The 57671-nt window shown below is 33.7% G+C and carries 50 protein-coding genes and 1 tRNA gene (1 of these 51 running past the window's edge); 17 read left to right on the plus strand and 34 right to left on the minus strand.

Annotated features, from left to right (window positions below; genetic code table 11):
• Positions 1-155: 155 nt before the first annotated feature.
• The 3 genes from HNP25_RS11140 to HNP25_RS11150 form a co-directional block, all read right to left on the minus strand.
• Positions 156-899, minus strand: a complete 744-nt coding sequence (locus HNP25_RS11140) for a phosphatase PAP2 family protein (protein ID WP_184134170.1) — start codon at positions 897-899, stop codon at positions 156-158.
• 99 nt (positions 900-998) lie between these two features.
• A complete protein-coding gene (locus HNP25_RS11145; RefSeq protein WP_184134172.1) occupies positions 999-5078 on the minus strand; it encodes a hybrid sensor histidine kinase/response regulator in 4080 nt (1359 codons plus the stop codon).
• 53 nt (positions 5079-5131) lie between these two features.
• A complete protein-coding gene (locus HNP25_RS11150) occupies positions 5132-5773 on the minus strand; it encodes a hypothetical protein (RefSeq protein ID WP_184134174.1) in 642 nt (213 codons plus the stop codon).
• A 249-nt stretch (positions 5774-6022) separates the two neighbouring features.
• On the opposite strand from HNP25_RS11150, the gene HNP25_RS11155 reads away from it, so the two are divergent.
• Positions 6023-6529, plus strand: a complete 507-nt coding sequence (locus tag HNP25_RS11155) for a metallophosphoesterase family protein (RefSeq protein ID WP_184134176.1) — start codon at positions 6023-6025, stop codon at positions 6527-6529.
• Between the two features lie 292 nt (positions 6530-6821).
• On the opposite strand, the gene HNP25_RS11160 is transcribed toward HNP25_RS11155, so the two are convergent.
• Together HNP25_RS11160 and HNP25_RS11165 are read right to left on the minus strand one after the other, a co-directional pair.
• Positions 6822-8198 (minus strand): M20/M25/M40 family metallo-hydrolase, encoded by a 1377-nt coding sequence (locus tag HNP25_RS11160; protein ID WP_184134177.1) that lies wholly within the window; start codon positions 8196-8198, stop codon positions 6822-6824.
• 170 nt (positions 8199-8368) lie between these two features.
• On the minus strand, positions 8369-9139 hold the full coding sequence (locus HNP25_RS11165) for a polysaccharide deacetylase family protein (protein ID WP_184134179.1): 771 nt from the start codon (positions 9137-9139) through the stop codon (positions 8369-8371).
• Between the two features lie 175 nt (positions 9140-9314).
• On the opposite strand from HNP25_RS11165, the gene pgeF reads away from it, so the two are divergent.
• Positions 9315-10058 (plus strand): peptidoglycan editing factor PgeF, encoded by a 744-nt coding sequence (gene pgeF, locus HNP25_RS11170; RefSeq protein WP_184134180.1) that lies wholly within the window; start codon positions 9315-9317, stop codon positions 10056-10058.
• Between the two features lie 205 nt (positions 10059-10263).
• The gene (locus tag HNP25_RS11175) at positions 10264-10425 is read left to right on the plus strand and encodes a hypothetical protein (RefSeq protein ID WP_184134181.1); all 162 of its coding nucleotides are present in this window, start codon (positions 10264-10266) and stop codon (positions 10423-10425) included.
• A gap of 154 nt (positions 10426-10579) precedes the next feature.
• Here HNP25_RS11175 and HNP25_RS11180 read toward each other — a convergent pair whose 3' ends face one another.
• The 8 genes from HNP25_RS11180 to HNP25_RS11215 form a co-directional block, all read right to left on the minus strand.
• The gene (locus HNP25_RS11180) at positions 10580-13066 is read right to left on the minus strand and encodes a TonB-dependent receptor (RefSeq protein WP_184134182.1); all 2487 of its coding nucleotides are present in this window, start codon (positions 13064-13066) and stop codon (positions 10580-10582) included.
• A gap of 305 nt (positions 13067-13371) precedes the next feature.
• Positions 13372-14136, minus strand: coding sequence for a type III pantothenate kinase (locus HNP25_RS11185; protein WP_184134183.1), 765 nt, complete (start codon positions 14134-14136; stop codon positions 13372-13374).
• Positions 14137-14154: 18 nt separating this feature from the next.
• Complete coding sequence (nadE, locus tag HNP25_RS11190; protein ID WP_184134184.1) at positions 14155-16167, minus strand: NAD(+) synthase; 2013 nt, start codon at positions 16165-16167, stop codon at positions 14155-14157.
• 25 nt (positions 16168-16192) lie between these two features.
• A complete protein-coding gene (locus HNP25_RS11195) occupies positions 16193-16528 on the minus strand; it encodes a hypothetical protein (protein ID WP_184134186.1) in 336 nt (111 codons plus the stop codon).
• 128 nt (positions 16529-16656) lie between these two features.
• Positions 16657-16729 (minus strand) — tRNA-Thr (locus HNP25_RS11200).
• A 206-nt stretch (positions 16730-16935) separates the two neighbouring features.
• Positions 16936-18927, minus strand: coding sequence for a DUF349 domain-containing protein (locus HNP25_RS11205; RefSeq protein WP_184134187.1), 1992 nt, complete (start codon positions 18925-18927; stop codon positions 16936-16938).
• 310 nt (positions 18928-19237) lie between these two features.
• Positions 19238-20587 (minus strand): RsmB/NOP family class I SAM-dependent RNA methyltransferase, encoded by a 1350-nt coding sequence (locus tag HNP25_RS11210; RefSeq protein ID WP_184134188.1) that lies wholly within the window; start codon positions 20585-20587, stop codon positions 19238-19240.
• A 92-nt stretch (positions 20588-20679) separates the two neighbouring features.
• The gene (locus HNP25_RS11215; RefSeq protein WP_184134190.1) at positions 20680-21999 is read right to left on the minus strand and encodes a vanadium-dependent haloperoxidase; all 1320 of its coding nucleotides are present in this window, start codon (positions 21997-21999) and stop codon (positions 20680-20682) included.
• A gap of 246 nt (positions 22000-22245) precedes the next feature.
• On the opposite strand from HNP25_RS11215, the gene HNP25_RS11220 reads away from it, so the two are divergent.
• Positions 22246-23187: an NAD(P)/FAD-dependent oxidoreductase gene (locus HNP25_RS11220; protein ID WP_184134191.1), complete on the plus strand. Its 942-nt coding sequence runs from the start codon at positions 22246-22248 to the stop codon at positions 23185-23187.
• A gap of 24 nt (positions 23188-23211) precedes the next feature.
• Here HNP25_RS11220 and HNP25_RS11225 read toward each other — a convergent pair whose 3' ends face one another.
• Entirely contained in the window at positions 23212-24429 is a 1218-nt protein-coding gene (locus HNP25_RS11225; protein WP_184134193.1) for an NAD(P)/FAD-dependent oxidoreductase, read from the minus strand.
• A 730-nt stretch (positions 24430-25159) separates the two neighbouring features.
• On the opposite strand from HNP25_RS11225, the gene HNP25_RS11230 reads away from it, so the two are divergent.
• The 9 genes from HNP25_RS11230 (at position 25160) to HNP25_RS11270 (ending at position 34906) form a co-directional block, all read left to right on the plus strand.
• Positions 25160-25939 (plus strand): alpha/beta fold hydrolase, encoded by a 780-nt coding sequence (locus HNP25_RS11230; RefSeq protein ID WP_184134195.1) that lies wholly within the window; start codon positions 25160-25162, stop codon positions 25937-25939.
• A gap of 71 nt (positions 25940-26010) precedes the next feature.
• Complete coding sequence (locus tag HNP25_RS11235) at positions 26011-26676, plus strand: CBS domain-containing protein (RefSeq protein WP_184134196.1); 666 nt, start codon at positions 26011-26013, stop codon at positions 26674-26676.
• 243 nt (positions 26677-26919) lie between these two features.
• Positions 26920-27810: an NAD kinase gene (locus HNP25_RS11240; protein WP_184134198.1), complete on the plus strand. Its 891-nt coding sequence runs from the start codon at positions 26920-26922 to the stop codon at positions 27808-27810.
• Between the two features lie 170 nt (positions 27811-27980).
• Positions 27981-29024: a DUF6089 family protein gene (locus HNP25_RS11245; protein ID WP_184134199.1), complete on the plus strand. Its 1044-nt coding sequence runs from the start codon at positions 27981-27983 to the stop codon at positions 29022-29024.
• 62 nt (positions 29025-29086) lie between these two features.
• The gene (porG, locus tag HNP25_RS11250; RefSeq protein WP_184134201.1) at positions 29087-29755 is read left to right on the plus strand and encodes a type IX secretion system protein PorG; all 669 of its coding nucleotides are present in this window, start codon (positions 29087-29089) and stop codon (positions 29753-29755) included.
• Positions 29756-30063: 308 nt separating this feature from the next.
• Positions 30064-30840, plus strand: a complete 777-nt coding sequence (locus HNP25_RS11255) for an isoprenyl transferase (protein ID WP_310587166.1) — start codon at positions 30064-30066, stop codon at positions 30838-30840.
• Positions 30841-30886: 46 nt separating this feature from the next.
• Positions 30887-33502, plus strand: coding sequence for an outer membrane protein assembly factor BamA (gene bamA, locus HNP25_RS11260; protein WP_184134339.1), 2616 nt, complete (start codon positions 30887-30889; stop codon positions 33500-33502).
• 142 nt (positions 33503-33644) lie between these two features.
• Positions 33645-34286: an OmpH/Skp family outer membrane protein gene (locus HNP25_RS11265; protein WP_184134204.1), complete on the plus strand. Its 642-nt coding sequence runs from the start codon at positions 33645-33647 to the stop codon at positions 34284-34286.
• Positions 34287-34312: 26 nt separating this feature from the next.
• Positions 34313-34906 (plus strand): OmpH/Skp family outer membrane protein, encoded by a 594-nt coding sequence (locus HNP25_RS11270; protein ID WP_184134206.1) that lies wholly within the window; start codon positions 34313-34315, stop codon positions 34904-34906.
• 76 nt (positions 34907-34982) lie between these two features.
• Here the strand turns inward: HNP25_RS11270 and HNP25_RS11275 are convergent, their stop codons facing one another.
• The 4 genes from HNP25_RS11275 to HNP25_RS11290 form a co-directional block, all read right to left on the minus strand.
• Positions 34983-35948 carry an AAA family ATPase gene (locus tag HNP25_RS11275; RefSeq protein WP_184134207.1) on the minus strand — a complete coding sequence of 322 codons (966 nt, stop codon included), beginning with the start codon at positions 35946-35948 and terminating at the stop codon, positions 34983-34985.
• A gap of 163 nt (positions 35949-36111) precedes the next feature.
• Entirely contained in the window at positions 36112-37461 is a 1350-nt protein-coding gene (locus HNP25_RS11280; protein WP_184134209.1) for a peptidylprolyl isomerase, read from the minus strand.
• 219 nt (positions 37462-37680) lie between these two features.
• Entirely contained in the window at positions 37681-39945 is a 2265-nt protein-coding gene (locus HNP25_RS11285) for a peptidylprolyl isomerase (protein ID WP_184134211.1), read from the minus strand.
• 251 nt (positions 39946-40196) lie between these two features.
• Positions 40197-40931, minus strand: a complete 735-nt coding sequence (locus HNP25_RS11290) for a hypothetical protein (protein ID WP_184134212.1) — start codon at positions 40929-40931, stop codon at positions 40197-40199.
• Positions 40932-41110: 179 nt separating this feature from the next.
• On the opposite strand from HNP25_RS11290, the gene HNP25_RS11295 reads away from it, so the two are divergent.
• The gene (locus tag HNP25_RS11295) at positions 41111-41701 is read left to right on the plus strand and encodes a DinB family protein (protein WP_229202840.1); all 591 of its coding nucleotides are present in this window, start codon (positions 41111-41113) and stop codon (positions 41699-41701) included.
• A 366-nt stretch (positions 41702-42067) separates the two neighbouring features.
• Positions 42068-43360, plus strand: a complete 1293-nt coding sequence (locus HNP25_RS11300) for a DUF2851 family protein (RefSeq protein WP_184134214.1) — start codon at positions 42068-42070, stop codon at positions 43358-43360.
• On the opposite strand, the gene upp is transcribed toward HNP25_RS11300, so the two are convergent.
• The 5 genes from upp to HNP25_RS11325 form a co-directional block, all read right to left on the minus strand.
• On the minus strand, positions 43355-43999 hold the full coding sequence (upp, locus tag HNP25_RS11305; RefSeq protein ID WP_184134216.1) for a uracil phosphoribosyltransferase: 645 nt from the start codon (positions 43997-43999) through the stop codon (positions 43355-43357). The genes HNP25_RS11300 and upp overlap by 6 nt on opposite strands.
• Positions 44000-44034: 35 nt before the next feature.
• On the minus strand, positions 44035-44604 hold the full coding sequence (locus tag HNP25_RS11310) for a pentapeptide repeat-containing protein (RefSeq protein WP_184134218.1): 570 nt from the start codon (positions 44602-44604) through the stop codon (positions 44035-44037).
• 21 nt (positions 44605-44625) lie between these two features.
• Complete coding sequence (locus HNP25_RS11315; RefSeq protein ID WP_184134219.1) at positions 44626-45186, minus strand: DUF1003 domain-containing protein; 561 nt, start codon at positions 45184-45186, stop codon at positions 44626-44628.
• A gap of 80 nt (positions 45187-45266) precedes the next feature.
• Positions 45267-46448: a class I SAM-dependent methyltransferase gene (locus HNP25_RS11320; protein ID WP_184134222.1), complete on the minus strand. Its 1182-nt coding sequence runs from the start codon at positions 46446-46448 to the stop codon at positions 45267-45269.
• A 236-nt stretch (positions 46449-46684) separates the two neighbouring features.
• Positions 46685-47254 (minus strand): hypothetical protein, encoded by a 570-nt coding sequence (locus HNP25_RS11325; protein WP_184134223.1) that lies wholly within the window; start codon positions 47252-47254, stop codon positions 46685-46687.
• A 111-nt stretch (positions 47255-47365) separates the two neighbouring features.
• Between HNP25_RS11325 and HNP25_RS11330 the strand changes: the two genes are divergently transcribed.
• Positions 47366-48064 (plus strand): fatty acid desaturase, encoded by a 699-nt coding sequence (locus tag HNP25_RS11330; protein ID WP_184134226.1) that lies wholly within the window; start codon positions 47366-47368, stop codon positions 48062-48064.
• 6 nt (positions 48065-48070) lie between these two features.
• Here HNP25_RS11330 and HNP25_RS11335 read toward each other — a convergent pair whose 3' ends face one another.
• The 11 genes from HNP25_RS11335 to HNP25_RS11385 form a co-directional block, all read right to left on the minus strand.
• Entirely contained in the window at positions 48071-48580 is a 510-nt protein-coding gene (locus tag HNP25_RS11335) for a hypothetical protein (RefSeq protein ID WP_184134227.1), read from the minus strand.
• A 1-nt stretch (position 48581) separates the two neighbouring features.
• On the minus strand, positions 48582-50480 hold the full coding sequence (locus HNP25_RS11340; RefSeq protein WP_184134228.1) for an OmpA family protein: 1899 nt from the start codon (positions 50478-50480) through the stop codon (positions 48582-48584).
• 299 nt (positions 50481-50779) lie between these two features.
• Positions 50780-51421, minus strand: a complete 642-nt coding sequence (locus HNP25_RS11345) for a 7-carboxy-7-deazaguanine synthase QueE (RefSeq protein ID WP_229202841.1) — start codon at positions 51419-51421, stop codon at positions 50780-50782.
• A 276-nt stretch (positions 51422-51697) separates the two neighbouring features.
• Positions 51698-52135, minus strand: a complete 438-nt coding sequence (locus tag HNP25_RS11350) for a VOC family protein (protein ID WP_184134230.1) — start codon at positions 52133-52135, stop codon at positions 51698-51700.
• Between the two features lie 212 nt (positions 52136-52347).
• The gene (locus tag HNP25_RS11355; RefSeq protein WP_184134231.1) at positions 52348-52692 is read right to left on the minus strand and encodes a hypothetical protein; all 345 of its coding nucleotides are present in this window, start codon (positions 52690-52692) and stop codon (positions 52348-52350) included.
• Positions 52689-52967: a PD-(D/E)XK nuclease family transposase gene (locus HNP25_RS11360; protein WP_184134233.1), complete on the minus strand. Its 279-nt coding sequence runs from the start codon at positions 52965-52967 to the stop codon at positions 52689-52691. The genes HNP25_RS11355 and HNP25_RS11360 overlap by 4 nt, the downstream gene beginning before the upstream one ends.
• A 91-nt stretch (positions 52968-53058) precedes the next feature.
• Complete coding sequence (locus HNP25_RS11365; protein WP_184134234.1) at positions 53059-54042, minus strand: DNA cytosine methyltransferase; 984 nt, start codon at positions 54040-54042, stop codon at positions 53059-53061.
• The gene (locus HNP25_RS11370) at positions 54011-54580 is read right to left on the minus strand and encodes a DUF4253 domain-containing protein (RefSeq protein ID WP_184134236.1); all 570 of its coding nucleotides are present in this window, start codon (positions 54578-54580) and stop codon (positions 54011-54013) included. The genes HNP25_RS11365 and HNP25_RS11370 overlap by 32 nt, the downstream gene beginning before the upstream one ends.
• 10 nt (positions 54581-54590) lie before the next feature.
• Positions 54591-55358, minus strand: coding sequence for an HNH endonuclease (locus HNP25_RS11375; protein WP_184134237.1), 768 nt, complete (start codon positions 55356-55358; stop codon positions 54591-54593).
• Between the two features lie 2 nt (positions 55359-55360).
• Positions 55361-56446, minus strand: coding sequence for a DNA cytosine methyltransferase (locus tag HNP25_RS11380; protein ID WP_184134239.1), 1086 nt, complete (start codon positions 56444-56446; stop codon positions 55361-55363).
• A complete protein-coding gene (locus HNP25_RS11385) occupies positions 56436-56774 on the minus strand; it encodes a helix-turn-helix domain-containing protein (RefSeq protein WP_184134241.1) in 339 nt (112 codons plus the stop codon). The genes HNP25_RS11380 and HNP25_RS11385 overlap by 11 nt, the downstream gene beginning before the upstream one ends.
• Positions 56775-57254: 480 nt before the next feature.
• Between HNP25_RS11385 and HNP25_RS11390 the strand changes: the two genes are divergently transcribed.
• Positions 57255-57671, plus strand: the 5' portion of a protein-coding gene (locus HNP25_RS11390) for a hypothetical protein (protein ID WP_184134242.1). Its footprint extends 285 nt past the window's final position; 417 of the gene's 702 nt are visible here — the first part of the coding sequence; it begins with the start codon at positions 57255-57257; its stop codon lies beyond the right edge, outside the window.

Raw genomic sequence — 57671 nt, forward strand, 5'->3', positions numbered from 1 at the left:
TGCGGCCGCCGCTGCGGTTACTTTTCTTGTTTCAAGACAAGAAAAGTAAGGATTGTACAATAATAAATAAAAAAACCTCTCAAATCGTCCTAAACTTCACTATTCTAAGAAAAAAATCGGGATGACTCATGTTTGTTTAGTATCTTTCTACAAAACTAAAACCCAATCACCAAATTTCCACCAACTGTTCTGCCATCATACATCGGAGTAAAGGCTATTTTTGAGGGATTATTACTTTGTTTTTTACCTAATTTTTCTTTCAACCAAGGATAAATGACATAAGCTGCTTTTCCAGAAAGTATTCCAACTCCTGCACCCACCACTACGTCCGAAAACCAATGACGATTGTTCATTACTCTCAATACTCCTGTGGCAGTTGCTGCTGAATAAGCTCCAATTCCATACCAAATACTTTCATCATTATATTCTTCGGCTACTATCGCCGCCCCAAAAAAAGCATTGGCTGTATGACCTGACGGAAAGGAATCTTGTCCAGAAAGATCAGGGCGAAGTACTTTGGTGGTATGTTTTAAACTAAATACTGTACCAGACATTACTGCTGCTCCGATGAATAAAATCCCCATGCGGTCGCCAAAACTGTGTTTTGCTTTTACGCCTATGAGGTCTAAACCAACATAAGCCGCATAAGGTGTATATTGAATTATGTCATCAACGTTGGTTTCAAAATGCTTATAATATTTATCATGCCATTCTAGTTGTTCTTGTTTTAAACCAAAACTTTTAAGCAGATAACCTCCAGAAAGTAACACCGCAGGAACAACTAACTGCTTAACAGTAAGTTTACGAAAAGTAGAGTCTCGCTGTTGTGAAAAAGTAGCAGGACAAAAGCTAAAACATACAAAAAAGTAAAGAATAGTGTTCTTTTTAAAATTCATCATTAGACGGAAATGTTTGGTTTTAAGCAAAATTATAGCGAATAATCTAATTAGGGTGATACAAAGGCTTTATAAAAAGAAGTAAATTGATGGCAATAACCATTACAAAGTCGATTTTTCAAGATACTCTGATGGTGATTTGCCAAACTCTTTCTTAAAGATACGAGTAAAATAAGAAGGGTCGTTGAATCCTACTTTATAAGCAATTTCTGCAATGGTAAAGCTTTCTGTTTCAAGTAATTGTACTGCTTTTTTTAAACGTACATTCTTGATAAATTCGTTCCCAGAAAAATTAGTTAAACTTTTTAATTTACGATATAACTGCATCGTACTCATGTTCAACTCTCTTTCTAAAAATGCAATATCTAAAGAAGTATTCATCATATTTTCTTCAACAATTCTTACTGCTTTTTCTAAGAAGTGTTCATCAGAAGAATTTAAAGTAATTTCTTTTGGATTTACTTTGATTTCTTTGCTGAATCGTTCTCTTAGTTTTTTCCTACTTTCTAGCAAGTTTTTTACTCTTGCTGCTAATAAATTAGCATTAAAAGGTTTGGTGATATAATCATCCGCACCGATTTCTAAACCAGCTAGTTTACTATCATTACTTCCTCTTGAAGTAAGAATGATAACAGGAATATGACTCGTACTTTCTTTTAATTTGATATGCTCGCACAATTCTCCACCTGTCATTTCAGGCATAATCCAGTCAGAAATAATCAAATCAGGTACTTGTTCTATGGCGATGTCAAGGGCTTTTTTACCATTGTTAGCTTCAATAATATTGAAATTTTCAACGAAAATCTCTTTAATATAATTGCGTAAATCGTCGTTATCTTCTGCAATTAATAAAAGTGGTGCATTCTTTTTGGATGTTCCATACTGTTGATTTCCAGTAGCATTATCTTCAATATTAATTGGTATCATTTCCGTAGCATTCTCATTTTCACGAATCCAACTACTATCATAAGCGTTTTTATTAATGGGTAAATGAACGGTGAAAGTACTTCCTTTTCCCAAACGGCTGCTTACCAAAATTTCGCCACGATGTAATTCTATCAATTCTTTACACAAAGCCAAACCTACGCCAGTTCCTACTACTTGTTTTTGTGGGTCTTTGCCATGAATTTGATAAAAACGATTGAATACATTTTGTAAATTTTTACTGTCTATTCCAATGCCCGTATCGCTTACAGCAATGATAATTCGCTGATTATCCGCAGGATTTATAGATACTTTTACCGTGATTTCGCCATGATTATCTGAAAATTTAAAAGCATTTGATAATAAATTGGTGACAATTTTCTCTAAAATATCGGTATCAAAATACGCTAAAATATAAGGAGTAGAAGGTTGAAAGTTCAGTTTAATATTTTTCTGTTCTGCTAAACCTCTAAAAGATTCTGTGATTTGTTGCACAAAATCAACCACATCGCTTTGAGTAATTTCTGGTGAAAGTTTTCCTGCTTCTAATTTCGATAAATCTAATAATTGATTAATCAGCTTTTGTAATTGCTTGGCATTTCTATAAATAGATTCTGTTCTTTTGCGTTGTGCATCTGGAATGTCTTTGTTTTCGGATAAATACTTCTCTAAAGGACTGATAATTAGCGTCAACGGTGTTCTGAATTCATGAGAAATATTGGTAAAGAAATTCGTCTTTAGCGTATCTAATTCCTGAATTTGTTCTTTTTCTCTTTCCTGTAATTCTATGTCTAATTTCAAACGTTCACGAACAAGAACAGTTCTTCTTAAAGAGTAAAGTCCAACGCCAATGATAACAACATAAAAGAAATAAGCCCACCAAGTATTATACCAAGGTGGCAAAATGGTTATGCGTAAAAGGGCTTCTCTTTGGTTCCAAACGCCATCATTATTAGTTGCTTTTACTCGAAACAAATAATCGCCAGGATTTATGTTGGTATAGTTGGCTGTTCTTTGTGTGCCTATATAATTCCATTCTTTATCGAAACCTTGGAGTACATAAGCATATTGATTATTCTTGAATTGTTGGAAATCCAAAGCAGTAAAATCTATTGAAAATACATTTTGGTCAGCTTCCAATATCAATTCTTCTGTTTGTGAAATATCTTGTTGTAATGGAGAATTTTTCTGACCAACCATTGCTGGTTTATTGAATAATTTCAATCCTGTAAGATATACATTGGGCACTTTGTTACTTTCTACCAAACTATCAGGATGAAAAATATTTAGTCCTTCTGTACCGCCAAAAAATATTTCTCCACGGTTATTTTGTGCATAAGCATTCATTAAAAACTCAGAACCTTGAAGTCCATCAGCTTTTGTATAATTCTTGAAGGAATTGCTATAATTGATAAACTGCGAAATGCCCTGATTGGTTGATAACCATAAGTGATGATGGCGGTCTTCCACAATGCCTTTGATGGTATTATTGGGTAACCCATCTTCTGTTCTCCATACTTTAAAGGTTCTTGTGGCAGGTTGATACAAATTTAAACCGCCGCCATTTGTACCAATCCAGATTTGTTTGCGAGAATCTTGGAATATTTTATTGATTTGGTTCGCACTTAATCCATCCGAACGATTTGACTTTTTGATATGTACAATTCTTCTTTTGATAGGGTCATAACAGTAAATGCCATTGTTGTATGTACCAATCCAAAGTGTTCCATTTTCTTCTTCTAAAATAGAGTTAATGTGCATTCCCAATAGAACTCCTTTACGATTTAGGTCTGGCACGGGATTAAATTCTCCACTTTGTTTATCAAAGAGTAAAATACCTTCTTCCTGAGTACCAACCCAAACTTTTTTTGCTTTGATAGAAGGACTCAAACAAGTAAGGTGAGTAGTATTACTGCCGTCGTCGTAAGGATAAAGTGAAAAGGAATTACTTCCTTTTTTCATGATTCTAAGTCCAATTTCCCAAGTAAGTACCAAAAGGTCGCCATCACGGTCATAATACAAATTATTGATGTCGTTGGTACTGGTTGTCAAGAAAGAAGGATTGATAAAATAATGCGAGAAGGTATTTTTAGCCCTGTCAAAAAGTGTCAATCCGTTATTACTCCCAATCCACACACGATTTGGGTCGTTTTCACAAGCAATTGCTGTTACTTTATCTCTTAATAAATTTTGAGTTGAATTTACTTTATGACGATATAATTTGAAGTTATTACGATGGCTATAATGTACATTCAACCCTGCTTCCCAAGTACTTATCCACACATTATTATCACGATCTACGAAAATACTTTGAATAGCATGAGAACTCAAACCTGTTTCTGAATCAGGATTTGATTCTATATAAGTAAATTGCGAGAAATTATTGTTTCTCACTAAAAATACACCATTGTCTGTTCCAACCCAAAGTACACCATCTTTATCATAGACCAAATCTGTAATCAAATTGGCTCTATTAATTTGATTTGGACTGTACATGATTTGTGTAAACTGATTGCTTCGTGGGTCTAAACGATACAAACCATTACCACGAGTACCTACCAAAATATTTCCTTGTGGGTCTTCTACCAAACAAGTAATTTGATTTTTGCGAGGAGGTAAATTACTTTGAAGCCTAACTGTATTGGCGTGATTATTTTTATCAATATGAGTAATTACACCATAATGTCCGCCTAGCCAAAGGGTATTTTTTTTGTCTTGATAAACCAAAGAAATATCGTTGGTCGTCAGTAATTCAGATTCTACCAAACGCCATTTGATAGTTTTCTGCTGATTATCAAAACAAAGCAAACCATAACCATAAGTAGAAACCCAAATTTTGTTGTCGGGAGTGGCAATGATAGAAGAAATACTCAGTCCGCCAATACTGGTTTTATCATCCGCTTGTTTGAAATGTATAAAATTTCCTGTGGTTTTGTCTAGCTTATTGATACCTCCATCAAAAGTACCTACCCAAAGGTTTCCCTCTTGGTCTTCTGTAATACATGAAATCGTGCTACTACTGATGGAGTTTGGGTCGTTTGAGATATGTCTGTAAACAGTGAATTGGTAGCCGTCGTACTTGTTTAAGCCATCTTTGGTTGCAAACCAAATGAAGCCCCGTTTGTCTTGAAAGATTTTACCAACTGTACTTTGCGATAAACCTCTTTGTGTACCAATACGGCTAAATTTCAGTTGTGCCACCAAAGGAGTGAACCAACTGCAACAGATTAACAATATGAGTACAATGCGTAATTTCATCAAAAAATAATCTTCCTTATGCAATTTAGGAAAATTTCAATAAAAGCTTGTTTTTAATTAACAGAATGGTACAACAGAAAACTCAGCAAACGTTCGAAAGTAAGTAGTTCGTCGGGACTAGCACCGATGTTTCTTAGCGTATCTCTGTGCTTGTTTGATAAATCTAAAAAGTGTTTATCATGGGTTAGTCTCGCTGTGATGATTCCTTTATAGCTCCGATGCAATTGATTGTATAAATACTTACAAGGTTTTGAAAGATGTACATTGAAAATATTATTTAATGCCACCAAATTATCCGAATCATTCAGAAACGGAAAACCTCTTTGTTCCAGAAATTCTTTCACAATTTCACAAGTATCATCTAAATCGTTTTCGTTGAAAATTTTATATCTAAAATATTTAGCATCATTAAATTTCCCGATTGAAATCACCAAAGTATTTGAATCTGGCCAATAATCACGAGTATTACCAATAAACTGTTGGGCAATTTGTTCTACTTGATTATTTCTACAACCAATATTTACCTCTAACCAAGTTTCATTTTGGTAGGGCGTTACTGTAAAAATTACGTTCTGAAAGCCCGTTGGAGTGACTTTGCGAAATTGTTTTTTATCAGCCAATAACACAAAATTATAATTACTGAAAAACGGTTCTAGTTTTTCGTAGAGAATGGTTTCAAATGGTTTCACTGGCATAAAAGCAATAATTTTGTGGTTTTGTATTGAATTTTAATCAAGCAAATATTGAAGTATTGAGCTTAAAAAAAGCTTTTTACAATTTGTTTGATGTTTATTCAACTATTTTTGTTCAAACATTTGTGAATGATACCCTTTAAAAATATGAGATAACTACAACGTCTCAATAGATTTTATAGATAACATTTTTCACCAAGTAATGTTCCTATTATATTCAAAACGGAAGTTTTGATTGACTTAGTGAAAATTATGCAAAAAATTTTAATTATTTCAGATACTCATAGTTTTCTTGACGAACGTCTCTTGCCTCATCTTGATTGGTGCGACCACATTTGGCATGCTGGCGATTGGGGTTCGGTTGAACTTTCGGATACTTTAGAAGCCATGAAGCCCATTGAAGGTGTTTATGGTAATATTGATAATGCCACACTCAGACAAATTTATCCTAAAATTAATCATTTTACTTGCGAGGAACTCAGCATTGGAATGACGCACATTGCTGGTGCTCCATCAAAGTATAAACCTGATGCTTTGGAATGCTTTGCCATTAAAACCCCAGATGTTTTTGTCTGCGGACATTCCCATATTTTACAAGTAAAAAGAGATTTGTCCAGAAATGGAATGCTTTTCATCAATCCCGGTGCAGCAGGAACACATGGTTTCCATAGCGTACAAACAGCAATTAAATTAAAAATTGAAGGGAAAAGAATTTTTGAAGTAGAAGTGATTGAAATGAGTAGGAGGGTGAAGGGCTAGGGCAAACATGAATCATCCCGAATTTTAAAATCATAAAAAAGCGGTCGAAAAACTAATTTCGACCGCTTTTTTATGATTGATGTGCAACGAATTCCTACTGTTTGAGCGAAGCGAGGTGGTTCGCCACTCCGATTACGAATTCTTGAATTTCTTTTGTTACTTTTCTTGTTTCAAGACAAGAAAAGTAAGGATTGTACAATAATAAATAAAAAAAACTCTCAAATCGTCCTAAACCTCACTATTCTAAGAAAAAATTCGGGATGACTCATGTTTGGACAGTCTATTAGCAATGTTAATTAATCAAATTATCTAACAAGTAAATTAAACTAGCCATTGATGCCGCACCCATTTCTAATTCACGTTGGTTTACGGTATCAAAAGTGTCGTTTGAGGCATGATGATATTCAAAATAGCGTTGTGCATCTGGTTTAAAACCTATCAGTACTGTGCCTTGTGGTGCCAAAGGCCCAATATCAACACCGCCACCGCCACGCTCAATTTCATGTAAACCATAAGGTGCTAACAGTGTACGATATGATTGAACTTTCGCTAATAATTCAGCCGATGCACCTTGCATACCAAAGCCACGAGGAGTAAACCCTCCGTTATCAGACTCTAAAGCGAAAATATGTTTTTCATTATTCTGTTTGGCTAATTCCGCATACTTCACACCGCCACGGTTTCCGTTTTCTTCGTTCATAAACAATACTATTCTGATGGTATGCTTCGGTTTGATACCCAAATTTTTGAATAAACGAGCTACTTCTATCGATTGTACAATGCCTGTTCCGTCATCATGTGCACCTTGTGCTAAATCCCATGAATCCAAGTGTCCGCCCACTACAATAATCTCTTCTGGATGTTCAGAACCTTTAATCTCCGCCACCACATTATGCGAAGGAGCATCTGGTAAAGTTTCACAAGACTGTTTGAAATAGAATTTAGTATTCGGATTTTCCTTTAAGGTTTTGCTCAATAAAGTAGCTGCATTGGTACTTAAAGCTGCCGCAGGAATCAGTGGCACACCTGTAGCATAGACCATAGAACCAGTATGTGGAAAATCGTTTTCAGTACTACTCAACGAACGAATGATAACACCAATTGCACCCAATTTTGCAGCTTCATTAGCACCACTACGACGTTGGTCGCCAGCTTGTCCATACGCTTCAAAAGTATTAATCTTGGTAGGATCCATCGGGCGATTGAAGAAAATAATTTTTCCTTCGCATTTTTCTTTGCCCAAAGCTCTTAGTTCTTGAAAGGTTTTTACTTCAATTACTTCTGCCGTAATGCCTTTTTTAGGCGTAGCCACCGAGCCTCCCAAAGCTACCAAGGGTACTTTGATTTTCTGTTTTCCATCTAAAATATAGCCTTCTTCTTTAGCACCACGCACCCAATGTGGCACCATGACATCTTGTAAAAAAACACGGTCGTAGCCACCGCTTTCTAAAAGTGTTTTTCCCCACTGTACAGCTTTTTTAGCACCTTCCGAACCACTTAGTCTTGGACCTACATTGGTGGTTAAATCACGAAGCCATTCGTAGGATTTGCCATTTGAGAGGGATTCATTAAAGAATTTACGAATCACGGTTGAATCATTATCTTGTGCAAAAGATGATAATGATAGCGATAAAATTAAACTTGTGATGAAGGTAGTTTGTTTTTTCATTTTTTATTGGTTGATGAATTCTTTTTAGTTTATGAGCTTATGAGTCAATGAGTTTATTTAGAGTTATGAAAATTTGATTAACAAGATTAAAAATCTTATGAGAATTAATGAACCCACAAACTTAAAAAGCGATTCCCACTCATAAACTCATAAACTCATAAACTCATAAACTACAAAGAATTCATTGTGAAGTATTGAAGTTTCAATTTAGCACTTTCTGCTAAGATTTGCTCTAAAAAATGTATATCAAAACCATATTCTTCGGGTTTATGAGTGATTTTACGCAGAGGCTTATGACCAAAAAGCATCATAACAGTTTGTTCTTTTTGTGCTTTTGCCAAACCTTTTTGAATATCTTTAATAGTCAGATTGGCACTTACATCAATGATTAAAGCATTTACTTTTTGGGTATCGTCGTGATGATGATAGATTTCATCCATATTTTCTACTTCTCGACGATAAGTAAAACCGAAAATGTTTCTTTCCTTCATCGAAACATCACGCAACAGCCTAAAATGTTTTAACAATTCACGGTCGATATACCAAATCTGTGAGCCACCTGGATGTGCAAAAGTAGTAGGAGAGAAGCCTTGTAGCTTCATGGTTTTCAGGGCTTGGAATACTTCTTTTTGCATATATTCTTCTAAAGAATGTTCCCAAACATATCTTATCGAACCCACGTGCATTGCACCGTGACAGCCAATTTCATGTCCATCAGTTTGTAATTGATGCAACATTTCAATTTCTTCGGTCGATAAACTATCAGGTTGCGTAATGTAAAATGTTACTTTTGCATGATACTTTTTAAAGAGCGGTCTGAGTTCAAACCATTCTTTAATAAATCGGTCGTCAAAAGAAAGTGCAATTCCAGCAGGTTGAGAAACCTTTTTTTCTTGACAGCTGATTATAGAGATAAAGATTAGTATGTATATAGATTTCATTGTTCTTTAGATTTTAGAGTTATGACAAAAGAAGCAAGAAACAAGACACAAGATTTTTGTTTTAAGATTTCACATAAATAATAACCTGAAGACAAAAGTTCTTTACTCTTTTCTCTTTCTTCTCATGTCTTGCCTCTTGCTTCTTTTGTCTCAACGCTAAAAATTCCATAAAAACATGTTTACCAAACCCAAAATATTTCAACAATTCCCAAAGCTAGTTGCCGCAGAAAGTACTCGGAAAGATGGCTACAGCGAAGCCCCTTTTACTTCATTGAACTTAGGCTTGCATTCAGGCGATAATCTTGAAACAGTTTATAAAAATAGAGATAAATTTTTTGAAGCACTTGGTTTTTCTGCTGAAAAGGTAGCGTATTCGTATCAAATACACGAAGATAAAATATTGAGTGCAACAAAAGCAGGTTCTTACGAAGGTTTTGATGCTTTGATTACTAATCAAGCCGATGTATTTGTAACCGTTACTGTGGCAGATTGTACACCTATTTTGATTTATGATGAAAAGCAAAAAGTAGTTGCGTCCATTCATGCAGGTTGGCGAGGAACAGTTCTGGGCATTGTCACTAAAACCATTCAGCAAATGACGGCAGACTTTGGGACAAACCCAGCAGATTGTTTTGCATACATTGGTACTTGTATTGATGAATGCTCTTTTGAAGTAGGAGAGGAGGTAGCCCAAAATTTTGAGCAGAAATTCAAAAGGTTTGATGCTGAAAAGGATAAATACTTTGTCGATTTGAAACAAGCCAATCTGGCACAATTGCTTGAAGCAGGAGTGCCCGACAATCAAATTGAAGTATCAAAGTTTTCTACTGTTTTAGACAATGAAAGTTATTTTTCGCACAGAAAAGAAAAAGGGAAAACAGGAAGGATGTTAGCCATTATTGGCTTGAAAAATGATTGAATTCTGAGAATAATCAAATATAATTGCAGTATTTAAAGAATCTGTATTGGAATAGTTATATTTTTTGCAATTGTCAGAACTAATATTCGTAACTTTGTGTCAGTCAAGTAATTAACACAGATTAAATGATTTTCACTCTTATAAGTGAACCTCAACTTAGAGTAACAACAATCATTAATCGTGTTTCATTTAACAACACAAATGTATGAAATACAATCCATTGTTGGCGGAAATGATTCTGGAAGAATCAAAGAGCCACAAAACAGAAAACTTGAAAGCATCTCAAGAAAATGATGCCGATAAAAGTTGGTTAGAGCGTTTTTTCGATTTCCTAACGCCATCTAACATTCACGTTGCCACTAAGTAGCAATTTATAGATTTTAGAAAGAGGTTTTCTTGCAGAAGAAAACCTCTTTTTTTGTGGTTATTAAAACAAAAGAGAATGCCATTGACGACATTCTCCCTGAATTTTCTGATTAAATAGATTTGAGTTATTTTTCACTGTAATGAAAAATCGTTGATTAGTTACCTCCACTTTTTACACGACCTTTTTCGTCTTCTAAGCCAGTTTTGCGTTGGCGTGCGGCGGCAACTTTACTATTTCCAAAACGATATGAGAAGTTCAAGCGAATTACTCTACTTTCCCATTTGCTATTTACTTGTACGTCAATATCATTGAAAATGAATGAGCCACGGAATTGGTTAGTCCAGAATACATCATTAACATTTAATTTCAAAGTAGCTTTATCTTTCATTAATTTCTTTTGAATCCCGAATGACAATGCACCCATCGGACGACCTGCTAATTGTCCTTCAACAAAAGGTGACTGATACCAACCGCTTAACTCTAAAGAGTATTTTTTAGGTAAAGTAAATTGGTGTGTCATATTTACTTGATAAGTAGTAGCACGAGCATCCAAAGGTTGAAGGGTAGTCGTTGAAGTACCTTCCGAGTTAATAATTGTTTTAGGAATATCGCCTACGTAATGGTTATTGTATAAGTTCAAGTAAGTATTACTAAACCACCACTTTGTGATTGGCACAGGCACAGAGAACGAAATTCCTAGGTTTTCAACATAACCAATGTTGATTTTTGTTACGTTCGTTGTTTTTAAAGTGTTGTTTTGTTCCAAAATCTCTGTCATAATTCCATTGGTACGGCTGAAATTTACAGTGGTTGTAATGGCATCTTTGAACGTATGCGATACTTCAAAAGCATTGGTATATTGTGGTTGTAATAATTCATTACCTCTTGAATATGTATAAGGGTCGAGGAAGAATAAGAACGGATTCAAATCTTCATAACTTGGACGGTCGATTCTACGACTGAACGAGTAACCCAATTGATGATCTTTTGATAATTTCTGACGGAAAAATACACTTGGGAAAAGGTTGGTATAATTTCTTTTCAACAATTCTTTTCCTAATAAAGAACCTTGCCCGTTTGTATTTTCAACTCTCAAACCTAATTGAACACTTAGCTTTTTGAATTCTTTAGAGTAGTTTACATAACCAGCATTGATGTTTTCTTTGTAAACAAAATCACGAGTACGATTGGGGTCATTTACTGGCGTATTGGCATCACCTACCAAGAAATCAAAACGCATATCGTTACCAGAGTGTACATAACTTGTTTTTAAACCAGCTTCAAATTTTGATGTTTTATTGATTGGATAAACTAAGTCTGTTTTGAAAGAATAAATATTGATTTTTGAACCTGTTAAACCATCTTCATTTCTTTTCTCACGTAAAATATTCTGAATATCATATTTTGAAGTACGATACTTCATTGAATTATTGGCATCATAACGAGCGTAGTCTAAATCAGTTGTGATTTCTCTACCAGTTGAATCAATTATATGTTTGAAGTTCAAATTGGTTGAATAATTTCCCCAATTATTTCTGATACTTCCCAACGTTCTAGAAGTAGTATCCAATTGAGCCTGCGAATTTTTGATTAATGTTTCGTTGTTCAAATCTTCGTTCCAATTTCCATTCATCCCGTTGAATAAGAAACCAATGGTGTTCTTTTTATCTATGAAGTAATCAGCTCCCATTTTGTAAGAGAAAGAACTATTTCTACGGTCATTATTACCTACTTGATCAAAACCAGAAATTACTTTGCCATTTTCAAAAAATTTACGATTGATTGATTGGATTTGGAAGCTTTGACGGTCGTTTGCAGAGAAATTTCCGAATAGATTTACTTTGCCATTTCTGTAGTTTAAGTTTAAACCAGCACTTTCTTTTGGTAAAGATTTATAAAAACCGTAACCAAGCCCAATGTTTGCCGAACCATTCAAACCTGTATTTTGATTCTTTTTTAAACGAATGTTGATTACTCCAGCATTTCCAGCGGCATCGTATTTAGCAGGCGGATTGGTCATGATTTCGATTTTATCCAATTGAGAAGCTTGCATGTTACGAAGCATATTTGCTAAATCACCAGCCGACATATACGTTGGTTTGCCGTCTAACATTACCATTACATTTTGCTTTCCTTTCAATGAAATGTTCCCGTCTTTGTCAACTGTAACACCTGGAGATTTTTCTAAAACTTCAATCGCTGTATTGCCTGCTGAAACAATTGAGTTCTCAACATTCACAATTGTTTTGTCTATTTGCTGTTCGATAAAAGGTTTTTTGGCGGTAACCTGTACTTCTCCCAGCTCATTAGATGCTTCTGCTAATACTAATTTTGTTAATTTAATGTTTGGCGTTTCTGCTGAAAGGATAAACTTTGGCGTGTAATATTTTTTATATCCCAATTGAGAAATATTGACGATATAAGTACCATAATTTACTTTCTCGAATTCAAAAGTGCCGTTAACGTCGCCTAAAGCACCTTTTACTAATGAAGAGTCTTTTGCGTTCAATAAAGTAACGGTAGCAAATTCTACAATTTTACTTTTGTCGTCTGTGATTTGCCCTGAGATTTTTCCCTGAGCTTGTGCCTTAATATTAGCTAAACTAAATACGGTAAGGATTGCGTAAAAAATTGTTTTCATGATGAGTGAATTTTAGGTTTTTAGATTTATTGGTTAAACATTTTGGATGATTGATGATTCGAAATTAATAGTATGCCAACTACCTTGTTATGCAAACTACTTAATCGGCTTCCCTAAAGGATAAATGGTTTGTTGAATACCATCAATGAAAAATTGAAACGTTAAGGGGAATGATTTGTAGCTAAGATGCAGCCATGCAGAAAAAGGTTGCAGAGAATTGAGAAAAAATCTAAAAAAGATTTTAAGACAAAAAAATAGGCGATTTAGCTGAACACTAAACCGCCTATTGAGAAATGAATTTTACTTTATTTTACAATTTCAGAAATGATTTTCAAACCATTCAACGTCAATAATTTATCAACTTCATCAAATTCATCTCGAAGTGGCGTTAGAATAGACGAAAGTCCACCAGTAGCTAAAACGATACAATCTTGCCCAACTTCTTTTTTGATTTGCATTATCATTTCACGAACCATTCCTACATAACCCCAAAGAATTCCTGCTTGAATAGCATGAACAGTATTTTTTCCAATGGCAGATTCAGGCATAACTAAAGGTACTTCTGGTAATTGTGCAGTGTTTGAAAAAAGCGATTTTACAGCCGTTTTTAAACCCGGAGCAATGGAAACACCTAAAATTTTACCTTCGCCAGTAACAACGGTAAAAGTTAAAGCTGTTCCGAAATCTACGATTAAACATGTTTTCTTGTAGGTATAATATGAATAAGTAGCATTACAAACTAAATCTGTACCGATTTCATAAGGACTTAGAATTTCCATTTTCAATTGGTCATAGATTTCTGGACCAATAATGATTGGGTCGAGACCAAGCATTTCTTGAACTGTTTCTTTCAAAACATGTTTTAAATCTGGCACTACGCAACTAATAATTGAGCGATTGATTTTACTGATTTTTAGATTGTTTTCCAAGAAAAACAGGCGAAGCTTTGCTTCAAAATCAGAAGAACGCCCAGAAGAATCAGAAGGAATTCTGAATTGATGAATCCATTCTTGGCGGTTATGAATCCCGAAAACTACGTCGGTATTACCAATGTCTATGGCTAAAAGCATACTTTCTAGTTTATAATATTAAAAGCCAATTTTACCTCTTCTTTTTCCTTTCCCTGAATTGTTGGCGTACTCTAGCATTTCTTCGATTTCTTTCTGAAAACCACCAGAAAGAATTGGGAATCTCAACCAACTTCTTGGGTCTAGGTTACGGTCGTCCACATGGAAACTTGGTGCATAGCGTTCACGTTTCCATTGATTTCTAGCGAAAAGTCTAAAAAATCTTTCGATAGAAGTAATTAATTTTTCACGAGTGTAAATACCTTCAAATTCCATTTCCATGATTTTTAAACAATCTGTAGGAGATTTTTTATCACGAATTGCTGAGGTTTCAATGGCGTTTAATAAATCATAAGGCATTAAATCTTCTTCGTCAATCTGTTTAGCTTCTAGCGGACGTAATTCGGCTGTCGGTTGCAAATTATTCATGGCATTTAAGCCTTTTATTTGATGAGTTCCGCCCAAACCAGTGTTTTCTAGCCAACGCAACCAATGACGCAACCAATGTTTGTCGATACCCGCAATCGGTGAAATAGAGCCAGAAGTGTCTCCATCCATCGTAGCATATCCAACCGATGCTTCAGAACGGTTAGAAGTAGATAAAAGTAAAGCATTGTTGATATTTGCCAACAACCAAGCACTTGGGCTACGAACCCTCGCTTGAATATTTTGTAATGCAAGGTCATCGGTCTGCCAAGATAAATCTCTTCCAATAGCACCTTGAATCAATCCTTTATAAGTTTCCACCAAGCCATTGATGTCAATATCATAAAAAGTAGTGTTCAAATCTTTGGCTAATGAAGTAGCAGAATGACGAGTATCCGATGAACTATTTTGTGTTCCTTGATAAATATTTGTAATCAAAGCAGCAGATAATTCTGCTACAGAATTACAAAGTTGAATCGCTTTGATGTATTTTAGTTTTTGTTTGAAACCATCTAAACCCAATTCTGTAACAGCCATTTCGATGGCTAAGTAACACAATGCAGTAATAGCAGAAGAATCTGCACCACCAGAAAGTGAAATTACCCAGCCATTAGAACGTGATTTTCTTAAATAATCGAATAGTGCTAAAGCGATAGCTCTTGCAAATTCTTCTTCTTTCTGAAAACCATTCGCTTCCCAATGTTCAAGTGCATAATTATTTTTAATAGGAGCAATCTCTGGATAATCGAAAAGTACTTGTACAGCATTTGAAGCCCTGAATAGGATAAAATTTTGACTTTGTTCTAAACGAATTTTATCTAAATCAATCACCGCTGAAGTCAAGTAATAATCTTTGTAAGAAAATCTTGTACCAGAAACGAGCATTTCGCCAGCCTGAGCAATCATCGCATCTCCGTCGAAGATGGCTCTCCCTGACTCATTTCCGAGCAAATTTGCATAAATATAGGCCACTCCAAAAGCACGAGAACCATCTTGAACGAGGCGTTCACGAGTTTGCGTTTTGAAGAAAGAAAAATGAGAAGCCGTTGGATTCAGAATAATATCACAACCTTTTAAATAAAGTTCTCTTCCGGGGCGATTTGCCACCCAAGCATCTTCACAAATTTCAAAGCCAATTTTTACACCGCCTACTTCAAAAAGTAAATCGCCAATAGGGTAAGAAAACTCACCAATTCTAAATTCAGTTTTTTCACCCACAGGCCAATGTTGAAACCAACGAGTTTCATAATGAATACCATTGTTCGCCAAAGTTTTTTTACAAGCGAAGCCTCTGATTTGCTTATTAACAATCAAACAAGCAGCATTATAAATATGATTATTGATACGAATGGGTAAACCTACACAAACTGCAATGCTTGAAGTATGTAGAGCAATATCCTCTAAAGCATCTAAAGCACTGTCGCAAGTACCTTGTGCATAGAACATGTCTTCGCAGCCATAACCAGTAATGCAAAGTTCGGGTAAACACAAAATGCTGATGTCTTGCTTTTTTGCTTCCTCAATACAGTTAATGATATTGTTTTTATTACTCTCCCATGCTAAAGGTGTTTGGTTTACGACCCCAGCGGCTACTTTAATTAGATTCATGTTGTTGTATTTTGAATAGCCAAGGCTAATTCTTTTTATCAAAATTTACTCTTTCGCCAGGAAGTGTATATTTGAATTTACTTTTCCCTGACTTTTTATCTTTTTTACCATTAAACTTTTTACTTCCTTTAACAGGATTCCACGGCCAATGTTTCTTAGTCGTCGTCCATGAAAAGGCCGCTCTTGGTCTAAAAGTTCCACCTTCGTGTTTATGTTCTACAGAAACCCTACAGTTTTTCTCTGGACAACGCTTCGCCCACAGACATCCCGATAAAGTAAAACAGGAAAGTAAGAACAGGAAAATGTAGTAAAAAGGATTATATTTCATCAGCGTTGAGTTTGCCAGACAAAAATACATCATTTTGAACCATAACGAAAAAAGGAGAGGAGGGATTTGGGTACAAAAGTGTGAGTACCTAGAATGAAGTTAAATCTATAAAGCAAAAAACCCTTCATACGCCATGTATGAAGGGTTTTTGTAATTTTTTGAGCCTTCTATCGGGATCGAACCAATGACCTACTGATTACAAGTCAGTTGCTCTACCAGCTGAGCTAAGAAGGCTTTTCTCAACGATTAGCGAGATGTTCTTCGTTTATCGTGATGCAAAATTAGTAGGTTTTGTATTACTGTGCAAACCTTTTGGAAAGAAATTTTTAACATTTTGTTAAACTTTTTTGCAAGTTTCTGAAATTCAAAAGATTAAGCGGTGAAATTTTTTTCAAAAAAAACAGGGCTAATGATTAAATTAGCCCTGTTTTGGTGATTTTTCATCTTTCAGCTTCTCTGATTATTTTAATTTGATGTTTCAAATCTGATAAATCTTTTGCTGCTTTTTGAATTTTTGCTTCAACATCTTGACGAAGCTTGTCTGCATTTTTAGATTTTGCGAAAAATTCTAAGTTATTTCTGTAAACTGCAATGTCATTTTCAATAGTCTGCATTTTACGACGGATGTCATTTTCTTTACGAATTAAATCTTTTGGTGATTCTCCGTGTGCTCTCACCATTTCAACTTCATTCTGTAAACTCAATTGCTCACGTTCTCTACCAGAAAGTTTTGCCATTGCACTTACATACTTGTTGATGGCATTGATATAACGTTTTCCGATATTTTGCATCTCCTTTTTAGGAACAAAACCAATTGCCGACCATTGTGCTTTGAATTCAGCTAATCTTGTTGTTTCAGCACCTTCAGAAGCTTCTTTTTCAATTTGCTCACAAAGGGCAATTTTGTTTACTAAATTAGCTTCAAACTCTTTTTCTAACGTTTGGTTTTTAGCTCTTTTTAAATTGAAGAAAGTATCACATACATTTTTGAATTTACTGTAAATGACATCTTTTTCTTTTTCAGGAACATGACCAATCTCACGGAATTCTTTTTGTAAACGAATTACTGTATTAGTGGCTTCTTGAGATTCATCTTCATTGGCTAATAATGCTTCTACTTCCTCAATAATTGCATTCTTGGCTTTTAAATTTTCTTCTCTTTTGATTTCTAGTAAACGGAAAAATTCAGTTTTGTTTCTAAAAAATGTTTTAATATCCGACCAAAATTTATCGCTTAATTCTTTGCCTTTTTCTTTAGGCATAAAACCTTTGATATTATTCCATTGGTCTTGGAGAGCCAAAAGAGCTTTGGTGCGGTCGTTCCATTCAGTAATTGAAGCGGAATTAAAGCTTGCGAAAGGTTGAATAAGCTCTGCAATTGAAGTTTTCAAAGCGAACACTTGTTCTGCTTCTGCTTTTGACGCTTCTAATTGTTCACGACGTTTGCCATAAATAATATCTAAAGCATCTTTTACTCTTTGCCAGATAAGTTCATTTTCTTCTTTTGGTGCTGGCCCAACGTGCTTGTACTCTTCAAAAGTTGCTACAGCTTCATCCAACATTTTACCAGTAACGTTTTCTGTTTTCGACGTTTCTGCTATTCTTTCGATTTTGCTACATAACTCAATTTTGTGTTGAAGATTACGCTTGCGGTCAAGTTCTAACAACTCAAAATAAATACTACGATTACTGTAAAATCTATCAACTAAAGCGTGGAATGTCTGCCAAAGTGTATTATTGTGTGGCGAATTTACATTTCCAGCAGTTTTCCATTCTTCTTGAATCTTCTTGAATTCATTAAAACCAGATTTGATATGAGCTGGGTCACTGCTATCTTCACCTTCAACCAAAGTACGAAGACGATTGATAAGTACAGTTTTTTGACTGAAATTCTTATCTTTTTCTTTTTCGATGTTTGCAAAATACTTAGAACGTTCTTCTTTAATCGCTTTGAAAAGCGTATCAAATTGTTCACTTGCAGCGTCTAGCTTAAATTCAAAACCATCTTCAGAACCTTCATTTGCTTCTTTAAATTTAGCAAGTGCTTCTGCTTTTTCTGCACTTTTAATTTGTTCAAATAATGGTCTTACTTCTTTCAAAGTATCTTCAGATTTTCTGAAAATACCTACTGAAGGATTTTCTTTTACTTCTGCTAATACTTTCTCTAAAGTTTTTACAAAATCTGCTTTCTGAAAACCAGAATAATCAATTGCTTGACTATCAGTTGTTTCTGTCTCTTCAATGGTTTCAAGTACCGCTGATACAAGAATAGGCTCAGGTGTTACTTCAGAGATTGTTTCAGTGGGTTCAGGGGTTGCTGCAACCTCAAGAATAGATACTTCTTCCGCTGGTGTGTTGGTTGCGGATTCTGTTACTTCGATAGCTTGTGCTTCGATTTCTTCTTTAATTTCTTTTGCTTCTTCGTTAATCATGCGTTCTTTTGACAGCGCTCTACAAATCAGGATTTAATAAGATTAGAGTCGGCTGTTACATTTGAGATAAACATTTAACAATCAGGTTTTTCAACCTGCTGACAGACAGTTAATGATTGTTGTTTTGAATTTGTTACTAAAATAATCAATTAAAGATTAAATCATTAAAAGTAAATATATCAAATTCTTTCAATAAGTTTTTTTTCTTTAATTACTACACAAAGAATTTGCTACAAAAATAAGTAAAATACTTACAAACAAAGCTCAATAATCATCTTTTCACAGAATCCTTATCGCTTTTTTAGTGAGATTATGCTTCTTTAGTCGAAATTCTCAGTTCTTTTGGGTAATAATTATTAATTCTATTAGGAAGAATTTTTGCCCAGCCGAGTCCAAAACCTTTGAAAGTTATTAAAGACCAGCCTTTTACCACTTCTTCCAAAACGAAATCGTCTCTTCTTAAATACTTGTTTGCTTCTTCTGGACTTACTTCAACTTTGTTTATTTTTTCGGATAAAAATATGCTCATGGCAAGCTCATGGTCAGGAATTAAATCTTTATTAGATAGTTTGCCAATTTTTGTTCCTACTTTTCTTAGATTAAAATTGAAAGTAATCAAATTAATGGCATGCTCGTGGGCTGGGTTAACTAAAAAATATTCACCATCTTTTTCAAACCAAGTATGGTCATCAATGTCTTTTATCCAATGTCTTAAAATTTCTCGTTCAGTTCTACGATTATTATTTTTAATGGGTTTTCCAGAACGAATAAATACTTCTTTTTCAGACGATTTTTTTTTAAAAGCTGTAATGAAAAAGCCTTCGCCTTTTACTTGATCAGGAAAAAGTCTAAAAGAGCCTTCTGAAATTATTTCTCCTCCAAGTATGTCGGTATTTTTTGCTGTTAAATGTTCAGCATTAAAAGTACTTTCTATCCAATCTACAATTTCTTCATTTTCCTCTTTGGAATAAGATGACGTTGAATAAATCAGAATTCCACCTTGTTTTAAACTTGACCAAGCATCACTAATCATTTTCTTTTGTTTCAATGCCCAAGAGTTAACATTTACATCCGACCATTCCTTTAAAATATTGGGGTCTTTTCTAAACAAACCTGAACTCGAACTTGGTGCATCAATCAATAGAACGTCAAAAAAGCCGAAAAGTCGCATGAAATCTTTTGGGTCATTATTGGTAACAATTGTGTTCATCGTACCCCATTTTGTCAGATTATCACTCAGATGATTACTTCTAGTTTGAATAACATCATTACAGATTAATAAAGAATCTGGCGTGATTAAACTAGCAATTAATGTACTTGTTCCGCCCGGTGCAGCACATAAATCAAGCACTTTTAAATCTTGAGATAAATCTACTGTACTTTTTAAAACTTGTTCTAAATACATCGAACTTGCTTCTTGAACAAAAAAAGTACCTGCATGATAAAGTGGATTCAGCGAAAAGTCACTGCGATTTGCTAAATATTTACCATAATTTGACCAAACTATTGGTTCAGCATCACTAAAAATTTCGGAATTTTTGAATGGATTGATGCGAATAGAAATAGGAGGTACTTCATTTTCATGTGCTTTAATAAAGGTACTTTCATTAAAACCTTGAATGTTTTGCAATGAATTAATTAATGCTTGAGGGACTTTCATAAAGTGAAATTACACAAAAAAGCCAAACTGACGAAAGTTTGGCTTTTTGCTTATAATTTTCAATGTTTAAAAATGCTTGGAAACGATTCAGATTATTTAGTTTTTATTTTTTCAACAATCCAGTTTCCTACTTTTCTGCCTTGAACTAAACCGTTGTCTAAAGCTGGACGGAAGTGAATACCACCGTATAAACGGCTGATAGAAGCTTCGTCGGCTGCTTGTTTGAAAGAAGTAAATTTACGCACTGGTAAACCATAAGGAATTTCTGTAGAATCAGCAAAAGCAACATTGTCACCCAAAATTGATGATAATGCAACAGAAGCTGCTCCAGAAATTACGGAGTGTCCAGAAGTATATTCTGGAAATGGTGGCGTTTGTAGCACTGGTTGCCAATCTTTATCAATATTAGCATTGATAACACTTTCTGGACGAATGCGAACGGAACGATATTTTTCTGTCCAACAAGAAATAAATCCATCAAAAACGGCTACTGAAGTCATTAAATAAGCTTGAGCTGTTTTATAAATATCAGCGTTGGTATTTCTACTTACTTGCGACACAATTCCCATCCAATGTCCGCCAGGAGATACTTTTTTAGTAGCAAACATAGCATGACCAGTAATATTCATTTTAAATGGATTACAATCCCAGAAATTACAAATTGCTCTTTGCTCATCCGTCAAATTTTTAACGGTATTATAGCAATCCATTACTTCATTGTAATAGTCGCTTCCTTTTGTTAAGTCAAATTTTGAAGGTGGTGGCGGAGGAAATTGAGCGGAAGAATCTAAAGTATAAGAGCGAATCTTTTGCCAATTAGGTTCAACGGCATCCATATAAGCTGGAGGTGTTGGTACCCAAGTTCCTACTTTATTCGTTACTGTGAAACGGAAACCACGAGTTTGTTTGTAATTATCCTTTTTAGAATAATTCATGATAGAAGCTGCTACAGAATCTCCAAAAGCAATAGAATTGTCAAATACTTCGTCGGGCATACCTGTTGCTTTAAAATCTTCCCAAAGTTTTTTCTCGAAATCTACATAAACATCTTGGGCAAAAGTAAGGTTTTTGCCAATGGTTAAAAATGCTCTAGTAGCCGCCAATGGATAACAATATTGTTTACTTGAATCTGGCTTATAAACTTTTTCAAAACCATTGAACTGCCCAACCATAGATTTTAAACCTTTGTTGGCAGGAACAAGTGCTTCGTAAGCCGCCAAAGAAGCATAGCTGTAAATACGACTTGAAACTGGAGGAGCAAAAATATCGTGAATAATAGACTCAGTAACTTGTAACTGTGTTCTTCTTAAAAATTCAGGATTTTCGGCGGCTTTTTTCCAACTGCCATCATCTTTTTTGCAACTGAATAATAAAGTAATGCACGAAAATATCAAGAGAATGTTTTTGTTCATTGTTTGGGTTTTAAAATGGTAAATCAAAATTACAAAACTTTTTTTCCTAAAAAATGGAATTTGTTAATTTTAAGGATGATTTTTATCTTTTTTTTAATTATTCTGATAATGATAATCAAAATTGGTAAATTGAAAATGCTTTTAATTACTTCTAAAGGCTTGTTTAAGTCAACAGTTGTTTATTCTATAAATTTTTAAACATATAGCTTTTTTGGGAGTTGATAAATTGAATTAAATCATAAAACTTTGAAAATACTTATTGTTGGCGCAGGTATGGCTGGACTTTCAGCTGCAAGAATTTTAGCAAAATATCACGAAGTAACTGTAATTGATAAAGGCAGAGGAGTGGGAGGTAGGATGGCTACAAGGAAAATTGGAGATTGCCAAGCAGATCATGGTACACAATATTTTTCTGTACAATCAGCTAATTTCCAAGCTTTGATAGACCAATTACTTACTGAAAGTGTTGTATCAACATGGCAATTAGCACAACGAACAAATATCCGTTATTTTGGAAGTAAAGGAATGAAAATGATTCCAAAGAAAATGTCGGAAAATATCAATGTGATTCTTAATGAAAAAGTATGTAAAATTGTTAATAACAAGCTTCTCGCAGAAAGTGGAAATGAATACTTTTTCGACCAATTAATTATTACACAGCCTGTTCCACAAATTCAGGAATTGTTAAATCAGTCATCAATAGATATTTCTGCTAAAGATGAATCTGTCTTGAATTCTGTAAAATATGAGCCTTGTATTGCTGTAATGGCTGTTTTAAATAAAGAAACAAGTATTCAAAGTGGGGGAATAATACTGGAAAATAAACCTGTAGCTTGGATTGCAGATAATTTCCAGAAAGGAATTTCAACAAAACCTTGTGTTACGCTTCATGCCTCTGCTAATTTTAGTGCAGAGAATTTTGAAGGAGATTTAAATGAAATTGCTCAAAAAATGCTTGAATCTGTAGAAGAATTTATTCCAAAATCATCCATCGAAACTTATCAAGTACACCGCTGGCGTTATAGTCTGGCTTCAAGTCGCTTTCACGAAACTTTTTATCAATTTGATGATAAATCCATTTTTATGGCAGGCGACGGTTTTGGTATTGGAAATGTTGAAGGTGCATTTTTGTCAGGTTTAAATGTAGCTGAATTTATCCTAGAAGCTTCTCTTAAAACCGTAAAATAATCCACGGTTTTAAGAGAAGCGAACTTATAAAATCTCTGCAACTTTTCTGCCTGTCATCATCGCAGCATTCAAAGATGGGTAAGCAGTATAATCGCCGCATTGATAAAGTATATCACTGATTTGTAATGAGTCAATCTTTTCGTTTTCCTGATTTAATTTTGGTAAAGCTTGTGGAATGTGATAGGTTTTCAAATGTTGCCAAGTGGATGCTTCTTTGCCAAACCAAGTAACTAATTCCTTTTTTATATTTTCTGTCAAGGTTTTCTCATCCTCCATCACATTTCCTTGTGTAGAAACAGAAATTAACGATTTTCCCGCTGGAGCATAATTAGGAGCAATATCGCTCGGAACGCACAAATTATGGATTTTTGCTTTCCTATCTGGATTGAGTACTAATAAGTTGTCTGCCAGTGGAGATTTATTTGCCGAAAAATAAGTACAAGTAGTTTTATTGAATTGCAGATTTTGTGGTTTTCCTAAAAGCTTTTCAGCAGTGAAACCATCGGTTGCTATGACAATTTTCTCTCCGTGCAATTTTTCTCCATTTTCTAAATAAACCCTATTTCCTTCAATTTTTGACACTTTTGTATTGAATCTAATAGCATCTTTTGGTAAATAACTAGCAATTTGTAAGGGAATTTCCTGCATTCCCTTAGCAGGAATAACAGCATTGCCTTCATAGAATTTCCCAAAAATGAATTTAAAAAAATTGGCTGAAGTATTTAACTCATCTTCAAGAAATACTCCACCGAAAAAAGGTTTAAAAAACTGCAAAATCATTTTGTCTGAAACACCATAATTTTGAAGATATTTTAAGGTAGATTGATACTTATTTTCAAAAATATCGTCTTGTGTATTTTGAGTATCGATAATTAAACGAAGTACTCTGAGTTTGTCGGCAAAAGTTCCAATATTTGAAAAAAGCGTTGAAAACAAAGCCGATGGCTCTTGTAACGGATTAAGCATTTTCGTTAATTTATTTTGTTCATTGTCACGAATCAAAGCACCAGATTTGAAAGATTGGAGATTTAATAGCTCATAATTTAGCAATTTTTGAGCTTCTGGATAGGCAGTCAACAAAACCTGAAAGCCTCTATCAAGTAAAAAGCCGTCTTGTTTGTCAGTTTTTACTCTTCCGCCGATTGTGTCACTAGCTTCCAAAATCAAAGATGCAATTCCTCTGTCTTGTAAGTATTTGGCACAGGTCAATCCAGCTATGCCAGCTCCGATGATGATAATCATTTCTGTTCTGATTTAATAATGATAAAATATTTTAAGTATTCAGAAGTTTTTAATTAAACCTATAAGGATTTATATAATAAACTAATAAAAAGAGCTTTAGCCTCAAATCCTTATAGGTTTATATTCTCAATTAGTTTATCCTTAGTACTTAGGCTCAAATAAACTTGATTTTCTTTAAAATCTATTACGTTTATAGGACTTGTATTGTTTATTGTGTTTTTTCCTATTTAATAAAACTAACAAGCGATTACACAAAGAGTTTTGACTTTCTTGAAAATTACATAAAATCATTATAACAAAATGAAGGAAAATATAAATATTCTAATATTGCAAAATGTGTCATTAGCTTGACAAATTAATGGGTATCAATTTTTTATATTTACATTCATCTAAAGAATTACAAGAATGTGATTTTATATTTTAATATATAACAAATTGATTTTTAGATTATTATGTATTATTTTGATTTGAAATGAATTTATCTTAATCTAATTTGTTAAAACTAATAACATACAAATAATATACTTTTCAGAGATTTTTTATTATTTTGCATCACATTTAAAATCTACTTAAAATTGAATTAAACCGATAAACTATTTAATAGATTATTAAAATTTTAAGGAAAATTGTATTTTATTTAGATTGCTTTTAAAGGTTGATTTATCCACATACAAGTATTTTGATTAGGCTGAAAAGTAAAATCATCATCAAATTTCTAATATTATAAGATATGAACTATCAAATTCACGAAGAAAATGGTTACAAGTACATCGACGAAGGAGAAGGCGAAATTCTTTTTTTACTTCACGGGCTTTTCGGTGCATTAAGTAACTGGGAAGGAGTAATTGAGGGCTTCAGAGGTAAATATCGAGTAATTATTCCGATGATGCCAATTTATGAAATGCCAATTGCAAAAGCTGGATGTGAAGGATTGACTGAATTTATTGAAGGTTTCGTGAATTGGAAAGGTTTTGATGAGTTAACACTTTTAGGAAATTCTTTGGGCGGACACGTTTCCTTGATTTATACATTGAGAAATCCTTCTAAAGTAAAAAGATTAGTGTTGACAGGAAGTTCGGGACTTTTTGAAGATGGAATGGGCGGTTCATATCCAAAACGTGGAAATTATCAATACATCAAAGAAAGAGTAGAATATACTTTTTATCGCCCAGAAACGGCTACAAAAGCTTTGATTGATGAAGTATTTGAAATTACCAACAGTGCATCTAAAGTAATTAGAATTATCTCGATAGCAAAGTCTGCACAGCGGAACAATATGGCTAAAGATGTTGTTAGAATCAAAGTACCAACGCTATTGGTTTGGGGATTGAACGACACCATAACGCCGCCGCAAGTAGGTCATGAATTCAATCGTTTAATTGAAAACTCTGAATTACATTTTATCGATGAGTGCAGTCATGCACCGATGATGGAATGTCCAGAAAGATTCAATGAAATTTTGGATGGCTGGCTTGAAAAAACTCCTATTCGTGTAGTTGAGTTGGTATAATCAACTTAAAATTTGGAATTTATCTATAATCAAGTATATTAGCTTAATTATATAAATTTCATCGACACAATATGCACGCTAAAGACTTTATCAATCCAATGTTACCAGTGCTAAAATCTACAGATACGGTAGGTGAGGCGTTAAACTGGATGGAAGAATATAGAATAGGACAATTACCATTGATTCACGAACAAGAATATCAAGGTTTGATAAGTCATGATATTTTACTGGATGCCGATGAAGATTTACCACTTTTGGCATTGCAACCTGAATTTGAAGACGCTTTTGCCAATGTGAATCAACATATTTTTGAGATTCTAAAAATTGTACAGCAACACGACTTACAAGCTGTTGTAGTGCTTGATGAAGAACAAAGTTTTGTAGGTACAATCAGTGTTCAAGAATTATTGAATCAGTTTTCTAAAAACTTAGGCTCGCAAGAAATTGGAGCAGTATTAGAAATTGCAGTCGAAAACAGAAGTTATTCACTTTCAGAAATTAGTCGTTTAATAGAATCTAATAACGTTAAAATTATCAGTTCATATTACACAAGTGGTACTGGATTAGAAGACTCTAAAGATATTTTAACCTTGAAACTAAATCAACAAGATATTTCAAGGGTAATGGCAACACTCGAACGTTTTGAATATGATATTGTTGGTGCTTATAATTTTGAAGAAATTACTTCACCCGATAAAGAACGATACGATATGCTGATGAAATATTTGAATTTGTAAGTTTAGGCTCTTGAGATTTTCTCAAGAGTTTTTTTGTTTTGAAGCGTTTGATAAAAACTTCAAAAAGGAGTAAAAAAGTATCAAAAACACTTATTTGGTTGAAAACTATAAACAAATCTAATATTCAATTCCCAAAAGTTTGGGAATTCACTTTCTTCTTTCTTCTTTTGTTTTCAGATAGAAAATAAAGCAGTTTTTATTCATCAAGTAGAACTTACTTCCAATCAATACAGATCATACAAAATGAAAATAGCCATTAACGGGCGAAATTTTAAGGATGAAATCAAACCTTTTGTTCAACTAATGTTTGATTTTCTGGCTCAAAAAGGAGTCGAAATCCAAATTTCGGAAATCTATCAGCAATTTTTGACTGAGGTTGGAGTAAACCATCATGCAACGCAATTTTATACTTCTCAAGAAAATTTATTTGATGCTAATGTTATTTTGAGTTTAGGTGGTGACGGAACATTACTAGATACAGTCACGCATGTCACTAAGCGAGAAACGCCAATTCTTGGTATAAATACTGGGCGATTAGGCTTTTTAGCGACAGTTTCACCCGATAAGATTAATGAAAGTTTGGAAGAAATTTTTGCTGAACGCTACACCTTAGACCCACGAACTTTAGTAAGTGTAGAAACTCGTCTCAATAATGAACCAATAGATGTTTTTAATGGAATAAATTTCGGATTGAATGAATTAGGCATTATGAAAACCGATACTTCTTCAATGATTATGTTAAAAGCATATTTGAACGGAGAGTTTCTTAATACTTATTGGGCTGATGGTTTGATTATTGCTACTGCAACAGGTTCAACAGGCTATAATCTTAGTGTTGGCGGCCCTTTAGTAATGCCAAGTTCTGATATTTTTGTAATTTCTCCCATGAGTCCGCATAATTTGAATGTTCGTCCTTTAGTAGTTTCTACAGACGTAATTTTAGATTTTGAAGTAGAAAGTAGAAGTAATAGCTGCTTAATTTCTTTGGATGCACGCTCTAAAGTAATTGATAGCAACGTGAAAATCAGGATGAAAAGAGAAGCTTTTAAAGCAAATATTATTAAACTGAGCGATAGTAATTTCTTGAATACATTAAGAAGTAAACTTAATTGGGGATTTGATACAAGGAATTAATAAATCATTTTAATTAAAATTAAGCAAGACGATTCCATCTGAATATATTATTTTCGTTGTAAAATTTAATTGGTGCTCATAACAAACCTACTTGTTTTACGTTAAGAAATTGTTTGTTGTTTTAATTGAAATAGAATAACCACATAGATTCCATCCATTACCAGACAAATATGAAAAAATATTCTTCAATACTTCTGATACTGATAATTTGTGCATTGAATACGCAAAATTCTGTCGCACAATTTAGATTTTCAAATCTTTTCGGAGGCAAAGATAAACCACGCAAAAATAGATTGTTTGAACCAAACTCTACAGTCAGTTTAGGCGTTGGTACTTCAAGCTATTATGGTGATATTTCTCCTTATAATAGATTTTTACAATCTACAGTAAATGGAATGCGTTGGAATGTAAACTTCAATTTTACCCGTCAGTTTTCACCAACCTTTGCACTTCGTTTTGGGCTTACTTATGCTAGGATTTCTGGTGATGATAATTATCTTGAAGGAGTAAAAGGTTATGAAGGCAATTTTGTCAGAAACTTACATTTCAGAAATGATATTAAGGAGCTTTCAATCGTTGGACAATATGATTTAGTACGTACAAGCCGTAGTTATTTGCGTAGAGCTAATATTATTCCTTATATTTTTGGTGGAGTTGCTGTTTTTGCACACGACCCAATGGCTAAACCTGATGCTTCTTTGTATGGGAATGGTTGGGTTCGATTACAACCTTTAAATACAGAAGGTCAAGGTCTTCCGGGTTATGCTAATAATCCTTATTCATTAATTAGCGTTTCTTTTCCACTAGGTTTTGGGGTAAAGTATAAATTGAATAAACATTGGGATTTAGGCATAGAAATGAGCTACCGTTATACTTTGACGGATTATTTGGATGATGTAAGTGGTAATTTTGCGGATCCTGCAAATTTAGCAGCACAAAGTCCACTGGCGGCTTCAATGGGCAATCGTTCGTTAGAAAAAGTTGCTGCTCGTTCTGGAAAAGACCGTACACAAGGAGTAATAAATTATTTAACAGCTAGAGGCTTTTATGACCCAACTGCACCGTACGACCCTTTTACTTTGACTTCTATTCCAGGTTTTTCAGGTAAAGACGATTTACGTGGAAATCCAAGTTATAACGATGCTTACATGTTAACAACCGTAAAGTTGATTTATCATATTCCTAGTAAAATTAAATGTCCAGTTACTCGTTAATCAGTCTGGAATAACATTCATGAACGGTCAGGTGTGTATTTCACCTGACTTTTTTATTAATTATGACATTATCAAAGAAGTTTCTCCTTTTAGTATTTAGCTTGTTTAGTCTAAATACTTTCGCACAAAAAATAGAAATAGGAGGTGGTTTAGGAGTAATGAATTATAAAGGAGATATTTCTCCTGATTTTCACCCAGCTTTCGCACGTTTGGGTGGAAATTTGCTTTTTAGGTATAATCCCAACAAAATAGTTAGTTTCAGGTCAAGCATTGTTTTGGGCTCGATTTACGGAGATGATAGCAAAGTAAATGATTCTTTTAATCAATTAAGAGGGCAGACTTTCAAAACATCTATTAATGAATTAAACCTGATTACCGAATATAATTTTTTCGACTATAAATCCAATCGTTATCATAAAGATTGGAGCCCTTATGTTTTTGGTGGATTAGGTTTGATGAAATTCTCTCCTAGAGATTCACCAGTAACAAATTATAAAACCTTACAAGTAGTGATTCCTTTTGGAATTGGCGTGAAATACAACGTGGCTGGACCTTGGGATATTAACGTCGAATTTGGTGCTAGAAAAACCTTCACAGATTATTTAGATAATTTAGGTGGCGATAACCCAGCTTTACCTAAAAACCAACAAAATGACTACAGTCGTGGTGATATGTATTATTACACATCACTGTCTTTAACCTACAAATTTATCAAAGTATATTGTCCTTAAATAAGAACTTTCATGTTTTGAATCATTAAACGTAATTAATAAAAGCTTAAAAGCTTTCTATTATTTTATGTTCAATGCTGTTTTACGTACTTTAAATGTCATACTTGCTAGTAATAAGGGCTTCCTTGATTTTGAATAGGATAGGGAATTCGTTAAATTTGTCATATTATTCCCAAAAAGTACTCCTAGTTTATTTTTTGACTTATTATCCAAGTTTTAAAAGCTACAAGAGTTACCCATCATACTAGGAATAAAAGGCTTCAAACCTACTTATTGCGTACTTGGAAGCCTATTATTATAAGTTTTATGTGTTAAAAAGTGTTAAATCGGTGAAAGAACAATTAGACCCTAACAATCTACCAAAACATATTGCCGTTATCATGGACGGAAACGGACGTTGGGCAAAACAGCAAGGCTTCGTTGACAGAATTTTCGGACATAGAAATGCTTTAAAAGCAGTAAAGGAAGCCATTGAAGGTAGTGCAGATTTAGGTGTAAAATATTTAACACTTTATGCTTTTTCAACTGAAAACTGGAATCGCCCAAAGGCAGAAGTTGATGCTTTGATGATGCTTTTAATCAGTGCCCTCAAAGATGAACTTGAAGATATGAAGAAAAATAATGTTCGATTAGATACCATCGGTGCAATTGATACATTACCTGAAAGTTCTCAAAGAGTACTTAGAAATGCCATTGAAGAAACGAAAGATAATACAGGTATTACTGTTATTTTAGCTTTGAGTTACAGCGGGAAATGGGACATCGTTAAAACTGCCAAAAAGTTAGCTGAACAAGTAAAAAATGGAGAATTAGCCATTGAAGATATCGATGAGCAACTTTTCGAGCAATCATTGGATACCAAAGGGATTCCAAATCCTGATTTGATGATTCGTACAGGAGGCGACCACCGTATTAGTAATTTCTTACTTTGGCAATTAGCTTATTCTGAATTGTATATTTTTGAAGAATTGTTCTGGCCAGACTTCAGACGTGAACACCTTTTTGAGGCAATCCTTGATTACCAAGATCGTGAACGTAGATTTGGGAAAACCTCAGAGCAAATTAAAAAACCCGTAAATGCTTAAAATACAAATGTTTTCTTTCTCATCTGAAATGAGAACTATTCGCAAAATGAAAAAATATACTTTATTACTTTCATGTTTATTCATTTCTTTTCTATCACAAGCACAATTGCGTGGAGCAATGGGTGCACGTTCGCCAATTGCTGAAAAAGCAATTGAAATGAACTATGCTGAACCAAAAGAATATGAAATTGCTGAAATTACTACTACTGGCTCTAAATTCTACGATGGTAATTCAATGATTTCTCTTTCTGGATTAAGAGTTGGAGATAGAATCAAAGTTCCGGGTGATGCTGCAACTTCAGCCATTAAAAAATTGATGGGACAAGGAATTTTAGAAGAAGTACAAGTAGAGGCTACCAAAATTGAAGGCGATAAAATTTGGTTGAATATCGTTATCAAGGAACGTCCTAGATTGTATAAAATAGAATATACAGGGATTAAAAAAGGAGAGCAAGAAACACTAAGTGATAAAATCAAGACCTACAAAGGGAAAATCGTTACTGAAACGGTAAAGAAAAACGTAGAGTTAGCTATTAGAAAGTTCTATCAAGATAAAGGCTATTTGAACGTAAGTATCAAAATTGCTGAAAAAACCGATTCACTTCGTGGTAATAATGCAACGATGAAAGTTGCCATCAAAAAAGGTGATAAAGTAAAAATTTCTAAAATTGAATTTGTAGGTAGAACAGAGATTAAAGAAAGCGTACTTCGTCGTAAATTAAAAGGAACGAAACAAAAAGCATTTTATAAAATCTTTACGTCTTCAAAATATGTTCCAAAAAAGTTTGAAGAAGATAAATTGAAATTAATAGAATTCTACAATAAAAAAGGATACAGAGATGCTCAGCTTCTTTCAGATTCTGTTTTTAAAGATTCTGACAAAACTGTTAAAATTATTCTAAACTTAGATGAAGGAAAACAGTATCACTATAGAAATGTATATTGGGAAGGAAACTACATTTATCCAGATTCAATCTTAACAGAGTTATTAGGCGTTAAAAAAGGAGATGTTTATAATGTTGAAGATTTAGAAAAACGATTGAACGGTAAGCCTGGAGAAGACGTTAGTTCGGCTTACATGGATAATGGGTATTTATTTTATCAATGTGAACCTGTTGAAACAGCTGTTGCTGGAGATTCAATGGATTTAACGTTCAGAATTACAGAAGGTAAACAAGCGACGATTAATAAAGTAATTGTAAACGGTAACACTAAAACTTCTGATCACGTAGTAATGCGTGAGATTAGAACTTTACCGGGACAAAAATTTAGTAAATCAGCAATCATTCGTACTGTTCGTGAATTATCAACGATTGGTTATTTTAACCCAGAAAAAATTACGCCAAACCCAATTCCAAAAGCAGACGGTACTGTTGATATTGAATACAATGTAGAAGAAAAACCTTCTGACCAAATTGAGCTTTCAGGTGGTTGGGGTGGTTACATCGGTTTCGTAGGAACTTTAGGGGTAACTTTTAATAACTTTTCTGCAAGAAATATTGGCAATTTAAGTGCTTGGAAACCATTGCCTTCAGGAGATGGTCAAAAACTATCAGTTCGTTTTCAAGCGAATGGTACTTCTTTCCAAAATTACTCTTTATCATTTACTGAACCTTGGTTAGGTGGTAAAAAGCCAAACTCATTCTCTATATCATTGAGTAGAAGTATTTCGTATCCATACAAAATTCAACAGTATAATCAGTTAAGTGGTTATAATAATGGTTATGGAAGTAGTTTATATGGTAATGGTTTCGGTTTGGGTGGTTTCGGTTATACAGGAGGTTTAAATACTTCAACATCTGATAGTGCTACAGCTGCTCAAAATGATGCTCACTTTAACAGTACAACTTTAGCTTTTAGTTTAGGAAAGCGTTTGAAAGTACCTGATGATTATTTCTCATTAAGTAATTCATTATCATTACAATTAATTGACGTTAAGAATTTGCCTTATTATGGTTATCCAGAAGGAAATTCAGTAGCGGTTTCGTTTGTGACGAACTTTTCAAGAAACAGTATTGATAACCCAACATTCCCACGTTCAGGTTCTAGTTTCTCATTGACTGCTTCTTTAACTCCTCCTTACTCTTTATTTGGAGGTGATAATAAAAACTTAATTGAGTATCATAAATGGATGTTTGATGCCTCATGGTTTACGCCAATTACAAGTAAATTGGTATTCCACATGAGAACACACATGGGCTTCCTTGGTTCTTATAATTCAAATAAAGACATTACTCGTTTTGAACGTTTTGACCTTGGTGGTTCGGGTATGCAAACTGGCTTTAATGTTATCAGCCGTGACATCATCGCACTTCGTGGTTATAAAGACAGAGTATTTGGTTCACAAGGTAGTTTGCCAAGTGGTGGGGTTGCCTACAATAAATTCGTAATGGAAGTTCGTTATCCAGTTTCTCTGAACCCATCGGCAACGATTTTCCTATTAGGTTTTGCAGAAGGCGGAAACAACTTTGCTAATTATTCAGAATACAATCCATTCAAATTATATAAGTCGGCAGGCTTTGGTGCTAGAATTTTTATGCCAGCTTTCGGTATGATTGGTATTGATTACGGTTTTGCTTTTGATAAAGTGCCTGGGCAAACATCAAGTAATGGTTTTGGTCAGCAAGCCTTTACTTTCTCGATTGGTCAGCAAATACGTTAATAAAGAATTGAAAAACCAAGCCGATTTGATAATTGGCTTGGTTTTTCAGTATTGTTAATCTTTTGTTAATCAATTTAGAATAGCAATAAGATATTGTTCAAGGCGTTAATCAAATACATTAACTAAATTAACCACCTTAGCCATGAAAAAGCGGATATTTTTACTAATTTTGCCATTCCTGTGTTTTTGTGTCAGTATAAAGGCACAAAAGTTTGGTTATATAGATACCGAATATGTTACTTCTAAATTGCCTGAATACATAAATGCTCAGGAAGAAATTGAGAAACTAACAAGTAAATGGATAAAAGAAGTAGCTGCTAAAAATGATGAGCTTTCTAAATTAGAAAAAGCTTACAGATTCGAGGAAGTACTTTTAACAGAGGAAATGAAAGTACAGCGATTAAAAGTAATTGCTGAAAAAGAGAAAGAAGCGAAAGAGTTACAAAACAAAATATTTGGTTTTGAAGGTGAGTTGTTTAAGAAAAAACAAGACATTATGAAACCCGTTTTGGACGAAGTAGCAAAAGCGGTAGAAAAAGTAGCTAAACAAAAAAAACTAGACATTCTCTTTGATAAATCTTCTGAAGGTTTAGCCATGTTATATACCAACCCAACTCATGATTATACAGATTACGTAATGGAAGAGCTTGGAATTTCGCCTGAACAAATTAAGGAAAAACAAGAAGAAGAAGCGAAACAAACAGAAGAAAATAAAGAAAACAGTAACGCAACAAAAAGTAAAACGAATAGAAAAGGGGCAGTAAGCAACTTTAAAAAAGAGTAATTAACCAAATCAGAATAACAAACAAAATGAAGAACAAATTTTTAATTGCTTTATTTGCAATTCTTGCTTTAGCAACAGCTAATGTAAATGCACAACAAAAAATCGGTTACATCAGCTTAGATTACATTTTAGCTCAAATGCCAGAAGCAAAACAAGTAGAAACTGAATTGACGACTACTAAAACGCAATATGACAACATGTATCAGCAAAAAGTAAAAGATTTCCAAACTAAATTAGCTGATTATGAGAAAAATGCGGCTACAATGGCTGATGTTATCAAAGCGGATAGAGAGAAAGAATTACAAGGAATGCAGTCTAGTATCGAAGAGTTCCGTCAGAATTCATCTACTTCTTTACAAAAGAAGCAAGCTCAATTGTTACAACCATTGTTGAAGAAAATTGAAGACAACATGCACGGCGTAGCAAAAGAAAATGGTTTTGCTTTCGTATTTAACTACGATGCAGGACAAGGAACTACTCCAATCGTTTTACATGCTCCAGATGATGCAAACATCTCTGATTTAGTGTTAAAAAGAATGGGTGTTACTCCAAAACCATTTACTCCAGCACCAGCAACACCAGCGGCTACAACTCCAGCAGGAGCAGCTCCCAAAAAATAATTGAAATAATTTCAATTCATCAAAAAAGCCTCAGGATTTTAAATCTTGAGGCTTTTTTGATGAAGTATTTTTCGTGTTATAAAAGCTTGCTAATAATATTCTCTACAGATATTCCTTCTGCTTCTGCCTTAAAGTTTCTAACAATTCTATGGCGAAGTACAGCCATTGCTACAGCCTTCACATCTTCAATGTCTGGAGAATACTTTCCATTCAGCAAAGCATTACATTTTGCCGCCAAAATCAAGTTTTGAGAGGCTCTTGGACCAGCTCCCCATTCTAAATACTTATTTGAAATAGCATCTGCTAATTCAGTATTTGGTCTTGTTTTATGAACAAGCGTTACGGCATATTCTACTACATTATCAGCAATAGGGACTCTTCTTACCAATTGTTGATAGGCTAATATTTCTTCACCTGAAACTTGTTGAGAAACCTTATATTTCTTGTCTGAGGTCGTATTTTTAACAATGTCTAATTCCGCTTGATAAGATGGATAATCAAGCGTTACCATAAACATAAAACGGTCTAGTTGGGCTTCTGGTAATGGATATGTACCTTCTTGTTCAATTGGGTTTTGAGTTGCCAAAACAAAGAAAGGTTTATCTAAAGCATATTTTTTACCTGCAACTGTTACAGAGTACTCTTGCATTGCCTCTAAAAGTGCAGATTGTGTTTTTGGAGGCGTTCTGTTTACTTCATCTGCCAAAACGATATTTGCAAATATTGGGCCTTTTACAAATCTGAAATTTCTTTCATTGTCTAGCGTTTCTGAGCCGATGATATCAGAGGGCATCAAATCTGGAGTGAATTGAATCCTGTTGAAATCTAAATCTAATGCACCAGCAATGGTTTGAATGAGAAGTGTTTTCGCCAAACCTGGCACACCAACTAATAAACAATGTCCTTGACAAAAGATAGCGGTGAGAAGCATTTTAACCGTTTCGTCTTGACCGATAACAACCTTTCCAATTTCTGAAGTAAGTTTCTGATAGGATTCTTTTAAAGCATCAACTGCTTCAACATCTGACTTAAATTGAACCATATTTTCTATTTTGTTTGTCGATTTTGTGTCTTTTTACACACAAAATTTTGCTTACTATTTTATGAGATGTACTTATAACGAAAAATGTCAGGCTAATCGTAGTTTAACCTGACACAATTTAATTTAAAACAAGATTTTTACCAAAGAATAATGAATCTTAAAATCACTGATCATTCGTTTTCATGATATTACATTCTTTGTATTCATCAACAATGTAAATAAATACATCGTTTTTGGCTGTTGCAAACCATTTTTCAATGGCTGTATTTCGTTTTCTGTTCAATGCGTAATTTGACATTCTTTGGAAATCGTCTTCTAAATTTGCATAGTGAGGAGCATGTTTTGCTTTGTAATATAAAATTCTTACTGCCGAACGTCCATCTTCAGTTCTGTATGGCATTGGAGGAGTAATTGTTCCTACCGTCATTGAGTCAATAGTAAAATATAAACCAGATTCCATCGTACCATCTAAAGCCATTTTTATTGAACGAGTTTGTGGGTCAGTAATCATTCCACCAGCATCTTGTGTTGCTTTATCTTCTGAGAATTCTTTCGCTGCACGTTCAAATTTGATACTATCTCTTTGAATTAATACTCGGATACTATCTAAGTATTTTGTTGGTTCTACAACGTCTAATCTTTGATAGTCTGGTCTTAATAAAATGTGTAAAGCGTGATATTCTTGTCCACGTACTTCTAGTAATTTAATTAAGTGGAAACCAAATTCAGATTCAACTACATCCGACAGTTGATTTGGTTTTAATTTCAAAGCTGCTGCTTCAAATGGAGCAACCATTTGTCCACGTTTAGCAAAACCTAAATCGCCACCTCTTTTTCCAGAACCTAAATCTTCTGAATATAATTTAGCCATTTCTTCAAATGACTCTCCATTTTCAGCTCTTTTTTTGTAATCGTACAGCCTTTTGTATAATTCTTCTTTTTGTGCCTTGGTTGTTTTAGCAAGTCTTACAATATGCCCAATTTCTACCTCTGAAGGCATGTAAGGAATAGAATCTTTAGGAATTGCTTCAAAAAAACGTCTTACTTCTTTAGGCGTAATTTTAACATCACTCGTAATTTTTTCTTGCATTTTACGAGTTGTCAATTGTTCTTTAATGGCAGAACGGAGCTCATCTTTCAAAGAAGAAATACTTTTGCCATAAGCTTCAATAATATTTTTCTGAGAGCCAAACTGCTGTTCCATTTGCTCCATTCTTGAAGTAAGTTCAGATTCTACTCTTTTGTCTTCAACAGTGATGGAGTCAATTTCAGATTTTGCCAACATCATTTTGCCAACAACTAAACTTTCAAAAATCTGACAAGTAGATGGAGCACCAGCCTGACCACTTTGTTTGTATTGTTGTACTTGAGATTCTAACTCTGATTTTAAAATAAAATGGTTATCAACTTTTGCAATGATTTTATCAATTACAACTGGCGTTTGTGCCTGTAATGCTTGACAAAAAAGCAGACAGATGGTAAAAAGGGAAATGAAGAATTTCGAAAATTTCATCTAAAAAATGAATTAATATGAAACGTACAGGAATTTATCGTTTTTAAAAATGTACGTAGATTGACAAAGATAACGTTTTTTAATCGCTTATTTGATATGCTTGCACCGTTAAAAAGTGTTAAGAACATCGTCTAAATCATAAAGAAAGAAGAAACAGGCTATTGAATATGAAAAAAGTCAAAAGAGAAATGTATTTACTTCTTCTTTTGACTTTCTTGTTTAATCTAATACTCTTTGAATTTCACTTTCATTAATCGTTAATGGATACTTGGCTTTTAATTGATTAAGCCATTCATCAGATAGTTGTTTTTGATAGTCTCGGGTTACTTGTCCACGAGCTTCTTTAAAAGTTTTTGTTCTTGGTTCTTCAACTTTCTGAATATTGATTGAAACAAATCTACCTTTTACGCTAATGTTTTTCTCTCCTAAAGTCCATTCAACGGCACCTAAATACTCGTTTTCATCTTTTTTGAAATAACCTTCTTCGGCACTTAGACTATTTGGTTTTAGAGCATTGAAGCGTTTTACAACATCTTCCATCGAATCAGATAAGAATCTAATACCAACTCTACTATTTTTACTTCTATCAGTTTTTGAGACTGGCTTATATTTACCATCGTCTTTTTCAATGATTCTCATGGGCGATACACCACTGTTGATTAAGTAGTTCACCGCTTTTTTAGCTCTTTCAGCCGAAATACTTTCTTGCTCTTCTGGGTCAGAATTACCAGTTACTTCAACAATATAGTCTCTGTTTTTTAAGAGAATAATGTTTAAATCGTACAGCATTTTTTGAGCATCGGCAGAGAAAGCTGACTTATCTTTTTCAAAATAAATATCAGGAAATCTACGGTTCATCGGGTAAGGTGCTTTGGCTAACAGCGTTTTGGCTTGTTCCAAAGTCTCTTTACGGTCGCTAGTGATTACTTTCGCTAAAACTCTGTGCGTGTATTGATATTGGTCGATATGCTGATTATAGAACTTTACTTGTGCTAAAGAATCTAGTGATTTTTCAAATACGTTATCGTTCAACATCTGCTTTTGAAGAATCCCTTCTCTATATTCTTGAATATCAGCACGAAATTCTGGGAATTTTACTTCAAGATTAGCTTCTTCAAACCTTAGGTTTTGATTTTCTACAAATTGATCGTACCAATCAAGGGGAGTTTTTTCGTCAAGTGCTTTTAGTTTGGCTAATTGACGCTGATGTTTTGTGACGAAAGTATAAAAATCTTTAACCGTTGAAATCGATTGATTGATTGTGAAAATTGTTTTACTTAGATAATCTTCCGAACCAATTCTGTCTTTGTAGAAATTGTCGATAGCTTCTTGTTTTACCGAAACCGTTTCTTGGAAATTATTATCTTTTTGTAAACGCTTTACTAAATTATTTTTGATGATGACATTGCGTGAAGCATCAGCATTTATTTTTTGGCGAATAAAAGGTGCCATTTCATCATATTTTGGCAAACTTTTCTTTTCAATAAGTCTGAAAATATGCCAACCCAAGGAAGTCTGAATTGGTAAAGTGTAGTCGTTCTTTTCTTTTAATGCAAAAACTGTTTCTACAATTTTCTGGTCAATTAAGGTGCCCGCATCCCAAAATCTATTCATTACTCCTCCATTATCTTTGGTGCGTGGGTCTTCAGAAAATGCTCGGCAAACTCCTTCAAAAGGTTCATTTCTTTTAAGATATTCGTAAGCTTCGTCAATTTTCTTTTTTGCTGCCGAAGCTTCAGCTGAAGAAGCATTAGGAGCAAGGCTAACAAGAATATGAGCCAATTTTACTTTTCCTCTGAAAGAATGTCTATCTAATACTTTTATTAAATGAAAACCTTTATTGGTTCTAAAAGGAATAGACATTTCACCTTTTGGAGTATTGTAGGCGGCAGTTTCAAAAGTATAATTATTTTCTAATACTGACAAAAAGCCTAAATCTCCGCCTTTTACGGCTGAGTAAGTATCTTTAGAATTTGTTTTGGCTAATTGTTCAAATGATTCGCCTTTGGTGATTCTAGCTCTGAGTGTCCTTAGTTCGTTATAAGCAGCCATTGTATCTGCTGGACTAGCATTTTTGGCTAATGGAATAAAAATCTGGGCTACTCTTACTTCCTCACGCATTCTTTCATACGATTCTTGGATGAGCTTTTCTAATACCTGTTTATCAACTAAATATGGATTGGCTAATTCTTTGCGATAAGTATCTATTTCTTCACGAAAAGCACGAGTAGTATCTTTACCCATACGCTCTGCGGCATATACAATTAACTTATAATTGATGTAATTATTGATAAATTCTTTCTGATTGTCTTTTCTGATACTATCACTTTGAAGAAGCTTTTGGTAGGTTTGGGCGAATTCTTTTGAGTTGATAGTCCTATTCCCGATTTTAAGTACATAATTTTCATTTTGAGCTTCGGCACTGACTACCGTTATCAATAATAATGCAATTATTCTGTATATTCTGGTTAGTGATTTATTCATTATTTTTCAATCTTAATTGTTTGAAGCAATTATTTTCAAACCTTGATACCCTAAAATTTATTCGCTTCAACACACAAAACGTATAAGTACATAGTACCTTATGTAACTATTAAATGCTTATGTTTATTGTAAGTGAATTACAAAAATATAAATAAAAAACCAGCAAAGTATTATGCACATTTTATTAAAAAACGGACATATTAAGATAACTTGGTGTTTATTAGTAGATTACTATTGCTGCAAAAAAAGAATCAACGGATTTTTAATTCATAAGTGAGTTTGTATCGGAAAGTGTTTTTGAGATGTTCTCCCTCAAAGATTAAATTAACAGGATAGCTTTTTTGAGTATTTGAGAGAGAATCTAATTTTAATTCAAAAGTACTTTGTCCAAGTAAATCGTCTTGATCGAAGCGTTCGGCAACTTTCAATCCTAAACCAGCAGCTTGCAAACTGGCAAAAACAATTGCCAAAGGAGTTTCGTATTCTGCAATGTTGATGATAGTTGCGGGGATTTTTGCTAAACCACCTAATTCATTGATTTTCTTGATGGTACTCATTGCTTTTTCATAATTATCAATTTCCATCAAAATCACAGATGACAATAATTTACCTTTTTCAGGAATAACAATTTCTAGTTTCTTGAACTGGTCAGCTTTAATAATTTGTCCTTTTTTTACGCTTTCTACTCCCCATGAATTATTAACTACTTTCAAAATTTTCTTGTTCTCATCAACCACTGTTAATGCGTAAGTCAATGAAACTTCATCTGCAAAACTTAAATCTTCCTCCAAATCAATGGCTTCAATTGATTTAATAGAGATTTCTACAATTTTATCTTTTTTTACCACAGGTGTTGTAACTGTACTGGTTGTACTGGCTACTTTAGCACTTTTACAAGCAGAAAAACAAAGGCTGATAGCAAAGAAGAAAACGATTTTTTTGAAAGTAAAACGCTTTCCGATATGTTGAAGATGAATAGAAAACATCGTGATAGTGTTAGTGATTTTGTTTAATACTCAAAATAGGGCATTTCTGTGCTTCTTTGCAAATTTTCTTTTAAGTGATTAAGGAAGTCAATCGTATTCATTAAATCTTGGTATTTACCAACTTTTATAAAATATCAGTTAATCAACTTTGTAACATCAAATTAAAATCTCATCAAATAATGACAATTATTATGAAATGTATTGAAAATAAAGTTTTAATCAGCCATTTAGAAGATAGACTTGAACTACATTTGAAAGAGAGTATCAGTCTTTTTCAAAATCTTCATGAAAGTGTTTTATTAAAACCTGCCAGTAATGGAGGCTGGAGTATCGCCCAATGTTTGGAACATCTAAATACTTACGGAAGATATTACTTGCCTGTCATTAAAAAAGCGCTGGAAAATCAACCTCAGCAGGAGGGAAGCTTATTATTCAAAAGTTCGTATTTAGGGGCATATTTTACGCAATTGATAGAGCCAAGAGAAAAAATGAGAAAATTGAAAGCGGCTAAAAAACATACTCCTCCTATAAATTTGAATCCTTATTTGGTAGTTGCCGAGTTTATAGAACAACAAGAAGAATTATTGAAATTACTTAAACAGAGTGTAAGGGTTGATATGAACACCATTCGTATTCCGATTTCAATTACCAAGTGGATAAAATTAAAATTGGGCGATATATTCCAGTTTTTGATTGCTCATAATCAACGCCATATCATGCAAGCAAAACGTAATTTATATATCAGTTATAACGTACCTGTAGAAGATTAAACTTCTTTTCTGTTTATTTAATATCAAGCGTAGGTTATCGCTATGTTTATCAAGAAAACATGAGTCATCCCGAATTTTCTCTTGAAAAAGTGAATTTTAAAAGATTTCAATGTTTTTTGGATTGGTTCTCGTCCTTACTTTTTGCCTTGATGCAAAAAGTAACAAAAAAATCAAGAATTCCTAAACTCGCTTCGCTCAAACAGTAGGAATTCGTTGTTCATCAATCACAAAAAAGCGGTCGAAATTAGTTTTTCGACCGCTTTTTTGTGATTTTAAAATTCGGGATGACTCATGTTTCTTTTTTATTTTTTGATAAAAATCCCTCAAACTCATTATTTTTGTTTAAACAATTATTTTGAAACACTTATGAACGAGGCTTTTCTACACTTTCTCTGGCAATTTCAATATTTTGATAAATCTTGCCTGCAAACTACTGATAATGAATCGCTACAAGTTATCAAAATTGGTAACTACAATACCAATGCTGGTGCTGATTTTCAGGATGCTCGTGTTCTGATTGGTGAAGTAGAATGGGCTGGTGCTGTAGAAATTCATCTAAAGTCTTCAGACTGGAATCTTCATGAACATCAAACAGATACTGCTTACCAAAATGTAATTCTTCACGTAGTTTGGGAAGACGACAAACCGATTCTTCGAAGTGATAATACTAAAATTCCAACGTTGATACTTTCAGATAAAACGGACAATACTTTAACCCAAAAGTACTTTAATTTGATAGAAAGTAAAGCGTTGATTCCTTGTCAATCTCAGTTCGGTCAAGTGAGTGAACTCAAAAAAATGGCGATGTTGGATAAAGTATTAATGCAGAGACTTGCTACGAAGTCATCCACTATTCATGAATTGCTTACCCAAAACAAACAAGATTGGGAAGAAACAGCTTACCAAGTATTGGCAAAAAACTTCGGATTTAAACTTAATGCCGAGCCTTTTATCAGACTAGCACAAAATTTACCGCTGAAAGTTTTAAGTAAACATCGGGATAATCTTTTTCAAATAGAAGCTTTACTTTTTGGCGTAGCGGGTTTTCTTACTGTCAATAATGTTGAAGTTGAAGATGAGTATCAAAGTAAATTAGCCAAAGAGTTTCAATTCCTAGCTGCAAAATATCAATTGCAAGAAAAAGTACTTGGTTTGCACGAATGGAAGTTTTTACGGCTCAGACCTGCTAATTTTCCAACGGTTCGTTTGGCACAGTTTGCCAAAATTATTCAAGAAAATATCAATCTATTTTCTGTGATGTTATACCTTGAAAATGTAGCAAACGTTACTAAAATTATGCGAGTGAAACAATCTGCTTATTGGCAAGAGCATTATTTGTTTGGCAAAAAGGCAAATGGGAAAGTAGCAATTATTGGGGAAAGCTCTATCGAAAATATCATCATCAATACCATCATTCCTTTACTTGTTACTTATAGTCAGCAGAAAGATGATGCTCGTTATATCGAAAAAGCAATCCGCTTTTTGGAGGAATTACCTGCCGAAGAAAATAAGATTACAAAACATTGGCAAAGTTTAGCTTTACCAATGAAGTCAGCTTTTGATTCTCAAGCAGGTATTGAATGGTTCAATGTATTTTGTCAGTATAAAAAATGTCTTTCTTGCGAAGTTGGTATCAGTTTGTTGCGAGAAAAGCTATAATTTTAATCCAAATGCTAAATCACCAGCATCGCCCAAACCTGGCACGATGTAATATTTCTCATTCAAATATTCATCAAGTGTTCCTACAAAAAGTGTGGCTTCGGGTAAGTGTTCTTTCAAGAAAGTAACACCTTCAGGAGCAGCAATGGCAGCAGAAATAATTACTTTAGCTGGCTTGCCATACTTCAATAAAGCTTGATAAGATTTCAACAAAGATTTTCCAGTAGCCAACATGGGATCGATTAAAATAATGGTTTTATCCGTTAAATCTGGACTTGCCAAATAATCCATTTCTACTTCAAAGCTCTCATCGGCAAGGTGTTTTCCTCTGTAAGCACCTATAAAAGCATTTTCGGCTTTATCGAAAACATTAATGAAACCCTGATGAAAAGGTAAACTTGCCCGAAGAATGGTTACCAACACAGGCTGATTAGCTAATAATTCTGTTTTTGAAATGGCTAAAGGGCTTTGCACTTCGGCACTTTGGTAGGAAAGTGTTTGTGAAATTTCATAAGCTAATACTTCTCCTAATCGCTCCAAATTTTTCCGAAATCTCATCGAATCTTGTTGGATTTTTACATCACGAAGTTCAGCGATGAAGTGGTTCGCTATCGAGTTCTTTGAAGTTAAGATAAACATAGTTTTCGTTTAGAATAAAGTTTCAAGGCTATTTTTTACTCAATCACAATATCATATTGATACAGTAAGCCTCTTATGCCATCGTAAGAAAATTTCGCTTTTTTGATGTTATTTTTTTCTGGATTGATGGCGTAATGTTCGGCTGTTCTAAAATCTGTTTGAGTTAGATTGGTTTGTTCAAAAACAGTATTTAATAAATCACAATGATTAAAAGTTGCTCCCGTTAAATCTGCTTCACTAAAATTTGCTTCTTGAATCTGACAATGTTCAAATTTAGTTTTCTTTAATTTGTTCTTGAAAAAGTAAGTATAATTTAACGAACAATTTTTAAAATATACTGAAAATAAGAATTCTTTACTGATACTAAAATCTACACCAATGATTTTACAATCAATGAATTTTACCGTTTTTAAACTTGTATTGTTCAAATTGACGCTACTAAGATTACAACTCTCGAAAGTACAATCAATGAAATCTTTGTTGGATAGATTCGTGTTTGAAAAATCACAGTTTTTGAAAGTGCAACTATCGTACTCTTTTCCTAAAATTACTTGTTTTGAAAAGTCGATTTTTTCAAAAACTTGTTCATAAAATTCTTCGTTCATTCTTGTATATTTTATCGAAAACTAAAGCTTTTTATTATCCATCTTATCAAGTTTCTTCTTGATTTCTTCAAGCAACGCAAATTGTTTTGCCTGAGATTCAAACAACGTTTTGATTTGTTCTTCCAATAATAAATCCATCTTCTGTTGTAAACTTCTGATTTGCATTTCTGCTTTCAAATTAATCAAATAGTCATTTTCGCTTCTCATTCTATCTTTTTCTTCCTGACGATTCTGGCTCATCATGATGATTGGTGCTTGCAAAGCGGCAATACATGAAAGTATCAAATTCATCAAGATAAAAGGGTAGGGGTCAAATCGATATTGAACAATCATGACGGTATTGAAAATAATCCAAAGTGTGAGGATTACCCCAAACATGATGATAAATTTCCAACTTCCACCAAACTGAGCGACTTTGTCTGATATAGCTTGCCCTTTTGTGATGGTTTCGATAGGTGGATTGAGAAGATTCTGGACAATCAAGCGTTCAGATTTTATCGTTTCTTCAACGATTTCGTGAAGCTTTTTCAAATGCAGATTTTCATCAGCTAAAAGTTGCTCAACATTAAAGTCTTTTTTCATGGTAAATTATTGAAATGTGTGTTAAATAATAGACACGAACTGTGGAACGTTTTTTTAGCAATAGATGAAAGAGATTGAAATTACAGCTTAAACAATCTTTCTAAATGATGATATTCTATGCCAAAGTACTCTTTTGTAGCTTTTAGTTTTGCTAAAATCTCTTCTCTTTTTGACCCAGCATTCGGACTTTTAATCCCTACTACCAATACATTTTTAGGCGTATGAGCGTCTGAAATAAATTGAAACACTTTAGTTTTATAACCGAAGTATTCCAAAATCATCGCTCTGATACCGTCTGTTACCATTTCTGCTTGTCGCTCTAAAAAGATGCCGTACTTCGTCAAGAAATCTAATTCGTTGGATGCTTTATGTTTTTCAATTTCTCTTCTGATTTGTTTATGACAACAAGGTGCAACCACAATCAAATCGGCATTAGCAGTGATTCCTTTATAAATGGCATCGTCGGTAGCGGTGTCGCAAGCGTGCAAAGCAATTAAAATATTTGTACCTGTACTATCATAATCTTCAATTGTTCCTTCCACGAAATTGAGTGTTGAAAAACCCGTATTTTGAGCAATGTTATTACAAAGTGCCACCATGTCTGGTCGGAATTCAACGCCCGTTACTGCTGCTTCAAGCTTCAATACATTGGTTAAATAATCGTACAATGCAAAAGTTAAATAGCCTTTTCCAGAACCCATGTCAGCTACTTTCAAATGATTTTGTGTAGGAATATCTTTGATTAAAGTACTCAAAATTTCCACATAATGATTTATCTGACGATACTTGTCTTGTGCATTTTTATAAACATTTCCTGCTTCGTCAGTAATCTTTAATTCGTGTAAATAAGGTTTTTCTTGGGGCTTTATCAAGCGATTTTTCGCTTTGTCGTGTTCCAAAGAAATAGCTTTTGGATTACTTGAATCAGTTTTACGAAGAACGGTTTTTTGATTTAATTTTTCAATAATCAAATCAAACTTGTTTGTAAAAAGTGTAGCAATATTAAAACCTTCTTGCAAAGCGTTTTCAACAGCATTGATGCCTTCCGACAGTGAAAAATTCTTTACAATATCACGAGTTTTATAGCGATAAGTAAAGCTAAGTTTTTCATCTTTCTTGATTAAAACTCTTTTGATATAAATATTCTTGAGTTGCTCTTCTGTGCCTTTATAATTGCCCAAAGAGATTTTTACGAAGGAATTATCTTGCAGACTTTCAGAGAAAGCCTTGATAAAAGTCGCTAAGTGTTCTTGTTGATTCATGGTAATGCTAAATATGAGTTATAAATTATGATATGTGTAAAACATTGACTAACAGTACTTTAAGGTACATTGTGGTATTATATTCCAACAAATGGACAATCTTATAAAAGACACAGAAAACCATAGAGAATACAAGAGTTTCACAGAGAAACATTGTAACAAATACTCTGTGCAACTCCATAAAACTCTGTGTATGAAAATTGTCAAGTAATTAGCTTTGCTTGTTTTAACATCAACTACATATCTGACTCAGCGATTTCAAATTTTTTGGGCATTTGTAATTCTTTGGCATAATAAGCCGTAGCGTATTTGTGGAGATATTCTAATAAAGTATTCATATCAGCATGAAAATCAAATTGAATATCTGGGTGCATTTTCACTACTTTTTTCAACAAAAAATCTGTTCTTTTCACTACATAAAGTGCCAAAGTATCTGATTTTGAAGAGTATTTTTCAATCCATTTCAATTGTTTTTCAAAACACTCTTTCAGTAATTTCAAGGTTAATTCTACTTCGCCGTATTTGTCCTTGGTTACTTTTACATGACGAGTAATTTCTGCATTGGTATAACGCATATCCATCATCAAATAGCCCGAAGAGTAATTGGTGGTATCGTATAATTTATCAATCAGTACTTTAATATCATCTCTTCTCGACTCCATCGTTAGGCTTTCTTCTACCAAAGTAAAAGTCAATTGTTGAATCAAAATATCATCTTTGCCGATGAGTCTCAATAATAATTTATCTTTCTCTTTCTGAGGCATCGCCACAATCGCCTGCTGTAATTCTTTTTCTATTTTTGCCATGTTGAATGCAAAACTGGATGCTAATGATTTATCTTATCTTTGTAACAAAGTTAAGGATAAATGAGTTTTTAAAGTATTATTCCTGAATTACTTGTGCCGACACACATTCTTATGAAACATAAAGGTCTCTTTTTTGCCATCAGTATTATTTCACTTTGGGGTATTTCGCTTGCCTACTTGTTGAATTATCCGATAGATTTTTACAATCCTTTGGTGTATGTTTTTATGTTGTTGCAAATGCAACTTTATACGGGCGTTTTTATTACGGCACACGATGCTATTCATGACGTTGTTGCTCCTAATAACAAAAAACTCAACTATGCCATTGGCTTTTTGTGTGCTACGCTTTTTGCTTTTAATAACTATGGAAAATTATCGAAGAAACATCACTTACATCATAAAAACGTAGTGACAGACGAAGACCCTGATTATTATGATGGAAACTTTTTCAGATGGTATTTAAAGTTTGCTTTAGAGTACGTTACCTTCTGGCAGATTTTGTTGATGGCGATTACCTATAATTTATTGAAATTAGTTTTTCCGATGGAAAACCTCATTGTTTTTTGGGAAGTACCAGCGATTTTGAGTACGCTACAACTTTTTTATTTTGGTACTTATCTTCCGCACCGTGGCGAACATGAGGCGAATGATATTTATAAATCTCGAAGTCAGAAACTCAATCATTTTATGGCTTTTATTTCATGTTACTTCTTTGGCTATCATCACGAACATCATGCTTATCCCTACTTGCCTTGGTGGAAATTAGCTGAGGCAAAGGAGAAAGAAGAGTTGAAGGTTTTGAAAAACTGAGGAGGCTTAAAGTCGTTCCAATATCTTTGATGCTCGATTCTTAAATGCTGGAGATTGATATGGTAATTGTTCTTCTAATATAAATTTCAACTCAGTTTTAAGTTCAGGATAATGCTTGCTGAGATTGAACAAAACCGTCATTGAAAATGCTTTGATAGCAACCGCTTCTTCATGGTTACTCAAGTATTGAAAGCAAATGTCAGCTGCTATTCCATGTAATTCTTCTGGGATTTCAACAGTTTGTAGCACTCGTATCGTATTGCGTTTGATGGCATCGTGTAAATTATCTTGCTTGAGATTTAACAACATTTTTTCGATATAAGGTATTATCAAAAAACTCCAGCGGTCAGTACAATGAGACATAATATTGGCTGAATGTTGATTTTTTCTGCTATCACCTTCAATGAAAATAGTCATTAATTCATCAAATCTTGCTGGATTTCCATCAATCCAATCAACAATTACAGCATACTTTTCTTTTGAAAATCGTTCCGGAATGGCTTCTTTGATGTTCATCTTATAAAAACTTTATTTCAATTCTTCTGTTCAATTTACGATTTTCGGCAGAAGTGTTGGGTAAAATTGGCTTGCTTTTTCCATAACCTTCTGATTTTACCATTGCAGGATTGATTCCTTTTTGTATTAAATAATCACGAACGGATTTTGCTCTTTTTTGGGATAAAACTAAATTTTCAGCATCCTTTCCAACGTCGTCGGTATGACCAGAAATTTCTATCGGCAAATCTTTATTTTCATTCAGCAAAAGCGTCAATTTATCTAATTCAATTCTGGAAGCTTCTTGTAATTCCCATTTTCCTGTATCAAAAAAGATATTATTTAAAATCTCTTTACTATTTTTCTGAATCGGTTCAAGCGGAATGTCGAGTACTTTATCTGTGCCAGATATTTCAGAGAAATCAAAATTCATACTCTTGAAAAAATATCCTTTTTTATTGACAAAAACGGCATAAGCTCCGCCATTTTCCAAGACAAAAGTATAATTTCCTGTCTGAGCATCAGCCTTAAAAAGTCCCACTTTTTCCTGTGTTTTTAGCGAAATCAATTCAATTTCAGCCGAAAGTTTTTGTTTACTTTTGGCATCAAATACGATTCCTTTTAAAAAATAAGTGGACTTAAATTGTTGTTGGAAGTTTTCGGGCAAAGTAATTTCTACAATTTTAGCACGACGTACTCTATCATCCTGACTTCTTTCTAAAGAGTAATAAGCCTTTTTGCTGTCGGAAGTAATAAAAAAAGCGACTTGGTCTTCATTAGTATTTAGCGGAAAGCCCAGATTTACAGGTTTTGTCCATTGATTTTGCTGATTTTCAGTAAAAAACAAATCCAATCCGCCCATGCCTACATGTCCTTCGGAAGAGAAAAAAAGCGTTTTTCCGTTGGCATGAATAAAAGGCGAAAGGTCGTCTTCGCTGGTGTTGATGACATTGCCAAGATTTTGTGCTTTCGTCCAAACATTCATGGAATCTAACTTACTCAGCCAAATATCTCTTTTGCCGATACTTCCTTTTCTATCCGAAACAAAGTACAAGGTTCGTCCATCCGCAGAAAGTGAAGGTTGTGATTCCCATTCGCCAGAATTGATATTTGGCCCTAAATTTTGTGGTGACGACCAATCATTCCCTTCTTTATAAGCAATGAACAAATCGCAACTTCCGAAGCCTCTTCTGCCTCCGCAAGAAGTAAACACCAAAGTTCTACCATCAGCCGAAATCGAAGCCGTTCCTTCATTTTCCAGCGTATTGATTTTATCAGAAATGGAAATAGGCACAGACCAAGTACTGTCTTTGAAAACAGATTGATAAAGGTTTTCATCTTTATCTTGTTGACCCGTAAAAATCAGCGTTTCACGGTCGGCAGAAAGTACGGGAAAGTATTGGGAATCGAAACGATTGACAGTTTTAGGGAGTTCAACAGGCGAAATTTTCAGGGGATTTTCTAAAGATTTGATAGCAAACTTACAGCTTTCTAAACGAGCCAAATATCTTTTTTGGTTGGAAGTCGTAACTGATGGCTGACCTTTTTCTAAATATACCAAAGCTTTTTGGTAATCGCCTTTTTTGAGGTACAATTGTCCCAATTGTTGGGAAGCTATTTCTGTCACCGAGCTTTTTTCCTGAGCATTTACCGCCTTTTCATAATTCAGAATCGCATTGCCAAATTGGCGATTTTGTTCGTATAATTTTCCTAAATGGAAATAAGGTTCAGCAAATAATTTGTCTCTTTCAATGGCTTCTTCAAACTCATTATAGGCCGTTTCTAAATTTCTTTCTTGCAAAGCCTTTAAGGCATTTTGGTATGCGTCAATAGCTTTTTTGTTAGTGGAAGACAGCGTATTTTGAGCTTTAATAAAGAAGGAGAAATTAGCAAAAGAGAGGAGCAAAAAAAGGAATCTCATGTCTGGGAAATTTAATAGAACAAAAGAATTTATTTTACAAAAACGGGAAGGAATTAGTTAATGTTAAGTGAAAAATAAAAGTTTTTAGGAATAAAACGAATACTCAAAGCTAAATTCATTAGGGTGCGACTTAAGTCGCACCCTAATGAAAAGAAACATTTTTCACAACTAATGATGCTCTTTTAATTCATTCGATTATGCACAATGCAAATAAAACTGATAGCGTATGTTTTTGTATCTAATTGATAGTCAAAGGCATAAAGCTCAACTCCTCACTCACAATTCAGCACTCATCATTGCTATGGAATATCCATAAACTTATGTACTTGTAACGAAATTCTCCATTTTGGATTGTTCTTGATGTACTCTATGATTTGCGGAAGCATTTGTTCCATTCTACTCCATTCGGGTTGAAGGTACAGCATACAATCAGACGAAACCAAGCTGGCAAAGCTTTCAGCCCACTCAAAATCTGATTGATTGAAAATGATTACTTTCAATTCGTGTGCTTTCGGATAAATATCAGGATTGGGCGATTTGAATTTTTTAGGAGAAAAACAAATCCAATCCCAAGCACCTGATACTTGTTCACAAACGCCTGATGTTTCAATATTGGTTTCAAAACCTGCTTGATGCAAGGCTTCGGTGAGTTCATCTAAATTGTGCATCAAAGGCTCGCCACCTGTGATTACCGCCAAACGTCCTTCGTAAGCAGAAGCCTCCGCCACAATTTGACTAATACTTAATTTTGGATGTGCGTTTATATCCCAAGATTCTTTCACATCGCACCAGTGACAGCCCACATCACAACCGCCTAAGCGGATAAAATAAGCGGCTCTACCTTGATGAAAACCTTCGCCTTGAAGTGTATAAAAGGCTTCCATCGTAGGAAGTGATTGATTGGAAGGAATAATTGCTATATCGTTTTGCTCTTTTGTCATGCGTGTAATGTAAGTAAAATACAAACACAAAATTAGCACATTTCCCTCAGTAAATTGTTGTTGGGGTTTGAAAGCTGTAAAAGGGTTGGATTTGGAGGTGCTGAGGATTTATTGTAGATGATTTTAAAACTCACGGCATGACTCCAAGTCATACTATGAGTAACAATCTATTTATCAACACTTCTAATTTCTTTCTGAACCAGTAGAAAAGCTTAAGTTTGTAATACTTTATTCAGTTAAAAACTGAATTTATTTTAGGTACAAGTGACGCTCCGATTAAATCTGTCCTTTATAATTTGGGTCAAAATCTACCATCCATTCAATTCCGTATTTGTCTCTAAACATCCCAAAATATGAACCCCAAGGACTGTCGGCAATAGGCATTTCAATTTGTCCGCCTGCTGAAAGTCCGTTAAATAATTTGTCGGCTTCTTCCTTGCTTTCTGCACTGATTGAAATTTTACTTCTGTGTTCATTTTCGTTTGTGCGTCCCATAATTTCGGGAACATCATTGGCCATCAGAACGTTTTTCCCAATCGGCAAAGCAATGTGCATAATTTTGTTTGCTTCGTGTTCTGAAACCGTAAATTCAGGTCCAGCAAGGTCTTTGAAACGCATAATCATTGCGAATCCTCCACCAAATACAGATTTGTAAAAGTTAAATGCTTCTTCGGCATTTCCGTTGAAGTTAATGTGAGGATTGATGAGTGCCATAGTTTTATAAGTTAAGTTCTTTATGTACAAACCTAAGCTTTAACACTCAATAAACAAGGTCGGAAAACGACAAAAAAGAGGTTCTTTGTGCCAATATGTGGGTTCTCATACGACTCTTGCTTGACACTAACTGGTTCAAGCCTGTGGCTTGGACTTATAAATCGTTTCAGGTTAAAACTGAAATGATTTTGACGCTTTGCTTAACACTTGAATCAGTTAGGGTTTGCAGAAACTTGTCGCTGAACAGATAAAACAAAGTCCTCGGATACATTAGATAATTTCGCACATTGTTCAATGGTTAAACCCATTGATAAACCATTTTTAACTGTTTCTATTTTTACAGCCTTTTCTTTTCTATCCTCTGCCTCTTTGATTTTCCTACTCTCAGCTTTTACAGATTCAGCGTTACGAGCAATCAAAATCTCTAATGAAGCCTTTTCGTCAGGTGTCATTTTACGACTGTCCAATTCGTCAATGGCTACTTTGAGCCAATCCTCGTCCCAAAATTTAGGAAATTGTATAGGATTGGTAAATGTATGAGTATGTATCGTCTTCATTTACTATGCGTCCCAGTATAAATCAGTTTTTGTAAATCTGTTTGACAATCAATTTCTTGCAAAGTAAATTTATCTAATTCTAATGTGATAAAAGTCATTTGATTATCAAAAAGTTCGCCTTGTTCATTTCGCAGATTCGCAACGGTATGAAATTGATAATATGGTAGAATATCGCTTTCCAAAATTGCTACACAAAAGATTTTGGTCAGTGTTCCATAGTCAAACTTCCCACGTTTTACCATTGCATTAAACTTGTGCAAAGAATAAAACTTCATGCGTTGTACAAAATTTTGGAAAGTTTATTTTCATAAGTGAATAACATTTCTTCCCAGTGAGTAAAAATTGAAAAAGTATGCTATTAAATATTTAGATTTCTTGTAATTCGTTTATTTCAGACTCTTCATTTTCTTTATTACAGCTATTTGCCAGTGCATTTGCAACGTGCCACATTAAAACTGGCGGAATTGCATTACCAATTTGTTTATATATCTGAGTTTCGCTCACTGGAAAAACAAAATTCTCCGGAAAAGACTGAATGCTTGCTGCTTCTCTTGGAGTAAAACGTCTATAAATTTCATTTTCAATGTCAACTAACAAAACAGGATCTCTCGAATTTAGACTCGTCTTTGCTAAATGAGAAGTAACTGTTAAACATTGTCCATCTAAATCTTGATACAAACCACGCTTCATATTATTTTTCGCATTTTTCATTCCCTCAACAGCTCTTTGAGAAAAATAATATTTTTCGTCTTCAATTTCCAATTGTGGAATTACTATTTTAAGAGGAACCCATTTTTTGGTGCTGAAAAGATTAGTTTCTGAGTGTGTTTCTACTGGAAATTTAAAATCCATATGTAGGTCATTTCTTATTCCAACAATAAAAACTCGTTCTCTTTTTTGTGGTATTCCAAAGTTTGATGCGAGCAATAACTTGTATTTTACATTATAGCCAACACTTTCAAATTCAGTAATTACCTTTTTAAGAATTGCTCCTTTTTGTAGCGTTACCAATCCTTTAACGTTTTCGCAAACAAAGAATTTGGGTTGTTTTACTTTCAAAATTTTTACAAGTTCTTTATATAGGTTAGCCCTGTCATCGTTAGTGTCTTTGTTTGGGTTTACTGTACTAAATGATTGGCAGGGAAACCCTCCTAGCAATACATCAAAATCTTCAATATCATTAATATCTACGTTTTTAATATCATCGCAAACAGCAGGATGTTTAAAGTTTGTATTATATGTTTCAACTGCATATTTGTCAAAGTCTAAAGCATAACTTATCTCAAATGGAAGAGGAGGATAATAATCATTTAGGAATTTAATCCCACCAAAATAATAATTGCTTCTCAATTTTTATTTGGGATATTAATTCCTGTTCTGTGATAAAAATTTGGTTTAAATCTGGACAAAACTCTAATAATTCTTCGTAAAAAGCAGAAAAATCATCTATATCCTTTTCAAATTCTATTAAAATCCAAGAATAATTTGCTCCAAGAATATTAATCGAAAACTGCTTATTCCAATTAGTTAGTTTTTGAACAATCTCATCAGTAGTTAATTCAAAACTTACTCCGCTTGTTTCTTGAACATTGATTATTTCAAATTGATTTTTTGATTTAATGATTGAAAGTTCATTGTTCTGAATATCAGAAATAAAACCGATATAACTACTTCCCAACAACCATTTTCTAATATGTTTTATAGCTTCAATACTATTTCCATTAGATTTAGACAAAACGGAATTTTTAAATCCGATTGGTTCGTTGTTAGCATCGAATATTATTCCTTGATGAATTGGGTTTTGTGTTTCGTTTTTTAACGTTTGTAAAATAGAAATCCGAAAATCTAATGTATTCGCCAAATTAATTTCGTTCTCTGTTAATTCCATAAATTAAATTTTAAGGTTGAAATACAGCATTATTGTGATAAAGAAGAAACTCTTCATTTGGCAAAAATTTCATAGGGGGAATTATTTGTCTGTTTTCAAATTTGGATAATTCTTCTTGGTAAAAAATCTCTTTTGAATATTTTTTCATTTTAGAAGAAAACAATATTTTGTAGTTTTTGTCAATTGAAATCAAACCCTTGTCAAAAGCCTTGTCAAATGTTGCTGACAAACAAATTCCATTAGTTGGGTTTAATCTGTTCTTCTCATCTTTCGACCAAGGCTTGATGTGAGAAGCAATTAAAAGTTCAGGAATTTTGATACCTGTTATTGAGCAAACATTTGAATAATTTGATAGAACCAACGTTCTAAAATAATCTTGATTAATTCTTACTTTCGTTTCACGAATTTTATATTCTCCTTTTTTAGAACTATCGACAAATATTTCTGTATTTCCTTTTTTGTAAAAATCTACAAATTTTTCAAATAATAGATTTTCACTTTTGAAAAACATTTCATCAAAATTAGTGGAAAATTCTTCAAAAATTTCTTTATCTAACTTTCCAATGTTGGTTGCTCCCTTTCTTCCTAAAAGCTTCTGTCTTGGGTCTAGACTTACAAAATTCACAAGTTTAAAAGCTACTGCTCCTGGTGTTCTTCCAATAATGTGTCCAAGCTCTTTTACATCAGTGCTACTTGTATTAAATTGCCCATATGGTATTTTACAATATAAATTGTAAGCCAAAATTAGTTCATCTCGTGTCCAATTTCTTCTTTCCATATCTATGCGACATTTTTTTGCGTTTGGGATTGCAGTGGAAATCCTTTTTTTGGGAAACGAACAAAAAGATTGAAACAGAAAGCCAGACCGAAGGGAACGTCCAAATCAAAATTTACATTATTTAACTGGCTTGTTTTTCCTCCTTTAAAAATATAATCATCAGGAAAAGATTGCAGTCTTGCACTTTCTCTTGCAGTTGGCACACGGTCAAACTCATAATGAAAATGATGATTGTGTCCTGTGTCAATTGTAAAACTCGGTTTTTGACTATTTAATCTTGTCCACGCAATATTTACTTTTCTTGTTTGATGAAGCTCTTTTGGTAAATTCTTGTAATTACCACCATCTGGAACCATCGAAATGATTTCAATCGTTTTTTCATTATGAATTGTAATTTGATGGTTAAAAATTCCTTCGGAGTTTTGTCTCATCATTTTTTGAAAATCATTTTGAGGTTTGATAGGATACTGACTTCCATCATCTAAAGTGTCTTTAGGTAAATCTGAAATAGCTTCTTTTGACGTAATATGTTTTTCTGTTGTCGGTTCGGGAAAAATAAATTCTTTATTATTTTTTGTACCAACAAAAAATGCTCTTTTCCTATTTTGGGGAATACCATAATCTGAAGCCAACAAAACTTTGTAAACAATGGTATAACCAAGTTCTTCGAAATCTTGAATAATGCTATCTTTTACAATACCATTTCCCATAGAAATAATATTTGGAACATTTTCCATGACAAAAACTTTTGGCTTGTAAAAATCAACAAAACTCACAAATGATTTGTAAAGTTGGTTGCGTTCATCATCAACAATTCTTTTTCCTGCAATAGAGAAACCTTGACAAGGTGGACCTCCTATAATTACATCAACTTCTTTAATGCCTGTTAGCTTTGAAATTTCTTTGGGTGTTTCTTTAAATAAATCGGCTACTATTCCTTTTGCGTTTTTATGTGTGTTTTCAAATGTTACAATTGCATCTTTCCAATGGTCAACACCCAAAAGTACTTCGTATCCTGCTTCGATGAATCCATACGAAAGTCCACCGCAACCACAAAATAAATCTATTACTGTTGGTTTATTTGTCATTATCAAAATTAATTTCTCCTTGTTTTACGTTTATGTTCTTTAAATAATTCATTTTTTCTTCTGCTACAGTTAGTGTTTTTAGAGAACAATTATATTGATACATTTTTTTTGCGAATTGGTCTCCAAAATATTCCGTTTTCAAATCTTCAATATCAAGTCCAAAAATGTAGGATAATTTTACCAAACATTTTTCGTCAAATTCTTTTTTGCCTGTTTCAATTTTACTCAAAGCTCCCGAATCAATACCAAGTTTTGCACCTAATTGTGTAAGTGTAAAATTGTTTTTAGTTCTTAATTTTCTAATATACTCTCCGAAATTTGCTTCCATTGTCTTGAAATTTAAATCTTGACTATTTTGACAAAATTACGAGAATATTTTTTGACGTGAGAATTTTCAGATTAATATTTTCTTAAAAATTAGTTAATGACTTTATAAGGAAAAAAATGTATAGGAATCAGCATTGCGGTGGTTTATACTTCTTATGCACTGACCGCATTATTAACTGGGAATTTTTCAATTAGCCACGAAAAGGTTAGCAAATAATTCTCGGTAAAAACTGATTAATAGTTATTTGGGGATTGTTAGAGTTTTAACCTTACATAAATTACATTCTAACACATCAATATTTACTCAAAAAATTGCTAATCATGTCTTTTTTAACTTGGAAAAATATTTCAAAATATCAAGAAAGTCTCAAATCATCATTCAAGACGTTCTAAATCATGTTTTAAGGCGTTTTCTGTTTTTTGAGGGGCAAACTTTGACCCATCAATTCAACGAGGCGAAAACCTCTTAAACATTCAAAAAATGAAAACGCAAATCAAATCTCTTCTTTTTATTTGTTCTCTTTTAATCGCTTTTATCGGAAAAGCTCAAACAGAACTTGCTCGTGTAAGCTTTACTATCAAAAATCCTTCCCTCAAAAACAAACTGATTGGCTTTAGTAGTTACAATACGCAACTACAAAAAATTACGGGTGGCTATGGTTATGGCTTAAATGCACTGGCTTCGCACGCTGTCAATTTGCCTACTCCCGTTTATGTTTATCAAGAAAAAAATGGGAAGAAAGAATTATTCTGTGTGGTAACTCAGAAAGATGATGGAAAAGTCTTTTTTATCAATCAAAGCTATGACATTACTCGTGAACAGTATTTAGACTTTGCTCGGGCAGAAATGACTCAGAAGAATCAAGAGAAAGATAAAGACGAAAATTCAATAGAAAAT

Origin of the sequence: Arcicella rosea, from assembly GCF_014204325.1 — a bacterium.
Classification (GTDB): Bacteria; Bacteroidota; Bacteroidia; order Cytophagales; family Spirosomataceae; genus Arcicella; species Arcicella rosea_A.

Bases quoted from the DNA above. Each gene is read 5' to 3' on its own strand.
- HNP25_RS11265 (WP_184134204.1), top strand. From the start codon at position 33,645: ATGAAAAAGCGGATATTTTTACTAATTTTGCCATTCCTGTGTTTTTGT.
- HNP25_RS11270 (WP_184134206.1), top strand. From the start codon at position 34,313: ATGAAGAACAAATTTTTAATTGCTTTATTTGCAATTCTTGCTTTAGCA.
- HNP25_RS11225 (WP_184134193.1), bottom strand. From the start codon at position 24,429: ATGATTATCATCATCGGAGCTGGCATAGCTGGATTGACCTGTGCCAAA.
- HNP25_RS11285 (WP_184134211.1), bottom strand. From the start codon at position 39,945: ATGAATAAATCACTAACCAGAATATACAGAATAATTGCATTATTATTG.
- HNP25_RS11155 (WP_184134176.1), top strand. From the start codon at position 6,023: ATGCAAAAAATTTTAATTATTTCAGATACTCATAGTTTTCTTGACGAA.
- HNP25_RS11290 (WP_184134212.1), bottom strand. From the start codon at position 40,931: ATGTTTTCTATTCATCTTCAACATATCGGAAAGCGTTTTACTTTCAAA.
- HNP25_RS11165 (WP_184134179.1), bottom strand. From the start codon at position 9,139: ATGAAATCTATATACATACTAATCTTTATCTCTATAATCAGCTGTCAA.
- HNP25_RS11355 (WP_184134231.1), bottom strand. From the start codon at position 52,692: ATGAAGACGATACATACTCATACATTTACCAATCCTATACAATTTCCT.
- HNP25_RS11295 (WP_229202840.1), top strand. From the start codon at position 41,111: ATGACAATTATTATGAAATGTATTGAAAATAAAGTTTTAATCAGCCAT.
- HNP25_RS11235 (WP_184134196.1), top strand. From the start codon at position 26,011: ATGCACGCTAAAGACTTTATCAATCCAATGTTACCAGTGCTAAAATCT.
- HNP25_RS11325 (WP_184134223.1), bottom strand. From the start codon at position 47,254: ATGGCAAAAATAGAAAAAGAATTACAGCAGGCGATTGTGGCGATGCCT.
- HNP25_RS11385 (WP_184134241.1), bottom strand. From the start codon at position 56,774: ATGGAAGCAAATTTCGGAGAGTATATTAGAAAATTAAGAACTAAAAAC.
- HNP25_RS11185 (WP_184134183.1), bottom strand. From the start codon at position 14,136: ATGCTTTTAGCCATAGACATTGGTAATACCGACGTAGTTTTCGGGATT.
- porG (WP_184134201.1), top strand. From the start codon at position 29,087: ATGACATTATCAAAGAAGTTTCTCCTTTTAGTATTTAGCTTGTTTAGT.
- HNP25_RS11350 (WP_184134230.1), bottom strand. From the start codon at position 52,135: ATGGCACTCATCAATCCTCACATTAACTTCAACGGAAATGCCGAAGAA.
- HNP25_RS11275 (WP_184134207.1), bottom strand. From the start codon at position 35,948: ATGGTTCAATTTAAGTCAGATGTTGAAGCAGTTGATGCTTTAAAAGAA.
- HNP25_RS11315 (WP_184134219.1), bottom strand. From the start codon at position 45,186: ATGAAAAAAGACTTTAATGTTGAGCAACTTTTAGCTGATGAAAATCTG.
- bamA (WP_184134339.1), top strand. From the start codon at position 30,887: ATGAAAAAATATACTTTATTACTTTCATGTTTATTCATTTCTTTTCTA.
- HNP25_RS11145 (WP_184134172.1), bottom strand. From the start codon at position 5,078: ATGAAATTACGCATTGTACTCATATTGTTAATCTGTTGCAGTTGGTTC.
- HNP25_RS11370 (WP_184134236.1), bottom strand. From the start codon at position 54,580: ATGGAATTAACAGAGAACGAAATTAATTTGGCGAATACATTAGATTTT.
- HNP25_RS11175 (WP_184134181.1), top strand. From the start codon at position 10,264: ATGAAATACAATCCATTGTTGGCGGAAATGATTCTGGAAGAATCAAAG.
- HNP25_RS11375 (WP_184134237.1), bottom strand. From the start codon at position 55,358: ATGGAAAGAAGAAATTGGACACGAGATGAACTAATTTTGGCTTACAAT.
- HNP25_RS11205 (WP_184134187.1), bottom strand. From the start codon at position 18,927: ATGATTAACGAAGAAGCAAAAGAAATTAAAGAAGAAATCGAAGCACAA.
- HNP25_RS11300 (WP_184134214.1), top strand. From the start codon at position 42,068: ATGAACGAGGCTTTTCTACACTTTCTCTGGCAATTTCAATATTTTGAT.
- HNP25_RS11230 (WP_184134195.1), top strand. From the start codon at position 25,160: ATGAACTATCAAATTCACGAAGAAAATGGTTACAAGTACATCGACGAA.
- HNP25_RS11215 (WP_184134190.1), bottom strand. From the start codon at position 21,999: ATGAACAAAAACATTCTCTTGATATTTTCGTGCATTACTTTATTATTC.
- HNP25_RS11380 (WP_184134239.1), bottom strand. From the start codon at position 56,446: ATGACAAATAAACCAACAGTAATAGATTTATTTTGTGGTTGCGGTGGA.
- nadE (WP_184134184.1), bottom strand. From the start codon at position 16,167: ATGAATCTAATTAAAGTAGCCGCTGGGGTCGTAAACCAAACACCTTTA.
- HNP25_RS11195 (WP_184134186.1), bottom strand. From the start codon at position 16,528: ATGATGTATTTTTGTCTGGCAAACTCAACGCTGATGAAATATAATCCT.
- HNP25_RS11210 (WP_184134188.1), bottom strand. From the start codon at position 20,587: ATGAAAGTCCCTCAAGCATTAATTAATTCATTGCAAAACATTCAAGGT.
- HNP25_RS11150 (WP_184134174.1), bottom strand. From the start codon at position 5,773: ATGCCAGTGAAACCATTTGAAACCATTCTCTACGAAAAACTAGAACCG.
- upp (WP_184134216.1), bottom strand. From the start codon at position 43,999: ATGTTTATCTTAACTTCAAAGAACTCGATAGCGAACCACTTCATCGCT.
- HNP25_RS11245 (WP_184134199.1), top strand. From the start codon at position 27,981: ATGAAAAAATATTCTTCAATACTTCTGATACTGATAATTTGTGCATTG.
- HNP25_RS11280 (WP_184134209.1), bottom strand. From the start codon at position 37,461: ATGAAATTTTCGAAATTCTTCATTTCCCTTTTTACCATCTGTCTGCTT.
- HNP25_RS11320 (WP_184134222.1), bottom strand. From the start codon at position 46,448: ATGAATCAACAAGAACACTTAGCGACTTTTATCAAGGCTTTCTCTGAA.
- HNP25_RS11335 (WP_184134227.1), bottom strand. From the start codon at position 48,580: ATGAACATCAAAGAAGCCATTCCGGAACGATTTTCAAAAGAAAAGTAT.
- HNP25_RS11345 (WP_229202841.1), bottom strand. From the start codon at position 51,421: ATGACAAAAGAGCAAAACGATATAGCAATTATTCCTTCCAATCAATCA.
- HNP25_RS11240 (WP_184134198.1), top strand. From the start codon at position 26,920: ATGAAAATAGCCATTAACGGGCGAAATTTTAAGGATGAAATCAAACCT.
- pgeF (WP_184134180.1), top strand. From the start codon at position 9,315: ATGTTTACCAAACCCAAAATATTTCAACAATTCCCAAAGCTAGTTGCC.
- HNP25_RS11140 (WP_184134170.1), bottom strand. From the start codon at position 899: ATGATGAATTTTAAAAAGAACACTATTCTTTACTTTTTTGTATGTTTT.
- HNP25_RS11160 (WP_184134177.1), bottom strand. From the start codon at position 8,198: ATGAAAAAACAAACTACCTTCATCACAAGTTTAATTTTATCGCTATCA.
- HNP25_RS11340 (WP_184134228.1), bottom strand. From the start codon at position 50,480: ATGAGATTCCTTTTTTTGCTCCTCTCTTTTGCTAATTTCTCCTTCTTT.
- HNP25_RS11310 (WP_184134218.1), bottom strand. From the start codon at position 44,604: ATGAACGAAGAATTTTATGAACAAGTTTTTGAAAAAATCGACTTTTCA.
- HNP25_RS11330 (WP_184134226.1), top strand. From the start codon at position 47,366: ATGAAACATAAAGGTCTCTTTTTTGCCATCAGTATTATTTCACTTTGG.
- HNP25_RS11360 (WP_184134233.1), bottom strand. From the start codon at position 52,967: ATGAAGTTTTATTCTTTGCACAAGTTTAATGCAATGGTAAAACGTGGG.
- HNP25_RS11180 (WP_184134182.1), bottom strand. From the start codon at position 13,066: ATGAAAACAATTTTTTACGCAATCCTTACCGTATTTAGTTTAGCTAAT.